The following is a 45,977-nucleotide window of genomic DNA, read 5'->3' on the forward strand; positions in this document are numbered from 1 at the left end:
CCGGCTGATTCGCGCAACCGCAAAATATCAGCAGGCTCAGGCCAAGACAAAGGCGGGTTGAAAAAGTTACAGCATGTTTCATAAGTATTCGGTTATTTAACGGTAAAGACTGCCGTTGTCTTCATCGGTCTCGGACAATTTCATATCGTCGTTATCGAAATCGGCATTTTCGGCGCCGAGCTTGATCATCAAGCGAACCTCATTGCGTGAATCGGCGGCATTCAATGCGTCTTCATAGCTGATTTTGCCGGCGGTATACAGATCGTATAAGGCCTGGTCAAAAGTTTGCATGCCGTGCTCACGGGAGTTTTTCATCAGTTCCTTTAGCTTATGCACTTCGCCTTTCCGGATCAAGTCCGAAACCAGCGGAGTGTTCAACAAAATTTCAATGGCTGGATAACGGCCTTTGCCGTCGGCGCGCTTGACTAGTTGCTGGGCGACGATGCCGCGCAAATTCAACGACAAATCCATAAATATTTGTCTGTGCATTTCTTCCGGAAAAAAATGCAGGATCCGGTCCAATGCCTGGTTGGCATTATTTGCATGCAAGGTGCATAAACATAAGTGACCGGTTTCGGCAAAAGTAATGGCGTGTTGCATGGTTTCCTTGGTTCTGACCTCGCCGATCAATATCACATCCGGCGCCTGACGCAAGGTGTTTTTCAAAGCCACTTCGTAAGATTCGGTATCCAGACCCACTTCACGTTGCGTGATAATGCAACCCTTATGTTGGTGTACGAACTCAATCGGGTCTTCGATAGTAATGATATGGCCGTTGCTGTTTTCGTTGCGGTGGCGGATCAAGGCTGCCAGCGAAGTGGATTTACCGGTACCGGTTGCGCCCACAAATAAGACCAAGCCGCGTTTGTACATGATCAGTTCTTTCAGAACCGGCGGTAAATGCAGATCTTCGGACGAGGGGATATGCGTTTCGATACGGCGCAGCACCATACCCGCGGCATCGCGCTGGGTGAAGGCGCTAACCCGGAAACGTCCTAAACCTTCAACGCCCATGGCGAATTGGCATTCCTTGGTATGTTCGAACTCGTCTTTCTGGCGTTGTTCCATGATGCTGAGTACCACTTTTAACGCTTGGTCGGCGGTCAGAATGTTTTTGGATACATCCACCACCTTGCCGTCGATTTTCATGCAGGGTGGTTTGCCGGCGGTGATGAATAAATCCGATGCTTTTTTTTCCACCATTAAGGCTAATAATGCTTTGAAGTCCATGCTGCCTCCAGAAATTAACGGAACAGGTCTTTGTTGACGGCTTTCACCATGGCGGCTTTGCCGGTCACCAAGCCCTTGTCGACCAACTCTTTCAGATTCTGGTCCAGCGTCTGCATGCCGTCTTTGCGTCCGGTTTGAATGGCGGAATACATCTGCGCGACTTTGGCCTCGCGGATCAAGTTGCGGATCGCCGCTGTGCCGACCATGATTTCATGCGCGGCAATCCGGCCGCCGCCGACTTTCTTCAGCAGCGTTTGCGAGATAACCGCTTGCAAGGATTCAGACAGCATGGAACGTATCATGTCTTTTTCCGCGGCCGGGAACACGTCGATAATACGGTCTATGGTTTTAGCGGCCGAAGTGGTGTGCAAGGTACCGAATACCAAGTGGCCCGTTTCGGCGGCGGTGAGCGCCAAGCGAATGGTTTCCAAATCCCGCATCTCACCGACCAGGATGATGTCGGGGTCTTCCCGAAGCGCCGAACGTAAAGCTTCGGTAAAGCCCAAGGTGTCGCGATGGACCTCGCGCTGATTGATCAATGATTTCTGGCTTTCGTGCACAAACTCGATCGGGTCTTCCACCGTTAAAATATGCGAATAATCGTTGTTGTTGATATGGTTGATCATCGCCGCCAGCGTGGTGGACTTGCCTGAACCGGTTGGACCGGTTACCAGAATCAATCCGCGCGGTTTGTTACAAACTTCTTCAAAAAACTTGGGCGCGCCCAGTTCTTCCAAGGTTAATACTTTGGAAGGAATGGTTCTAAATACCGCGCCGGCGCCTCTGTCTTGGTTGAATGCGTTGACCCTGAAACGTGCTACGCCGGGAAGCGCAAACGAAAAGTCGGTCTCCAGAAACTCTTCGTAATCGCGGCGCTGTTTATCGTTCATGATGTCGTAAATCAGCGCATGCACTTCCTTGTGATCCAAGGCCGGAATATTGATGCGGCGGATATCGCCATCAACCCGAATCATAGGCGGTAAACCCGCAGACAAATGCAAATCCGAGGCTTTATTTTTAACGGAAAAAGTCAATAGTTCGGCGATGTCCATGTTGGTTGTCTCAGCAATAGTGGATGTGTACGGGCAAGGATAGTACAGATTGGTAAGCGAATCGTGCCGGGTGGCTTTTAATCTGGAGCCCGAAGCGAGTTAACTGAAATTCGTCAATGTTGCTCTTTGAGCTCGGCGCAACGAATACATCGGTTGGCATAAGGCAGCGCCAATAGGCGTTCTTTTCTAATCGGTTCCCCGCAGGTCAGGCAAATACCATAAGTGCCTTCGTCTATTCGGGAAATGGCCTGTTTGATTTTTTCCACTTCATGGCGGGCGGCGTTGCCGAGGGCGTCTAAAACTTCGTCATTTTCCACTTCGGTGGCCTGTTCGGAAAAATCCTGCTCCAGCGGCTTATCGACATGTTTAACATCGTCGGTGATTTTGCCCAGTCGGTCATCCAGCTCTTCGAGCATGTAGATTAGATGATTGCGAACTTCTTGATATTCTTTCATTTGAGTCTCCGCAGGCTAGCTGCATTGGATGGTGGCCAGTCTAAAAGGCCGGCCGAGGTGTTATCTTCTTATACAATGAACCGGCAAGCTGTGCAATAACGCCGCTCGATGGCGCTAATAAAGCTTAAAGCACTTAACACTTTGGCAGGCTATACTGAGCCGACTAGTTAATTTGCGGAGCAGGGGATGAAAAAAATACACGTCGAAAATCCGGTCGTTGAAATCGATGGCGATGAGATGACCCGCATCATCTGGCATTTCATTAAGGATCAGTTGATTTTGCCTTATTTGGATTTAACTATCGACTATTACGATTTGAGCATTGAGCAGCGCGACGCCACGGATGACCAAATCACGATAGATGCCGCAAATGCGATCAAACGGCATGGCGTCGGCATCAAATGCGCCACGATTACGCCGGACGAGACCAGGGTGGCGGAGTTTGGCCTGAAAAAAATGTACAAGTCTCCCAATGGCACCATTAGAAATATTCTGGATGGCACGGTGTTTCGAGAGCCCATAATTTGCCAAAATGTACCGAGGCTGGTGCCGAACTGGACCCAGCCTATTTGCATTGGTCGCCATGCTTTTGGCGACCAATATCGGGCTACGGACTTTGTCACCCAGGGGCAGGGTACCTTGCGCATCAGTTTTACGCCGGATGACGGCGGGGTTGAGCAAGCGTTTGAGGTATACCATTTCGAGGGGGACGGCGTGGCACTGGCCATGTACAACACGGACGCTTCTATCGCCGGATTTGCCCACAGCTGCTTCAACGTGGCATTAGATAGGGGCTGGCCGCTTTATTTGTCAACCAAAAATACCATCTTGAAAAAGTACGATGGCCGGTTTAAAGATATCTTCGAAGCCATTTATCAGGCGGAATATAAACATCGATTTACGGCCAAAGGCATTGTTTATGAGCACAAGCTGATCGATGATATGGTGGCATCGGCCCTGAAGTGGAGTGGCGCTTTCGTCTGGGCGTGCAAGAATTACGATGGCGATGTGCAGTCCGATACCGTGGCGCAGGGTTTTGGTTCATTGGGGTTAATGACCTCGGTACTGGTCACTCCGGACGGAAAAGTGATGGAAGCTGAAGCGGCGCACGGCACCGTCACTCGTCATTATCGTCTGCATCAGCAGGGCAAAAAAACCTCGACAAATCCTATCGCTTCAATTTTTGCCTGGAGCCGAGGGCTGGCATTTCGCGGCAAGCTGGATGGCAATGCCGAGTTGATACGGTTTTGCGAAACTTTGGAAAAAGTCTGTGTCGACACGGTGGAGGCCGGCAAAATGACCAAGGATCTGGCGTTGTGTATCTACGGCGACGATTTGAACGAGTCGCATTATTTGAGTACCGAGGCATTTTTGGAAGCCCTGCGAGCCAATCTCGAGAAGAGCCTGCATGTCTAAATGTGCGGAGCGAGATTAGATCTTTGAAATAACTTGGTAACTAACGGATTTTAAAATAAATGGTGTAGCATTTAATATATTAAATGTGTGTGTAATAACACCTTTCAAGATGCCGGCTCCAGTTGGCGGTGTTTTTTAGTTGGATTATTTGAATTTAACCCTATAGGAGTTGATATGGAAAAGCGGGTTGCCCTGATCACAGGGATCACCGGTCAGGATGGTTCGTATCTGGCGGAGTTTTTGTTGGAAAAAGGCTATGAAGTACATGGCATCAAACGGCGGGCGTCGCTATTTAATACCGAACGCGTTGACCACATTTACCAGGATCCGCATGTCAAAAACCCTAAGTTTTATCTGCATTACGGCGACTTAACCGATAGCTCCAATTTAACCCGTATCCTTAAAGAAACCAATCCTAGCGAAGTCTATAATCTCGGCGCCATGAGTCATGTGGCGGTGTCGTTCGAGTCGCCGGAATATACCGCCGATGTGGATGCGATCGGCACATTGCGGATTCTTGAAGCCATGCGATTTTTAGGTATGGAAAAAACCGCACGTTTCTATCAGGCCTCCACCTCCGAGCTATACGGCTTGGTTCAGGAAATTCCACAAAAAGAAACCACCCCGTTTTATCCGCGTTCACCGTATGCGGTGGCCAAGCTTTATGCTTACTGGATCACCGTTAACTACCGCGAAGCATACGGGATGTATGCCTGCAACGGCATTTTGTTTAACCACGAGTCGCCGCGCCGGGGTGAAACCTTTGTGACCCGCAAAATCACTCGAGGCCTGAGCAATATTGCCATGGGCCTGGAGCAGTGTTTATTCATGGGGAATATGGACTCGCTACGCGATTGGGGGCATGCAAAGGATTATGTGCGCATGCAATGGATGATGTTGCAGCAGGAACAACCGGAAGATTTTGTCATTGCTACCGGGGTGCAGTATTCGGTGCGCCAATTTATAGAAATGGCGGCTAAGGAACTGGGTATCACGCTGCGCTGGGAAGGCAAGGGTGTAGACGAAAAAGGCTATATAGCAGCCATAAGCGGTGGTAAGGCTCCAAAAGCCGTAGTCGGTCAACAAATCGTGGCTATCGACCCGCGTTATTTCCGACCGGCCGAAGTGGAAACCTTGTTGGGTGATCCAAGCAATGCCAAGGAAAAACTGGGTTGGGTGCCGCAAATTACGCTACAGGAAATGGTCGGCGAAATGGTAGCTTATGATTTGCAGCAAGCACAAAAACATGCGCTGTTGCAGAATCAGGGTTACAGCGTGGCAGTTAGTAAGGAATAAGCTCATGGCAGACAAGAAAATTTATCTGGCCGGACATCGCGGTATGGTGGGGTCGGCCATCTTGCGGCAACTACAGGCGGCGGGGCACGGTAATATTGTGGTGCGCACGCATGCCGAACTAAATTTGACCGATCAATCGGCTGTACGTGAATTTATGCAAAGCCAGAAACCGGATCAGATAATTCTGGCTGCGGCTAAAGTGGGCGGGATTCATGCTAATAATGTGTATCCGGCCGAATTTATTTATCAAAACCTGATGGTGGAAGCTAACATTATTCATCAGGCCTGGGCGGCGGGTTGTCGGGAATTGTTGTTTTTGGGGAGTTCCTGCATTTACCCTAAGTTTGCCGAGCAACCCATGCAAGAGGCGGCCTTATTGACAGGCATTTTGGAGTCGACGAATGAGCCGTATGCGATTGCTAAAATTGCCGGCATTAAGTTATGCGAGTCCTATAACCGCCAATACGGCACCGATTACCGTTCAGTCATGCCGACTAACCTATACGGCGAAAACGATAATTTTCATCTGGAAAATAGTCACGTCATACCGGCCATGATACGCAAGCTTCATGATGCCAAAATGGCGCATGCGCCAGTCGTTACCCTATGGGGAACCGGTGCGGCGATGCGCGAATTTTTGCACGTGGATGATATGGCTGCTGCAAGTTTACATGTTTTGAATCTGGATACGTCGGCATACCAAGCGGCAACTGAGCCAATGTTGTCGCATTTGAATGTCGGCACCGGCAAGGATGTCACCATTCGCGAGTTGGCTGAAACGATCCAAAAGGTGGTGGGTTTCGCCGGCGATATTATCTGGGATAGTTCCAAACCCGATGGTACGCCACGCAAGCTGATGGATAACGGTAAATTGCGCTCCTTGGGTTGGCGGCCCACTATCGATTTGGAAGCGGGGTTAAAATCCACCTATCAATGGTTTATTCAGCATCAGGCGGAATTTAAAAGTCAGTAATTGCTTTAAGCGGATTTCCGTTGGAATGCTGGAGTTTGAGCGTCATCAATAGGGCAAGTAAAACCCGTAGCGGGTTTTGGCTGGATTTATGGCTGAATTCATCTAAACTTTGCTCTCACACAGACTTCTAGCTGGCAGGAATAACTATATGGCTTTACGTATATTGCTGGGATTGTTGGTTCCCTTGCTTTTTAGCGCTTTTGTTTGGGCGGATTCGCTGCGAATCAATCCCAATCATCCTGATCAATATACGGTGGTTAAGGGTGATACTTTATGGGACATTTCCGGTAAATTTCTTGAGCACCCCTGGCAGTGGCCGCAGCTGTGGCATAACAATCCGCAGATCAAAAATCCGCACTGGATTTATCCGGGCGACACGTTGTATTTTTCGTATGTTAACGGTGAGCCGCATCTGAGTCTGAATCCGGTCGATTCCGGGTATAGCGATGTACCCAACTTGACACCGCATATCCGTGAGTCGCCGATCGAGCAAGCCATCCCCATGATACCCAGCGATGCGATCGCCCAGTTTTTGAGTTCGCCTAAAGTGGTTTCCGCTGACGAGCTGCCCGAGGCGCCTTATGTGCTTGAAATTGCCGATGAGCATTTGGTGGCCGGAGCCGGGGATCGGGTTTATGTGCGGGCGATTGAGAATCCGGAAGGGCTGGAATACACCATTTACCGGCAGGGCAAGCCGTATGTCAGTCCGGATACGCAGGAGATACTCGGCTACGAAGCTGAATATATCGCCGATACACTATTGGAAAGCCCGGGCGATCCGGCAACTTTGCGTATCACTAAATCCGATAGCGAAGTGCGCCGCGGTGACCGGTTGATGTTGAGCGCCGCGGGAGAGATGGCCCTAAATTATTTTCCTCGGCCGCCAGAACAGCGTGTGGCGGGTAGTATTATTCGGGTCATGGGTGGCGTTACCCAGATTGGGCAACGCGATATTGTGGTGATCGATAAAGGAATCCAGGATGGCTTGGAAGTAGGCCATACTCTGGATATCTACAGAAGAGGCCGCGTTGTCATCGACAGGATGCAATCCGATGAAGCGGTGCCGGTTAAATTGCCGGATGAATTGGCGGGGGTTTTGATGGTGTTTCGTCCTTTTGAACGGGTGAGTTATGCTCTGGTGATGAAAGCCACCTCCGCCATACATACCTTGGATAGGGTGCAAACGCCTTAACATACCAACTCCCGCCGATTTTCGGTGGGAGTTTACTATTGGCTGTAATCCATTTATTGTCAAAAAAACTGAATTCTCATATCAAATCATGGCTGGCCCTGGCTCGAATCCCCGGTGTCGGGCCCGTTGCTGTTCAGCGTTTGCTGGCGGCTTTACCGGTTGAGCAAATCTTTAAAGCATCTCGAACCACTTTGCAGGGGGCGGGGTTTAGCGAAAAACTCGTTGCGGCGCTGCAAAATCCACCCTGGGAATTAGTAGAGCAGGATTTAGTCTGGCTTGAACAGCCCGAAAATGCCGCCATCACGATTGAAGATGCCGATTACCCGGAACAACTAAAGGAAATTACCGATCCGCCGCCGATATTGTTTGTTAAAGGGCAGTCGGACATCCTGCATCGGCCGCAAATTGCCATGGTCGGTAGTCGCAATCCATCCAATATAGGCGTAAAAATTGCCATCGAGTTTGCCCAGGCGCTGGCCGAGGCGGGGTTTGTGATTACCAGCGGCATGGCTTTGGGTATCGACGCCGCCAGCCATCGGGGGGCATTGAATGCGGGAGGGCTTACTATTGCGGTGGCCGGTACCGGTTTGGATCGCGTGTATCCAGCCTGTCATAAACAGTTGGCGACGGACATTGTGGCTAATGGCGCGTTGGTTTCCGAATTTCCGCCGGGTACAAAAGCCAAGACCGGGCACTTTCCCAGGCGTAATCGAATTATCAGTGGCTTATGCCAAGGTTTGTTGGTGGTGGAAGCGGCCCAGCAAAGCGGATCGTTAATTACCGCGCGAATGGCCTTGGAGCAGAACCGTGAAGTGTTTGCCATTCCCGGTTCGATTCATAATCCATTGGCGCGCGGTTGTAATGCTTTAATCAGGCAAGGCGCTAAATTAGTCGAAACGGCCGAGGATATTTTTGAAGAATTAGGCCAATACAATCAAGTATATAAGTCGATTGGCGCACAAATACATCAGACGGCGCTTGACCTGGAGCAGCAAAATCTATTGAAATTGATTCCGTACAGCCCAATAACGGTTGACAATCTGGTCCAGGATAGTGGTTATTCGGTGGAGACTGTTTCATCGATGCTACTGGTTCTGGAACTGCAAGGCTACATTGCCGCGGCCGCCGGCGGTAGCTATTACCGAACCCAATAAAGGCTCTAATGAAAGAAGATATTTTTGATGTGCTGATCTATCTGTTTGAAAACTATCTGGATGGTGATAGCGATAATTATCCCGATACCGATGCGATTGCCAGTGAGTTACTGGATGCCGGTTTTCAGCAGCCTGATGTGAGTAAAGCCTTTGATTGGCTGGAATCCTTGGCGGAAATTGAAAGCATAACGCCTGCCGTGACATCTTCATTCCGGATATTCAGCAGTCAGGAAGAATCGGTGTTTGATCTGGAATGCCGCGATTTTTTAATGTTTCTTGAACATGCCGGCATTTTGACGGCGGCCAACCGGGAAATTGCCATCGATCGGGCCATGGCTTTGAAAGATGAAGATATTACCTTGGATAAACTGAAGTGGATCGTATTGATGGTGTTGTTAAGTCAACCCGGTGATAGCGCGGCCTTTTCCCGCATGGAAGATATCGTTTACGACTTGATACCCACTTCTTTACATTGATTTTCATACGGATAGCATGAGCAAAAGTTTAGTCATTGTAGAGTCTCCCGCCAAATGCAAAACCATCGAAAAATATTTGGGCAAGGATTTTCAGGTGCTGGCCTCTTATGGGCATGTGCGTGACCTGATTCCTAAGGAGGGCGCGGTCGACCCGGAGAATGGCTTTGCCATGAAATACCAGGTCATAGATCGTAATCAACGCCATTTGCAGGAAATAGGCAAGGCCCTGAAAAATGCCGACACTTTATATCTCGCCACCGACCCGGATAGGGAAGGTGAGGCAATTTCATGGCATGTGTTCGAACATCTGAAAGAAAAAAAGCTCCTAAAAGACAAGCAGGTGTTGCGGGTAGTGTTCCATGAAATCACCAAGAAAGCCGTGACCGAGGCTATCGAACACCCTACCGAATTGTCCCTTACCATGGTTAATGCCCAGCAAGCGCGGCGAGCTTTGGATTATTTGGTGGGTTTCAACTTGTCGCCGTTGCTGTGGAAAAAAATCCGCCGCGGTTTGTCGGCCGGACGGGTGCAAAGTCCGGCTTTGCGCATGATCGTCGAGCGTGAACTGGAAATCGAGGCATTTAAAACCCGCGAATACTGGTCGCACACGGCCGATGCCAGTGCGCAAGGTCAGCCGTTTAAAGCCAAGCTAACCCATTTTAACGGCGAAAAGCTGACTCAATTCAGCATCACCGACGAAGCGCAAGCCAATCAAGTCAAGCAGGCGCTTTTGGACGCGGGCGACGGCCAATTGATTGTCGCCAAACTGGAAAAAAAGCAGCGGAGTAAAAATCCTGCGCCGCCTTTTATAACGTCCACGTTGCAACAAGAGGCCGCACGCAAGCTGGGGTTCACCACCAAGCGCACCATGATGGTGGCGCAGCAGTTGTACGAAGGTATTGATCTGGGCGGCGAAACCGTCGGGTTGATTTCTTATATGCGTACCGATTCGGTGAATCTGGCGGATGAAGCATTGGCGGATATCCGGGCTTTGATTGCCGAAAAATACGGCGCCGATAATGTTCCGAAAGAACCGAGACAGTTTAAAACCAAATCCAAAAATGCGCAGGAAGCGCATGAAGCCATTCGCCCTACCTCGGTGCAAAGACTGCCGGAGCAAGTTAAAGGCCGCTTGAGCGTCGAGCAATTTAAATTATACGACTTGATTTGGAAGCGCACCGTGGCATGCCAGATGATCCCTGCGACTTTAAATCTGGTTGCCGTGGATCTGACTTGCGGCAGCGATAAGAATGTATTTCGCGCCACCGGTTCCACCGTTACCAATCCGGGTTTCATGATGGTGTATCTGGAAGGGGTGGACGACAGCAAGGAAGCCGCCGACGATCAGGATCGGTTATTGCCGCCCATGGAAGAAGGCCGGCCGGTGGTTCTGAATGACGTGGCTGCAAATCAGCATTTTACCGAGCCGCCGCCACGCTATAGCGAGGCGAGTTTGGTTAAGGCGCTGGAGGAGCACGGCATCGGCCGGCCATCGACTTATGCCACTATTATCTCCACCTTGCAGAATCGCGAATATGTCACCATTGACAGCAAACGCTTTTATCCGACTGATGTAGGGCGGATAGTAAATAAATTTTTGACCGAACATTTTACCAAGTATGTCGACTACGATTTTACCGCCAATTTAGAAGACGATCTGGATGCGGTGGCGCGAGGGGAAAAGGATTGGATTCCGTTAATGAACGATTTTTGGCGGCCCTTTACCCAACTGATTAATGAAAAAGAGGAGTCCGTTCAGCGTAAGGATGTGACTCAGGAGAGTATAGACGAGCAATGCCCTGAGTGCGGTAGTCCATTATCGATAAGATTGGGACGTAACGGTCGCTTTGTCGGCTGTACTAATTATCCGACTTGTTCGTATACCCGGAATCTGGGTGAGGATAGCGCTACCGCCTCGGTCGAGCCGGAAGTGGTTGAAGGCCGGGTTTGTCCTAAATGCGGCTCGCCGCTGGTGATTAAAACCGGTCGTTATGGCAAGTTTGTCGGTTGTAGCGCTTATCCGACCTGTAAACATATTGAGCCGTTGGAAAAACCGCAGGATACCGGCGTTGAGTGTCCGCAATGCAAGAAAGGCTCGATACTTAAACGTAAAGCACGTAGCGGCAAGATTTTTTATTCTTGTTCCGAATACCCTAAATGTGATTATGCCTTGTGGGATGCGCCGATCAAGGAAAGTTGTCCCGACTGCCAGTGGCCGATTTTAACCTTGAAAACCACCAAGCGGCGGGGAACGGAAAAAGTTTGTCCACAAAAAGACTGTAAATACGCAACGCCTTATGAAGGCGATCCGGAGGATGTCAACGGCCCCGGCTGAAGTAAGTGGTGGCTTCAGGGGGTGTTGTGGTGGTAATCCAGCATAACCGTCTGGCCGATTTCGAGTTGGTGCTTGGCGATGAATCCGGAGTTGACCTCCAGCATGTACTGCGCGGGAACCACTGAAGTGTAGACCGGGCAAGGGTCTTGCCTGCAAGGTAATAAATTACGCAGCATGGAAAGGATCATGCCGTCCGTTGAGAGAAATAGTATGTCCAGCGAGAGTAAGGTGTTTTTCATCCAGACCCCACGCAATGCCTGATCCGGATACACAAACAGCATGCCCTGGTCGTCTTGCAGCTGTTCTCGGTGCATCAGGCCGTATTCCCGTAGCGGTGCGGTATCGGCAATTTCGACGTCAAGCCGGTAGTCCTTAGCAAAGCTTACAACGCCTTTCGCCATAGGGTCCGCAAGTACGGGCAATGCGGTCAAGAACAGTAAAAAGCAGCAGATAAATCGTTTTAGTCGGATATTCATGGCAAAGTTAGTTGAAATGGAGTTGTTTTTGCTTGGAGGGCTGATTATAATGCTGCGTTCTTTTGTTTGCGAGCGTGGCGAAATTGGTAGACGCGCTGGATTTAGGTTCCAGTGGTAACCCCGTGAGAGTTCGAGTCTCTCCGCTCGCACCATTTCTTTCTGTTATTCACAGCGATACAGCACCTTTTTCGATATATTCATGAGTTCCGCTGATCGATTCCCCCTATTCAATTCCTTCTTTTTTAACTTTTTGAGGTAATGCAATGCAAGTTTCTGTCGAGAAGACATCAGAATTAAGCCGAAAAATGATTGTTAGTGTGCCTGATGCGGTGCTTCAGGAAAAAATGGAAACTCGCTTTAAAAAACTGGCCCGGGAAGTTAAGGTGGATGGTTTTCGTCCCGGCAAGGTGCCGACCAGTATGGTTAAAAAACTGTACGGCGAGCGTGTGAAACAGGAAGTGGCCGGCGATTTGATTCAAACGACCTATTTCGAAGCGCTGCAGCAGCAGGAGTTGGTTCCTGCCGGTCATCCCAGCATCACGCCCGCGGAAAAAAGTGAAGGTTTCGAATATGTTGCGGAGTTTGAGGTTTACCCGGAAATTTCGTTGGATGCGGTTAATGGTTTGGAAGTCAGTCGGCCAACAGCCAGCGTAACGGATGCCGATGTTGAAAAGATGATCGACAAACTGAAGCAGCAAAAGCAGGCCTGGGCCGTGGTCGAGCGCGCTTCGCAGGAAGGCGATAGGGTAACGATCCATTTTTCAGGGGTCTCGGAAGGTGAAAACTTTACCGATGGTAAGGTTGAAAACTACGCGATTGAGATCGGCGGCAATCAAATGATCCCGGGTTTTGAGGATGAGCTGAAAGGCCTGTCGGTTGGGGAATCCAAAACCTTTAGCATTACTTTTCCGGAAAAATACAACAGCGAAAAACTGGCCGGTAAAGTTGCGGAGTTTGAAATTGAGATGGTCAAGGTCGAAGCGGCCGTACTGCCGGAGTTGGATGCCGAGTTCATCAAGGCTTATGGCGTGGAAGACGGTGATGTCGAGAGCTTTCGTACCGATGTTAAAGACAACATGGAAAGAGAGTTGGCGCAAGGCTTGAAAAACAAGCTGAAAACAGCCGTTATGGATGCCTTGTTCGCGAATGTACAAATTACCCTGCCGAATGCCCTGATCGATCAGGAAATTCAAGCGCTGATGAAGCCTTATGCGGAGCGTGCCGGCAAAGCAAAATTGAAACTGGAAGACCTGAATTTGCCGCAGGACATGTTTGAAAATCAAGCCAAGCGCAGAGTGGCTCTGGGTTTGATTTTAGGTGAAATCATTCAAAAGAACGATATCAAAGTGGATGCCGATAAAGTACGCGCCACGATCGAGGATATGGCGAAGAGTTATGAGAAGCCAGAAGACGTCATTAACTGGTATTATGCGGACAATAGCCGCTTAAATGACGTCCAGCAGATGGTGTTGGAAGACCAAGCCGTGGCCTGGGTTATTGAGCGTGCTAGAGTCGTCGACCAAAGTGTCGGTTTTGAAGACGTCATGGATAGACAACAAGCATAGGAACCTTAATGATCGATCTAAATGGCATGAGTAGTATGGCTCCGCAAGCCGCAGGCGGTTTGGTGCCAATTGTAGTAGAGCAAACCGCGCGCGGTGAGCGCTCGTTTGATATTTATTCTCGCTTGTTGAAAGAGCGGGTAATTTTTCTAGTCGGCCAAGTGGAAGATTACTCGGCTAATCTGGTAGTGGCTCAATTGCTGTTCCTGGAATCCGAAAATCCGGATAAAGATATCCATTTGTATATCAATTCTCCGGGTGGTTCGGTGACGGCAGGTATGTCAATCTACGACACCATGCAATTCGTTAAACCTGACGTTAGCACTATGTGTATCGGTCAGGCCGCCAGTATGGGTGCCTTATTGTTGGCGGGTGGCGCGGCCGGCAAACGATATTGTTTGCCGCACTCTCGTGTCATGATTCACCAGCCATTGGGCGGTTTTCAAGGACAGGCGTCGGATTTCGATATTCATGCCCGGGAAATTCTGGCTATTCGCGAGCGCTTGAATAAAATCCTGGCGCATCATACCGGTCAGCCGATGGAAAAAATCCAGCAGGATACGGACAGGGATAATTTCTTGAGTTCGCAACAAGCGGTTGATTACGGTTTGATCGATAAAGTTCTTACCAGCCGTAACGGCTAGACAAAATTCGCCGCTTTGCGGCGAATTTATTGGAAAAATTGATTAATTTGAAATATTCTTCAGTCACTGAAGCAATGAATTACCTTGGGGTTTGGCCATGAGTAAAGACAAAAAAGGCAAGGACGAAGATAAACTTCTCTACTGTTCTTTTTGCGGCAAAAGTCAAAACGAAGTTAGGAAGCTGATTGCTGGTCCATCAGTCTATGTCTGTGACGAGTGTGTTGAGCTTTGCAACGACATCATTCGCGATGAGTTGATGGAGGATGAGAAAGCCGTCGGTAATGGTGCGTTACCTAAGCCAAAAGAAATCAAGCTAGAGCTGGATAATTATGTTATCGGGCAGGAAAAAGCCAAAAGAATCCTGTCTGTGGCGGTTTATAATCATTATAAGCGCCTGCGCAGCAATAGTAAGAAAAGTGATGTCGAGTTAGCCAAAAGCAATATTTTGTTGATTGGTCCAACCGGCTCAGGTAAAACGCTATTGGCTGAAACATTGGCGCGTTTGTTGGATGTGCCTTTCACGATTGCCGATGCCACGACATTAACGGAAGCCGGATATGTGGGTGAGGATGTAGAGAACATCATCCAGAAAATTTTGCAAAAATGCGATTACGATGTCGAAAAAGCAGAATCCGGTATTGTTTATATCGATGAAATAGACAAGATTTCCCGGAAATCGGACAACCCTTCGATTACGCGCGATGTATCGGGCGAAGGCGTGCAGCAGGCGCTATTGAAGTTAATAGAGGGTACCGTTGCCTCCGTGCCGCCGCAAGGGGGGCGGAAGCATCCGCAGCAGGAATTCCTGCAAGTCAACACAGCTAATATTTTGTTCATCGTCGGCGGCGCTTTTGCCGGACTGGACAGGGTAATCCGGAGTCGTACCGAAAAAGGCGGCATTGGTTTTTCCGCGGAAGTCAAAGCTAAGGATGATAGTCAAAATGTCGGTGAAGTGTTTGCCGACGTGCGGGCCGAGGATTTGATCAAATACGGCTTAATTCCCGAATTCGTTGGACGTTTGCCGGTGGTGGCCACTTTGGACGAGTTGGATGAGGCAGCGTTAATACAGATACTGACTCAGCCTAAGAACGCCTTAATCAAGCAATACAAGCATTTGTTCGAGATGGAAGGTGCCGAATTGGAGTTTAGGGACGACTCGCTGGCAGCTATTGCGCGTAAATCCATGGAAAGAAAAACCGGGGCGCGAGGTTTGCGAACCATCGTTGAAAACGTCTTGCTGGATACCATGTACGAGTTGCCTTCCAGTGAAAATATCAGCAAGGTTGTGATCGATGAAAGTGTCATTAACGGGCAGTCTGAACCGTTGTTGGTTTATGAGTCCGAGTTAAAAAGAGCGGCGGCGGATTCATAATTTTTAATGGTTTAGTGGTCGGCAAAAAAGGGGGCTTGCGTGCAAAGCCCCTTTTTTTTTGCGTTTTTGCGAAGATACTTGTTTTCTAACCGAGCGTCCTCATATAGGATTAAGGTAAATTTTGCTTTCCGGCCACAGGATACAAATTAAATGACTCACGTAAAAAGTAAAGACGAACTGATTCCCGTTCTCCCGTTACGGGATGTGGTGGTATATCCGCATATGGTTATACCGTTGTTTGTAGGCAGAGGGATGTCCATTGACGCTCTGGATGCCGCCATTAAACAAGACAAGCAAGTGCTGTTGATTGCCCAAAAGCAGGCGGATGTTGATGAGCCTGAGTTTGACGACCTATACAAAGTAGGCACCTTGGCCAATATTCTGCAATTGCTCAAATTGCCGGATGGTACCGTCAAGGTTCTGGTTGAAGGCACGCAGCGTTGTTCGGTTATTCAATATCAGGAATTTGAAGGCTACTGTGCGGCAGGCGTGCTGGAGCTGGAAGACGAAGTAAGCATTGACGAGCAAGAGTTGGACGTATTACAGCGCACGGCTATCAGTTCGTTCGACCAGTATGTAAAGTTGAATAGCAAAATTCCGCCCGAAGTTTTAAATTCCCTGGCGGGCATAGACGATCCGAGCAGGCTGGCCGACACCATGGCGGCGCACATGGCGCTGAAAGTCGAGGAAAAGCAGAATATGCTGGAAATGGTGGATGTGGCCAAACGCCTGGAAAGCTTGATGACTCTAATGGAAGGCGAAGTGGATATCCTGGAAATGGAAAAGAAAATCCGCGGCCGCGTCAAAAAACAGATGGAAAAAAATCAGCGCGAGTACTATCTGAATGAGCAAATGAAGGCGATTCAGAAAGAGTTGGGCGAAATGGACGAGGCCAGCAACGAAGTCGAAGAGCTGGAAAAGAAAATTGAAGCCGCTGGCATGTCGGCCGAAGCCAAAACTAAAGCCATGGCGGAGCTGAATAAATTAAAAATGATGTCGCCGATGTCGGCCGAGGCCACCGTGGTGCGTAATTACATTGACTGGATGGTCAGCGTGCCCTGGAAAAAGAAAACCAAAGTACGTCACGACTTAAAAGTGGCCGAACAGGTGCTGGAATCTGAACACTATGGATTGGAGAAGGTTAAAGAACGCATTCTGGAATACTTGGCTGTACAGCAACGCGTCAAGCAATTGAAGGGGCCGATTTTATGCCTGGTTGGACCTCCTGGCGTGGGAAAAACCTCGTTGGGCCAATCGATAGCGCGTGCCACCAACCGCAAATATGTGCGGATGGCCCTGGGTGGGGTGCGAGACGAGGCGGAAATTCGTGGCCACAGGCGTACTTATATCGGATCGATGCCGGGCAAGATTCTGCAAAATTTGTCGAAAATCAAAACCCGTAATCCGATGTTTTTGCTGGATGAAATCGATAAGATGGCGGCGGATTTTCGCGGCGATCCGGCGTCCGCATTACTGGAGGTATTGGACCCCGAACAAAATCACACCTTTTCAGATCATTACCTGGAAGTGGACTTTGACTTGTCCGACGTGATGTTTGTGGCCACGGCCAATACCATGAATATTCCCGCTCCGCTGATGGATAGGATGGAAGTGATTCGTTTGGCCGGTTATACCGAAGACGAAAAAATCAATATTGCTTTGCGTTTCCTGATTAAGAAGCAAGTCAAAAATAACGGTTTGGCGGAATCCGAAATCGAAGTAACGGAAGAGGCGGTTAGGGATATCATTCGCTATTACACCCGCGAAGCCGGCGTGCGGAGTTTGGAGCGCGAAATATCCAAAATCTGTCGTAAAGTGGTGAAAGACTTATTGTTAACCAGCGATAAAGACAAAATTACGGTCGGCAGTGACAATCTGGATAAATATCTAGGCGTCAGACGCTTTAGCTACGGCATGGCCGAAGACAATGATCGAGTCGGTCAAGTTACCGGACTGGCGTGGACGGAAGTTGGCGGCGAGCTGTTGACCATAGAAACGGCCGTGATGCCGGGCAAAGGCAAGCAGCAAGCGACTGGTAAGCTGGGCGACGTTATGAAGGAGTCCATCGACGCCGCCGTGACCGTGGTAAGAAGCCGTTCGCATGTGCTGGGGATCGATAACGAGGTGTTCCAAAAAAACGATATTCATATTCACGTGCCGGAAGGCGCCACGCCGAAAGATGGGCCCAGTGCCGGTATCGGCATGTGTACGGCGATTATTTCCGCCTTGACTAAAATTCCCGTCAGGGCCGACGTGGCCATGACCGGGGAAATAACCTTGCGGGGCGAAGTGTTGCCTATCGGTGGTTTGAAGGAAAAATTATTAGCCGCGCATCGGGGCGGTATACGGACGGTGGTGATACCGTATGAAAATGAAAAGGATCTGACGGAAATACCCGATAACGTCAAAAGCAATTTGACCATCAAATGTGTCCGATGGATTGATGAAGTGCTTGAGATTGCGCTGCAAAAAATGCCGGTGCCTATTGTCATTGAGGCTGCAGAGAGGGCAGATGCTGCAAACGGAAAAACCGAAGCGAAGTCGCAAGTGGTTGTTGCTCACTAATATGGTGTTGTTTGGGCTCCAAACCGTGAAAACCGTGGGATGCGGCTATTTGAATGCTTGACAGGGCTCGCCGCCCATTGATATAAAGTCCCACCTTCTTACGGGAAGGCGGCTATATATGGGAGGGGTGAGCCTGTTTGTGCCGAATGAAACTGATTGTTTGAGTAATAATTAATAAAACCAAATCCTAAGGGGAAATAAATGAATAAATCGGAACTGATTGATGCGATCGCTGCAGCATCTCAATTGACTAAAGCCGATGCCGGCCGTGCTTTAGATGGTTTTATCAAGTCTGTTGAAGAGGCGCTTAAAAAAGGCGATTCAGTAGCTTTGGTAGGTTTTGGAACATTCGAAGTAAAAGAAAGAGCAGAGCGCAAAGGCCGCAATCCGCAGACCGGCGAAGAGATTACTATTAAGGCAGCGAGAATTCCGTCATTTAAAGCTGGTAAGTCTTTAAAAGATGCTGTAAACTAGCAGTTCTTTAGTCGGGTGCTTAGCTCAGCTGGGAGAGCATCGCCCTTACAAGGCGAGGGTCGGGGGTTCGAACCCCTCAGCACCCACCAGACTTAGGAGCGGTAGTTCAGTTGGTTAGAATACCGGCCTGTCACGCCGGGGGTCGCGGGTTCGAGCCCCGTCCGCTCCGCCAAAACAGAAACCTCGGGCCGAATGGTTCGAGGTTTTTTTTTGCGTATTAATTTTAAGGCCTGAAATGTCGGGCTAAATGCTGTTTAAGGACAGAGCTTATGCTATTAGAGATTAGAGAAAAGGTGCAAGGCGTTTTTGCGTCGATCATTTTAGTGCTGATTTGCGTGCTTTTCGGCTTGTGGGGCATCCAGAATTATTTGGGCGGCGGCAAGGAGGCGCCCGAGGTTACGGTGGGCGACAAAGAGTTTTTTCAACGCGATGTCAATCAGGCCTACCAGCAGTTTGCTCAAAATCTGGCAGGGATGAAATTTGATGAAGACACCCTGAAAAAGCAGGCTTTGCAGAAATTGATTCGGGACGAGGTTCTGTTGCAATATGCACAGCAGCAAAAGCTGGTTGTCACTGATGATGCCGCCAGAGATTTCATTCAGTCGTTGGAATATTTTCAAAATGACGGCAAATTCGATAAAAACCAATATCAAGCCTTATTGGGTTCGCAGGGTATGTCTTCGGAAGAATTCGTCGGCCGGATCAAAAAAGCTTTGATGATGGAACAAGTGCAACGAGCCATTGTGGATAGCGGCTTCGTGACACCATTCGAAGTGGCGGCGTTTTATAAAATTCAAAATCAAAAGCGGGATGTGGAATATATTCCCGTGCCGTTGTCGGTCTCAAGCCAGACACCCTCCGAAGAAGATGTCGTGGCCTACTATCAGCAGCACCAGGATGCCTATCAAACAGAAGAGCAGGTCTCTATTCAGTATGTGGAATTAGCCTTGGATACGCTTGCAAGCGATGTCGATGCGACGGAAGAGCAGCTTAAAACCTATTACGAAGAGCAAAAAGCGCAATTCAGCAACCCTGAAAGACGCAAAATCAGCCACATCCTGTTTGCTTTCGGCAAAGATGCAGCCAATGAAGAACAAGCTTTGCAAAAAGCTTTAAAAGCCAAGCAAGACTTAGCGACGAAGGATTTTGCCGCTTTGGCCAAGGAAGTCTCCGATGACAAGCTCTCTGCCAAAAACGGTGGCGATTTGGGTTTATTCAATGTGGGCGTCATGGAAAAGGCCTTTGAAGATGCTGCCAGCCAGTTAAAGTTGGGTGAAGTGTCCGAACCGGTGAAATCCGCTTTCGGATACCACCTGATTAAAGTGACGGAGTTGGTTCCTGGCGAGGTTAAATCCTACGAAGCCGTTAAACCCGAACTGACTAAGGCCTTTAAGAAATCCCAGGCGGAAAGTAAATTCGGCGAGTTGGGTGAGAAACTTAGCGAAGTCAGTTACGAAAATCCGGATAGTTTGGATGCCGCCGCCGCTTTGTTGGGTGTTAATGTCGAGGAAACGCCTTTGTTTACCCGTGATTCCGGTGACGGGGTTGCTGCGGACCAAAAAGTTCGTTTGGCAGCCTTTTCCGAAGATGTCTTGAAAGGTGTGAATAGTGAACCGGTTGAGGTGGGCAGCGATAAATTGGTGGTATTGCGGATGAAATCGCATCTACCGGCGGCAAATAAAGAGTTAAAGGATGTCAAAGCCGAGGTGATTGCGGCATTGCAAAAAGAACGGGCGCAGCAACAAACGGCCGAAACAGCCAATAAACTCAAAGACGAATTGTCGGCAGGTAAATCAATCGCCGAAGTGGCGCGGAATGCGCAATTATCGGTAAAAAAACTGACCGGATTAGCGCGTACCAGTACCGAAGTCGAGCCGGTTATTAATCAAGCCATGTTTCGTGCAGCTAAGCCGCAGGCTAATCGGTCCAGCATCGTTGTCATCGATGAACCGAAAGGTGGCAAGATTGTCGCGAGTATAAATCACGTCACTGAAGGTGAAATGACGGAAGCCGACAAAGCCAATCAGGCGCTGATCGAAAAAAATATGGCGACTGCGTTTGGCCGGGCGCAATTCGAAGCGGTATTGAATCAATTGCAAGCCAATGCCGATATTCGTATTCGTGCCGCCCAGTAGCCAATTTCACCCAATTTAAAGCCGCAACGGCTATTGGTGATTGTCGAGATGCCCGGTTCACTATCGAATGATCTTGAACCGGGAGAATTTCCGGGTCATGAGTTTGTAGCCACTAGTTAAGCGGAAGGCTATAAATGTCGCGGGAATCTCCGCAATTGATGTTAGGCTTTTGCTTTAATGTGACGTTGGAGCTTGCTATGACAAAATTCAATTTGCCCTTTCGCGGTTTTCTGATGGGGGTGTTCGCTTTGTCAATGGCTGCTGTTGCCGGGGAGGCTTCGGCCGAAAAACCCGCCGGCACCGGTGGTGGGGGGCACAAGCAGAAATCACATCAGTCTAAGCAGCATGAAAATCGCGATGATAGTCGGCATGGTCAAGCACCATATAGTTCTCGCCCACAAAACTACCCGGATCAATATTATCGGCAAGGCGGTTTTGCAGAGCAGCAGCGTATCGCTATCCGTGAATATTATGCCAATGAATTTCGTGCCGGCCATTGTCCGCCCGGTTTGGCCAAGAAACATAATGGCTGCTTGCCGCCGGGACAGGCAAAACGCTGGACGAAGGGGCGGCCTTTACCGCGAGACTTGATTTTTTATGATTTGCCAGACGGGGTTATCAGGCAAATAGGTTATCCGCCAACCGGTTATCGTTATGTTCGAATCGCCTCGGATGTTTTGATGATTACGATTGGAACCGGGATGGTCGTGGATGCTATTGCCGATTTGACCGGAATGCCGTAGCCGGTTTCTACAGTTAACTAATTTTTGCTGGGGGCTGCAATGATCATTTTATGGCGGGATGTATGTTTGTCATAAAAGGGTAATATGGCATTGTTAAATTCCCAGGTTGATTAGGCTAAAACGTAACATGATTATGTCAAATTTAAATATCCTGGTTGTGGAAGATGAAGACGCCATTAGGGAAATGTTGGTGATGGTCTTAGAGCAGGCCGACTTTCAAGTGACGGCGGCCGCCAGCGCGGAAGAAGCCTTGCAGTCACTGGCGGAAAATCGAGTCGATTTATTGGTATTGGATTGGATGCTACCCGGCATTAGTGGGGTTGAATTAGCCAGGCGCCTGAAACGGGAGCCCGGTTTTAAGGATTTGCCCATTATATTGCTTACGGCCCGAGGCGAAGAAGAAGACAAAATTCGCGGCTTGGAAATTGGTGCGGATGATTACATTACCAAACCGTTCTCTCCCAAGGAATTGATTGCCAGGATTAAAGCCGTGATGCGGCGTAGCGGTAAGTTGAGTGAGTCCGGGCAGTTGAATGTCGGCGATCTTACGCTGGATGCCGAGCAGCATAGGCTGACCATTAGCGGCAAAACGCTGGATGTTAGTCCTACCGAATTCAGGCTGATGCAGTTTTTTATGACCCACCCGGACAAGGTGTATAGCCGAACCCATTTACTGGATCAGGTCTGGGGACGTAGCGTTTATATCGAAGAGCGCACGGTCGATGTGCATATCCGTCGCTTGCGTAAACTGCTGGCCGAATTTGACCGGGAAGATTTGATCCAAACCGTGCGGGGTTTCGGCTACCGCTTTTCCATGGCGGGATGAACTAAATGGACCGATGGCAAAGAGAAATCAAGATTATTATTGCCCTCGTTTTGCCGGCGTTACTGCTTAGTTATTTTATTGGGCATCTGAGCCTGATGCTGTTGTGCGTCAGTGTGCTGTTATTGATAAAGCAAACTTTGGCAATCAACGAGCTGGAAAGTTGGTTGAGTCGGGGCGCATTTAGAGATTACCGGGACCGCAAAGGTATTTGGGCCGATATTTACTACCACCTGTGGAAGATCAAAAAAACCGATAAAAAGCGTAAGAAAAAACTCAGTCGGATGATAGACCAATTCCGTACCTCAACCAATGCGCTGCCCGACGCCGCCGTGGTATTGGGCGAATACGCCGAGATTGAATGGACCAACAAGGCTGCCCGGGAAGTACTGGGTTTGAAAAGGTCGGATAAAGGCCAGCGTATTCCGAATCTGATCAGGACTCCCCAGTTCGTGCAATTTCTTAAGGCTCAGGACTATCAGCAAAAAATCTGCATCACCTCGCCCGTTAACGACAGCATTATCCTACAAATCAGCGTCGTGCCGTATGGGGCCGGCTTACGCTTGTTATTAGCGCAAGATGTGACGCAAATCAAAAACATGGAACGGATGCGGACAGACTTTGTGGCGAATGTGTCGCATGAATTGCGCACGCCATTAACCGTTTTAAAGGGCTATCTGGAAACCTTATTGGACATGGATGACGTGCCCAAAGGTTTAGCGCGGTCGTTTGAAAGTATGGCCACTCAAACCGAGCGCATGCAGCACCTTATCGATGACCTGTTGTTGTTGGCCAAGCTGGAAACCAAAGCCAAGAAATTCGAATGCGTGACCATGCGCGACTTATTGGAGCAAATCTGTCATGAAAGCGATTTGTTGGAAAAAGACGAACGGCGGATTGAATTGACCATTACCACCGATAGCAATCTGCAAGGGGACGGTCAGGAGCTGCAAAGCGCGTTCACCAATTTATTGGTGAATGCCTTGAAGTATTCGCCTGCGACGTCGCCGGTCAAAGTCGGCTGGCATCAAAAGCCCGATGGCTCGCTTTACCTGGAAGTCGAGGATTTTGGCGAGGGTATTTCCTCGGCGGATATTCCTCGCATTACCGAGCGTTTTTATCGTGCGGAGGTCAAGCGCAATCATAAGGTGGTCGGCACCGGGTTGGGCTTGGCCATCGTCAAGCATGTATTGGTCAGACACGACGCCAAACTGGAAGTGGAAAGCCAGCAGGGTAAGGGTAGCCGCTTCCGCTGTCTGTTTCCCGCCCAGCGCGCTTGCTAAACCGCTTTTTACCTTTTTCCTATCAACGCCACCCACAAAAAATCGCCGGTAACCAAACCGATGTCTCTATAATTGCCGCCACTTGTAACAGTGACTAAGAGGCTGGAATGATTTCGGAAACCGTTATCGAATTATCGCGCTGGCAGTTTGCGATAACTGCGATGCTGCACTTTTTATTCATCCCGTTGACTTTAGGGCTGGCATTATTTTTGGCTTTGCTGGAGTCGATGTACGCCGTCACCGGGCAGCCGATATATAAAACCATGGCCCGGTTCTGGGGCAGGATATTTACGATTAATTTTGTGCTGGCCGTGGCGACGCGGATCATCGTGGTATTTCAGTTCGGTATGACCGGCTCGTATTTTTCGCATTATGTCGGCGATATATTTGCACTGCCGTTGGCTATCGAGGCATCGAGCGGCTTTTTTCTGGCGGCGGTATTGTTCGGACCGTATTGGTTCGGTTGGGAAAAAATGGGCCAGAAGCAGCATCTGTTGCTGACCTGGTTGATGGCGTTGGCCGTCAATGTGTCCGCATTTTGGGTGTTACTGGCTAATGGCTGGATGCAGAATCCGGTGGCCGCGAGTTTTAACTATCAGTCGTATCGGATGGAGCTGACCGATTTGGACTTGTTTGTCTCCAATCCCGCCGCACTGGCTAAATACTTGCATACAGTGACGGCCAGTTATGTCACCGCCATGGCCACCGTAATGGGCATAAGCGCCTATTGGCTGCGTAAACAGCCGCGGGATCAAATGGCTCTTAAGAGTTTTAATTGGGCGGCCGCTATGGGCGTCGCGATGTTAGGCGTCACCATCGGCTTGGGCGACACCACGCCCATGTTGGATCATCCTGTGCAGCAAGCCAAGCTGGCAGCCCTGCAGGCGCGGCCCGTTGCCGCGCTGTTACCGAATATCGAAACCCGTATCCGCAGTGGTATCAAGGCTTATGCCCTGTTACAGGATCTGCGCGACGACAATAAAGACCCGCAACTATTGGCGGAATTTGAGGCGCATAAAGCCAATCTGGGTTATGCCATGTTGTTAACCCCTTTTCATAAAACCATATTGGGCGCCGAAGACCGACACATTAGCCTGGCCGCCCAATCGGCATTGCCAGCCTATCCGGGCTTGCTGCACTGGGCCTATCTTTTCATGATCGCAGCCGGGGCGCTGAGTATGCTCTGGTTTTTGCTGGCTGGACTATACAGTGTTGTAATTAAGGCTGTGCCGGCCTGGCTGGTCAATTTTAGTGTTTATTTGGCACCCATACCCTGGCTGGCTTGCATTGCCGGCTGGTTTGTCGCCGAGTTAGGCAAACAGCCTTGGGCGATTGCCGGTGTGCTGCCGACTTTTATGGGCGTGTCGTCATTGTCGGCGGCGGAATTGGTTGTCAGCGCAATGGGCTATGTCTGTGCATACACTGTTTTGTTGCTGGTGGGGTTTTGTCTGCTGCGGCAATCCATAGTCAACCGTAATATCGGCCTACCGGGAGTTTGAGCCATGACATTGGATTTGGAAAGTTTACGCTTGATTGGCTGGGCATTGCTCGGCGTGGTAATGGTGGTAACGGTTTTATGCGAAGGCATCACGCTGGGCGTGACCCTGCTGCTACCCTTACTGGGAACCACCGACCGGGATAGCCGACGATTGATCGACAGTATTGCACCGGCCAGCATGGTGAACCTGGCTTGGCTGGTCGTGTTGGTGGCGCTACTGTTTGCCGCTTGGCCCATTGCTTATGCGGTAGCCATGGCCAGTTTGTATACGCTGCTGTTGCCGATATTGTTGATCTTGCTGTTGCGGCCGTTGACCCTGTATTTTCTGGACGACTGCGACCATGTCCAGTGGCGGCGGCATGGCAAAAAACTACTGGCTGCCGGTGGATTGATACCGGCCGCGTTGTTGGGGGTATTGGTTGGCAATCTTTTAAAAGGCATCCCGTTTCATCTGGATAGCGACATGCGTATCCTGTTTTTGGGCGATTTCGCCGGGCTGTTCAATCCGTTTTCGCTGTTAGTAGCGGCAGTTTGCCTGGCCTTGCTAGCGATGTATGGCGGGGTGTTTTTACAACTACGAGCCGGTGATGACGATGGCATGCAACAGCAAACCAAGGCCATCGTACTGCGGGCTGGCTTGGCTTTTTTGGTGTTGTTTGCCGCGGCCGGTTTGTGGATAACCCATTTGGAGGGTTATCACATCAATTCCGAGGTTTTGCCGAACGACGCTTCCAATCCCTTGGCCAAGTTCGTCAAGCGCGGCGAGGGTCTATGGCTGGATAACTACGAACACCAGCCGCTGCTTTGGAGTATCCCGGTGTTGGCTTTTCTGGCCGGTCTGGCTATGTTAGGCTTGTCCAAGTGGGACAAAGCTTATTTCGCCATGATAGCCGCCGCGCTATGCGTGACCATGACCGTGCTGACATTCGGCGTCTCTATGTTCCCGTTTTTGTTGCCGTCGAATATTTCTCTTAATAGCTCCTTGACGATTTGGGATAGCAGTGCCAGCCAATTAACCTTGCAAAGTTTATTGTCGGCGATGGCTTTCGCCTTGCCATTAATGTTGGTCTGTAGCCGCTGGGTATATTGTGCTGTCGATTGCACGGAGCAAGGCAATGTTGCCGTAGAACCTGCTGAACCGGAGTAAGCGACTGTTTGAAATTATTGGGAGAGGATTGTAATGTTCATCAAAATGACAAACGGATAAGCTATAGTGACAATATAACCCTTTCTATAGCCGGCTAGCTTCTAGCCGGTTCTTTATGTTTTACCGACCAGGAAACCTGCTATGACGAATATGCCCCTCTCCATGCAAGAAACCGAAGTCCTGAATACCTATTGGCGCGCCTGTAACTATCTGGCAGCCGGGATGATTTATTTACGCGACAATCCGTTACTGAAACAGCCGTTAAAGCCGGAACACATCAAGCAACGTTTGTTGGGGCATTGGGGGGCCAGTCCCGGCCTAAGCTTTAGTTATATTCATCTCAACCGGCTGATCAATAAATACGACCTGAATGCCATTTTTCTGGCCGGCCCGGGGCATGGTGCGCCGGGTGTGTTGGCGCCGGTTTATCTGGAAGGAACTTACAGCGAGATTTATCCCAACAAAAGCGAAGACGAAGAAGGTTTGTTGAACTTCTTTAAAGAATTTTCCTTTCCGGGCGGCATAGGCAGTCACTGTACCCCGGAAACACCGGGCTCGATTCATGAGGGCGGCGAGCTGGGCTACAGTATCTCCCACGCGTTCGGCGCGGCCTATGACAATCCGGATTTATTAGTCGCTGTCGTGGTAGGCGATGGTGAGTCGGAAACCGCGCCGCTGGCCACTTCCTGGCATTCCAATAAGTTCCTCAACCCTATCCGCGACGGCGCGGTGTTGCCGATTCTGCATTTGAACGGCTACAAGATCAACAATCCCTCCATACTGTCGCGTATCAGTCACGAAGAGCTGGAAAATCTGTTCAAGGGTTACGGCTGGCAGCCGTTTTTCGTGGAGGGCAGCGATCCCATGGAGATGCACGGTAAAATGGCGGAGGCGATGGAAGCCTGTGTGCTGGAAATTCGCCGCATACAGGACCAAGCGCGCGACAGCGGCAAGGCGGCACGGCCGCGCTGGCCCATGATAGTGCTGCGTTCGCCCAAGGGGTGGACTGGGCCCAGGGAAGTCGACGGACATAAAGTCGAGGGCTTCTGGCGCTCGCATCAAGTGCCTTTGAGCGGGGTGCGGGAAAACCCGGCCCACTTGGCGCAACTGGAAGCCTGGCTGCGCAGCTACCGGCCGGACGAATTGTTCGACGCTAACGGCAGTCTGATGCCCGAACTAAAAGCCCTGGCTCCGCAAGGCCAGCGTCGGATGAGCGCCAATTTGCACGCCAACGGCGGCCGTTTGCGCAAAGCTTTGTGCATGCCGGATTTTCGTGATTACCGCATAGAGGTGGCCAAACCCGGCACGGCCATTGCTGAAAACACCCGGCCATTGGGCAAGTTTTTACGCGATATCATGCAGGAAAACATGCAGAATTTTCGGGTATTCGGCCCGGATGAAAATACCTCCAACAAGCTGGATGATATTTACCAAGTCAGTAAAAAGACCTGGCTGGCCGATTACCTGCCCGAAGATGCCGATGGCGGTCAATTGGCGGTCGATGGCAGGGTGATGGAAATGCTTTCTGAACATACGTTGGAAGGCTGGCTGGAAGGTTATTTGTTAAGCGGGCGGCACGGCTTTTTCTCCACTTACGAAGCCTTTGTGCATGTGATCGACTCCATGTTCAACCAGCACGCCAAATGGCTGGAAATGTCCAAAGCCGTGCCTTGGCGGGCGCCGATTTCGTCGTTGAATTTATTGATAACCTCCACGGTTTGGCGGCAGGATCACAACGGTTTTACCCATCAGGACCCCGGTTTTCTGGATGTGGTGGTAAATAAAAGTCCGGCCGTAACCCGTATCTATCTGCCGCCCGACGTGAATACTCTGCTGGCGGTCAGCGACCATTGCCTGCAAAGTACCGATTACATCAACGTGATTGTCTGCGACAAACAAAAGCATCTGCAGTTTCTGGACATGGACGCGGCGATCAAGCATTGCACCAAAGGCATCGGTATTTGGGAGTGGGCCAGCAACGACAACGGCGTCGAACCCGATTTGGTGATGGCATGCGCCGGCGATATTCCCACCAAGGAAGCTTTGGCGGCCACCGTCATGCTGCGGGAGTATTTCCCGGACTTGAAAGTGCGCTTCGTGAATGTGGTGGATTTATACAAATTGACCCCGGCCGCCGAGCATCCGCATGGACTGTCGGATAACGACTTCGATAGCCTGTTTACTCTGAACAAGCCGATTTTATTCAACTTCCACGGTTATCCCTGGTTGATTCACCGCCTGGCTTACCGGCGCAATAACCACAAAAACCTGCACGTGCGCGGCTACAAGGAAAAAGGCAGCATCAACACGCCGCTGGAACTGGCCATTCAAAACGAAATAGACCGTTTCAGTTTGGTGATAGATGCCATCGATCGGGTGCCGGCGTTAAAGGTGGCCGGCGCGCATGTGAAGGAAAAAATGCGTGATATGCAGATTGAATGTCGTAATTATGCCTACGAATACGGCGCGGATCTGCCGGCGGCGGACAGTTGGGTGTGGCCGTATTGAGCGGATTAATAGGTTCCGGCCAGGTCGGCGAGTTTTAGCGGCGCCCTGCGTGTGAGCATGGTGGCGCTATCGGATCATGGCATTATATTTGGACCTTGCCCTAGCCAGGCGGATTATTCAATCTGCCCCTATCGTTTTGTCGTTCTCCTGTAATTTGGATTAAACGTTCAGGACGGGTTTGCAAAACCCGTCCTGCCTAGCTGTTAAATTCCCTTCAACCACTCCCGCATGAATCAAGGCGCCGAAATTTGATGCGCCAAAGGTATGGCGGCGTTAGCCGGCGAGAGTAACCGTTATTTCATATGCAACTGTTACAACGGCTCGACAGCGGATGTCGGTCGCGGTTCCGTCAAGATGGGTGAGCCGAAAAGGCCGCTTGGGCCGCTCTGTTAGCGGGTGTTTAAATAGGGGGGAGGTTATGTGATTTTTCTGCAGACAGGCTGATATTTTCAGTGGATAATTTTTACTTCCAGTAACAATAACTAAAAAGGGAAAGCGCATGAAGAAGTTACTCAACTACACCTTGATCGGTATCCTGGCATTGATTCCGGTAGTGGTGATTTTGCAAATTATTTTATTTGTAAAAGATCGATTTACCGATCTGTTCCAATTTGTCTACGGCTATTCGGATAACTATTTTGTGACATTTTTGCTGTTCGGGTTCAGTTTTATGCTGATTACCTATATCGGCCATCGCGTCAGCTTGGGGCGGTTTTCCATCATAGCCTCGTTTGAAACACTGGTTTGCCGTATTCCTATTCTAAGTACTATATATCGGGTCACCAAAAAACTGGTACAAATGATAGCCGGGCACGAGCTGCAGGAGCCGCGCGAGGTGGTTTACGTTGAATACCCGAAAGACGGTTTGTGGGTGCCGGCGTATGTGACGAATAAAGTCGAAGACCGCTACGTGTTGTTTGTGCCCACTTCGCCCAACCCGACATCCGGTTTTGCGATTATTGTGCATCAATCGAAAATCATTAAATCGGCCATGAGTATCGAGCAGGTCACCAGCTTTATCATTAGCGTCGGTTCGGACTACGAAAAGTCGGACGAAGCAAACAAGTTACCCGGTTGAGTTGTCGATGGATCGGGCGCTTTATGAATCGGCGGTATTGTTGGGTTCCAGGCTGCAAAAGCGTGCTTGGCAGTTAGCCTTGGCAGAGTCCTGCACCGGCGGAGGCATCGCTAAAACGATAACCGATGTGCCGGGCAGTTCCGTCTGGTTTGACCGTGGATTTGTCAGCTACAGCAATGCAGCCAAGGTCGATATGCTGGGCGTCAGCCAAGCAACTCTGAATGCAAAAGGCGCAGTGAGTGAAGAAACGGCGTTGGAGATGGTGGAGGGGGCTTTGGCGAATAGCTTGGCCGATTTGGCCATGGCTGTAACCGGCATTGCCGGCCCGGATGGCGGCACCGGTGAAAAGCCGGTCGGTACCGTGTTTATTGCTTGGCAAGTACGTGGGCAGCCGAGCCATTGCGTTAAGCAACAATTTTCCGGAGATCGGCTGGCAGTGCGGCGGCAAGTGGTGCTGTTTTGTTTGCAGCAGGCTTATCGTCTGGTCGGTGCCGAAAAATAATTCGGCCGGCGATTGCTCGGACGGAAAAAGGGTTTAGTCCCGCTACGGCAATTACGTTAAAATGCTGTTTTAGTTCACTATGTAGATAATGTCGCCATGTTGAAAAAAACGTTACTTACGGCCGTCATCGCCATGACGATGAATGCTTGCGTGACCAGTCCGACCGGCAGATCACAGTTCATCTTCATGCCGGACAATCAGGTCAATCAAATGGGTTTGCAAGCTTTTGACAGCATGAAAAGCAAAAACCCGGTTAGTCAAAATCCGCGTTTTAGCCAGTTTGCCCAGTGCGTGGCCTATAGTCTTACGCGCGAAGTGGGCGGGCAGTGGGAAGTGGTGGTGTTTGAAGACGACACGTTAAACGCCTTTGCCTTGCCCGGCAATAAAATCGGCGTACATTCCGGATTGATCAATTTAGTGGATAACCAGGATCAGCTGGCAGCGGTGATCGGGCATGAAATCGGTCACGTATTATCGCGGCACAGCAACGAGCGCTTGTCGCAGGAAACAGCTGTCAGTACCGGCTTGAGCATGGTGCAGGCCGTCTCCCAGCCGCAAACGGCGTTGGGGCAGACAGCATTGGGCTTGCTGGGGGTAGGGGCACAATATGGGGTGATTTTGCCATATAGCCGTATTCACGAAACCGAAGCGGATACCATAGGCTTGGATTTAATGGCGAAGGCCGGCTTTGACCCGCGTCAGAGTATCAATCTGTGGCTAAAAATGGAGCAAGCGGCGCAAGGCGGCCAGCCGATCGAATTCATGTCGACGCATCCATCGCACAGCAGTCGTATCGATAATCTCAACCAACACATGAACCACGCTCTCCAGTTACAGCAACAAGCCTGGAGTATGGGTAAACAACCGCATTGCGCTAAATAATGAATCCGCATTTACAGTTACTGCATCCTTACCCGTTCGAAAAGCTGGCCACATTAAAACAAGGTATTGCGCCCCCGGCAGACAAGGTTCACATTGCCTTGTCGATCGGCGAGCCCAAACATGCCACGCCGCCGTTTATTCAAGAGGCTCTGGTGCGGCATTTGCAGGGATTGACGCAGTATCCAACCACCAAAGGCTTGCCGGAATTGCGGCAGACGATGGCAGACTGGATAAGCCGCCGCTTTGCAATACCCGCCGAATATATCGATGCGGATACTCAGGTATTGCCGGTCAACGGTACTCGCGAAGCCTTGTTTGCGATTGTGCAGGCGGTGATCGATCCGCGCGACAAGCCGGTGGTCATCATGCCCAATCCGTTTTACCAAATATACGAAGGTGCGGCCTTGTTGGCTGGAGCCGAGCCGTATTATTTGAACACCCTGGAAGCCGACGGGTATCTGCCGAATTTCGATAGCGTGCCGGAAGCAATTTGGCGGCGCTGCCAATTGATTTTTATTTGTTCGCCCGGCAATCCCACCGGTACGGTATTGACGCAGGCTCATCATGAGAAGCTGCTGGAACTGGCGGCCCGCTATGATTTTGTGATTGCCTCGGACGAATGTTATACCGAACTGTACGGCGACGAAGCGCTTCCGCCGCGCGGTTTACTGCAAAGCGCCTATCAGGCCGGCCTTATCGATTTTAAAAATTGCCTGATTTTTCAAAGCCTTTCCAAGCGTTCAAATGCACCGGGCTTGCGCTCCGGTTTTGTGGCGGGCGATGCGGAAATTGTGCGGCAGTTTCTAAAATATCGCACTTACCACGGTTGTCCGATGCCGGTCACTACCCAATATGCCAGCATTGCTGCATGGCGGGATGAAACGCATGTTCAGCAGAATCGTCAGCTGTATCGGGACAAATTCACGGCATTTATCGAAATTTTGCAGGATGTTTGTGAAATCAGCCGGCCGCCGGCCAGTTTTTATATCTGGTTGAAAACCTCGCTGCCGGATACCGAATTCGCACTGCAATTGTTTGCGCAACAAAACATAACGGTATTACCGGGTAGTTATTTGTCCCGCGACAGCGACGGCATAAATCCCGGCGCCAATCATGTCCGCATTGCGCTGGTGGCGTCGCTGGAAGAGTGTGTCGAAGCCGCGCAACGCATCAAAACTTTTCTCAATGAAAACACCGCGTAGGATCTGCTGAACAACGCGAGGCGCATCGAACGCGAAGACGATGCGCCTCCTTGCCCCGGCGCATCCTGCATTTGTTTAATCCTTAAATCTTAAGAAAAACCATGTCAAATCTGGAAACCATAATTAACGACGCCTTTGAAAACCGAGCAGACATCAGTCCTACTAGTGTTTCAGCCGAAATCCGCACAGCAGTGGACGACGCGCTGGAAATGCTGGACAAGGGACAAGCCCGTGTCGCCGAGAAAAAAGACGGCGATTGGGTGGCCAATCAGTGGCTGAAAAAAGCCGTGTTGTTGTCGTTCCGTATCAATGAAAATAAAGTCATCGAAAGCGGCGATGTGCGCTATTACGACAAAGTGCCGACCAAGTTCGGCCAATACAGCGAAGACGATTTCGCTAAAGCCGGCGTGCGCGTGGTGCCGAATGCCGTGGCCCGTTACGGTTCTTACGTGGCGCCCGGCGCGATTTTGATGCCGTCTTACGTCAATATTGGCGCCTATGTCGATAGCGGCACCATGGTGGATACCTGGGTAACCGTGGGTTCCTGCGCGCAAATTGGTAAAAACGTGCATTTGTCCGGCGGCGTGGGCATCGGTGGCGTATTAGAGCCGCTGCAAGCCAATCCGACCATCATCGGCGACAACTGCTTTATTGGCGCCCGTTCGGAAATCGTCGAAGGCGTGATTGTGGAAGATAACTGCGTGGTATCGATGGGAGTCTACATCGGTCAAAGCACCAAAATCTTCAACCGCATGACCGGCGAAATCAGCTATGGCCGCATTCCTGCCGGTTCCGTGGTGGTGTCCGGCAACCTGCCATCCAAGGACGGCAGCCACAGCCTGTATTGCGCGGTGATTATCAAGCAAGTGGATGAGAAAACCCGCAGTAAAACCGGCATTAACGAATTATTGCGGGATTAATCATTAGAGATGTTTTGGTTAACCTTTTCGTAACTGTTCGGCGCGGCCGGTTTCGCCCCCCCCTTCTCCCGCCGGGAGAAGGCTGGGATGAGGGCGGTCAAAATAGGCTTTCTTCTGGCGTTGTATTTTCCTGATTCCATCCTCTCCCGCTGGAAGCCTATAGGGCTGTAAGTAGAGAGCAACGCGGAAGCAGTTACCGAGAGGGTCGGTTGTGGCTTGCGCTGAATGACGGTCTATTTGCGACACGTTTTGGCCAATAATCTTCCCTTGGCGAGCATGGCTTAAAAAAATGTAACAATTGTGAAAAAGTGTTTGACTCAATCGGTTTCATGCTTTAACATGCGCATCTCATCACGGGGCGGCGTAACTGCCTCGAAATAGAAGGTCATATCGGGGTATAGCGCAGTCTGGTAGCGCGTCTGCTTTGGGAGCAGAATGTCGGGAGTTCGAATCTCTCTACCCCGACCACGATTTGCGCTTGTAGCTCAGCTGGATAGAGCATCGGCCTTCTAAGCCGAGGGTCGCAGGTTCGAGTCCTGCCAAGCGTGCCATCGCAAAAATTCATCATTATGGTGAGCGTAGCTCAGTTGGTAGAGCCCCGGATTGTGATTCCGGTTGTCGTGGGTTCGAGCCCCATCGTTCACCCCATTAAAATCAACAACTTACCTGCAAAAGGGGGTTGTCATGTCTGAACAATCGTCAACCAATAGTCAACAAAATTTCGAGTTAACTGGATTTCCCGCAGTATCAACGGCGCCATCGGTCAAGCCAAGACAATTCAGAACGGCCCTTCCTTACCCGTACTATGCGCGTTTAGAAGTTCAAGCGGCTAAAAGGGGCATGTCTGGCTATGCATTTGCTTCGGAGCTCTTAAAGCGTGTGCTAGATGCGAATTTCCCGGAGAAGTCTGGGTGTTAAACCGCTTCTTACCCTGGGGGATTGTATTGGGTGTTTCGGGTGGGGAGCCTCTCGCCGTCGTTCGGTCGCGGCGTTCGATTTCGCGTTCCATACAAGCCTGTCAAGCGGACTAGCGGAGCGGCCGCTTGACAGGCTTGTATGGACGTGGAAATCTGCCGAAAATCGACCGCAACGCACGGCGAGAGGCTCCCCGCCCGAAACAATGGGGAGCCTTGAGCCAGAGTGAGGGAGCGGTTTTGCGAAAGGGATTGGAGTGGAAATCGGCATCTAGTCACCGCTTACAAGCCCTTAGCAAAAAATCTATGGAGCAAAGCGGAATAGCATTTTTTGATTAGGGCTTGTTGCCGTGACTCGATGTTGATTGGAACGGAAAGCCCGGCCCTTTAGGGTTCGCCCAAAAGACAATAAAACATATTAAAAAACACTAAATCATCACAAAACACATTTAGAATAAGGGCTTAATACTCTGGCTTCTTCCAGGTGTTCCGGTGCTAAATGTGCATATCGAATAGTCATATCAAGGCTGTGATGGCCTAAAATCTTCTGTAAAGTCAATATGTTGCCGCCATTCATCATAAAATGGGATGCGAACGTATGCCGTAAAATATGCGACGATTGACCGCGCGGTAAGACGATTCCAGCCTTATCAATCGCATTTCGAAAAGCCTTAATTGGATCGGAAAACAACCGACCTTTACTGGCATCAGGATGGCTCAAAATAGCGCATTCCAACGCTTCAGGTATTGGAACTGCTCGGTTCTTCCCGCTTTTCGTACCGACAAAGTAAACCAAGCTATTCCTCACATTCTGGCGTTTAAGATTCACCGCTTCTGACCATCTAGCGCCGGTTGCCAAGCATATTGAAACGACCAGGCGCAAATCAGTGCTTAACGATTCATCAACGGCGGCCATTAATCGGCCAATCTCAACCGAAGTCAGAAAGCTAAGCTCGTGCTCGTCGATCTTCATCAACTTGACCTTAGCAATTGGGTTTTCCCCTTGCCATTTTCCAAGCCGTATCAGCTCGTTAAACGCGCTCCGCAGGTAAGCATGCTCACGGTTAACACCATTAGCGGTCAAGCCGTCAGCAAGCCGCTGTTTGCGGTATTCGCTGAACAATTCCGGGGTGATTGTGTAGGCATACGGGTTGTTCAGCCGCTGGCTGATCAAACAAAGGCGGTTGTACGTGTCGTGGTGCGCCTTGAGCGTCTTCCCGTGGTGGTCGTACCAAACCTGCAACAACTCGTTAAGGCGGCGTGTATCCTTCTTGTTGGGCTCCCAGTCCGGCGTTTTAATCGACTTGTTGGTCACAAACGCTTCCCAGCGCAAAGCCTCGGCTTTGGTGCCTAGAGTTTTTCGATAACGTTTGCAGCCTCGTCCGCCTGGTTGAATGTCGACCAGCCAGCCGGCTTCGGTTTTTTTAATTGTCATGGTTCTTGCGGCTTTGGGTGGTTGGTAACGTGACCGATGTCACAAAGTTAGGGAATTGTCAGAAATTGCTGATTTTTAACTATAAACCACTATAGCACCTTGTTTGATTACAATCAACTAAAAGTTAATAAAAAATACTAAAAATAACTATTTGACATTAAGTAAAGAGGGGCATATATTCGGCGCGCGGTCTTGTATTGGGTTTTGGAGAGATTGTTTAAAGGGCTGGAAAGCCGGCCTGTTTTCAGGCCGGCTTTTAGATGTCCCTGTAACACATCTTAATAAAACCATAGTACTAGACGTTAAGGCTAGTGTTGGGCTACTTTGCCCAACATGGAAAAAGCGAAAAGACGCATTTTTTTGGCGTTTTCGTTAGAGTTTTCATTTGTTACTGTAACAATTTAACGTATTGATAAATAAGGTTTTTTATGAGAAAGAGCAAATTTGGTGAGAAAACGGTTCTCGTTCGGGTTCCTGAGAGTAAGGTTGATGAGGTGCGGAATTTTCTGAAAAAGTTTGAAGTGATTGACCAATCGCTTAAGCAGGCTTTGGAGGGGCAGAATCAAGCCTCTGAGTATTGGCAAGGTTATAGAAAGGGGTTTACTGATGGGTTCGAGCGTGGGGAGGAGTTTCAATTCTGCCAGTCCTTCGCGTTCGTTCATGATGATGAGGGTCTGGCGCTGGCTTTGGATTTGTTTAACAAGCGTATCCCGTCCTCAATCGAGGCGGAAGCGTTGGGTAAGTATGTGCAAAAGGTGTTAGCGTTGCCGGAGAATATGGATGAGCGTGTTGTTAAGCTTAAACAGCTTTTTTTGGTTCAGCCTTCTGGTGGCGAATTTGTACAATTGGCTAAAGATAATAATTGACACTAAAACTTAATAAGATATAATAAGCCATGACTGAAAAACAACCGACAAAACCTAAAGGCCGTGGCAAAGGCAAGAAACCGGCAAAACAAGTCACTTCCGTGGCGTTGGATGATGATTTGATTCAAGCCCTAACCGAAAGGGCGGAACGGGAAGAGCGCACCGTAAGCGCTTTAATACGCTTGGCGATCAAGTATTATTTGGAGTGTGTTAAATGACCATGTTAGAAGTGGCTAATGATTTAGAAGAGTTGCGGCAAGCCTATGATGATCTTCAGGTTCTGGCCAGTGGTAATAACTGCGATTCTGGCAATGTTGCGTCGGTTCTGTCGGTGTTGAATAAACAGTTTGATTTAGTGTGTTCTGAATTTGAGAAGGTACGTAAACCGGGAGGTGTAAAGCTTAAAAGTGTCAACCAATCGTCAACAATATAGTAGTTTTAAGTTGCTTATAGTGGCTTAATGAGTTTTTATCTAATTGAAATATAAGAGGAATTGAAGAAAATGTCTAATTCAAAACGGATTGTGATTCCGGTTGTCGTGGGTTCGAGCCCCATCGTTCACCCCAATAAATTCAATAACTTAATAAAAGTTATTTGCATCATTTGTCCTAGCTGGTGACAAATAATCACTCATTCGATGGCTTTACCGTCTTCATTTTGACATCATAAACATTCAACATTGCAGCGCTTCTGTGCCCACTGGCATCCTGTTTGTTGCCTGTGGTATCGCTCACACCTTTCCTTTTTAAATCATGAAAAGTGAAGGGTATCCAATTAATACCCATATCTTCAGCTGCTTTTTTTGTAGCAACAGTGATTCGTCCCATCGGGCCGCGTGCAACAGTGCGTTACCGGCGCGTCGCCACGGGCAGTTATACCGAACAGGGAGATACCGGGTTGGAACTGCGCTTCATGAACGACCGTATAACCTCGGTACAGTCCACTATCGGTGTGCTGGCGTCATATGCCATCAGTACAAACTGGGGCGTATTGGTGCCCCAATTGAATGCCGATTGGACGCACGAATACGACAATGGCCAACGGTCGATATACGTACAGTTTGCCCACGATAATCGGCCGATTCCAACCACGTTCAGTTTTCAAACCGACAAACCTGACCGAGATTTGGGTACCGGTATAGTCGCCGTGCTGCCGAACGGTTGGCAGGCTTTTGCCAACTTTGAAACTTTGCTCGGACACGCATACTTCGACAATTATATTGGCACCGTTGGGATTCGATTAGGATTATAAAACTGATTGTTTGTCTTCAACGTCTTCAGGAGCGTATCCAGATCGCTGAATTAGGTGCGCCATTGTTCGATCAGACGAGGGCTGTATTGTTAAAGGGTATTCGAACTCAGGTCCAAATTTCGAAAGCTTCGCCATTTTTGACGCAGAATGCGGCCGATCTGAAGACTTCAAAAATGCCGTGTTCTGCGATGTCGGGTGTTGTGTTTAGCTGGTAATTGAGCGCCACTGCGTTCGTCTGCCATTAGGCTCTGGTATGTTTGGATGCTTTGATAAGAACCCAAACGTTCAGCAAAGACGTACTGAGGTATTAATTGCTTTTGATCTTATGCGGAGGATTGCAAATGACTGGTTACTTTGAACAAAATGATCCTTTACTTTTCTCGCCTCAGTTAAGTGTGGTGTTTCCAAAAACAGGATTGAACCTAGAGGGATTGGTGTCCCAAGGAAAAATCTCTGCCGTGTTACATATGGCAGAATGCAATAAACTTTCTTTTGACAAGAAACTCGTAGTCGATAGATATATGTTGAACAAGGCTACCGCAAAAACCTATGCAGGAATATTCCAGGGACAATCCGAACGAGGCGGCATCCCATGGATACTTTGACCTGCAAGCCTTGTTCCCGGCATAGGAGCGTTAATTACCATCGCGACATCAACTATAGATGGGCTGGTGCGACTCCAGGATTCGCGCTCTGTGAGTGCGTCCCAGATGGTGGTATTGATGGCTGATGGAGGTGCCTTCATAAAGACCTGGTCTCTAGAAAGACACCCTCAACACGGTGAACTTCTTGTAACAATTGTCTTCTACAGCGTTATTGTTGGAACTGAGAACCGAATGCATGGCATATATTCCTCCAAGCACGCACTGATTGTTCGCGGCTGACAATCGATTTTAAGGTTTGAACGCGTCATTTAACTTGCAGCTGGAGACGTCGTTATAAATGCGGCGGATTACTGTGAAATGTTGAATGGGGTTTTTGAGGCTTCTTCCAGACATTACCCTGAATTTCCTGATCGACTGGTCGTGGCCGGGCAGTGATAATGTCATTTTGCTCGCCGAAAACCGGACATCCGAGTAGGTCATTGGATACCTCAACTATTGAAATTGAAAAGTCGCCTTGACCGGCAGGTTGTGGCCGATCTCGACGTGTAAAGCGTAACGATAACTTTGTGTTTTGGAGCTCTTATCATTCCGGTATGGAAGACTAACGAGATGACTATTTCGTTTTTTGTGTTGCATTTTTCTACACAAATTTATATGCTGATCTTGAGTAAAGCGGAGTATGAACATGAAACAAATGCAAACTAGAGAAACGACTCCTGTTTCCATCAATATCCGTGCCAAGGCCAGGCAGCGCGATATCATCGATCAAGCCGCTGAGCGTCTAGGCCGCAGTCGATCAGACTTTATGTTGGAAGCCGCCTGTCGTGCGGCAGAAGATATACTGTTGGATCAGGCATTTTTCACAGTGGATGACGGCACATTTGCACAATTTCAAGCGTTGCTCGACCAACCCTTACCGCCCACCGATAAGCTTCGCCAGTTAATTAAGACAAAAGCGCCTTGGGAAAAATGACTGTTCTAGAACTGTCGCCCCCAGGACCGATCACGTCAGATCATCGGTTGGTGGATTTTGATTGCGGGGATATGTCGCTGAATGATTGGCTAAAAAAACGTGCCCTCAAAAACCATAGGGCAGGGGCTTCCCGTTGCTTTGTAGTAATTGCTGGCGTGGACGTTGTTGCTTACTACTGCCTGTCTGCCGGTGCAATCAGTCATGAGGCTTCGCCCAAAGCCATGAGACGTAACATGCCCAATCCTTTGCCGGTCTTGCTGCTCGGTCGACTGGCTGTCGACAAGCGTTATCATAACCAAGGGATTGGCAAAGCGCTGTTGCGCGACGCAATGATACGGGCAGTCAACGTCTCGGGGGATGCGGGAGTATCGGCTATATTGGTTCATGCTCTGTCCGAACAAGCCAAACAATTTTATCTTTCACAGGGATTTGTGGAGTCACCTTTGCAAGCAATCACCTTGATGATGACGTTAGAGACAGTTCGGGAGATTTTGACTGAACCTGACTGAGAACTCATTTATAGCGTTTATACCGCCGGCTCCTTGTGTGCTGAGTGGCAAAGGGCCTTGATCAACCATCAAATGAAGGGAACACCCTGTGAAGTCAAAATCTTCGAGACCGATCAATACTTTTGATCAAATTTTGATTTTTTGGGGGTCGTCAATAGCTCAATTTAGCCTCAAAATTCTGATGACAAATGAACTGATTAAGTCATTAATTAATAAATAAAACAGGCCTAATTGTGATTCCGGTTGTCGTGGGTTCGAGCCCCATCGTTCACCCCAATAACTTGTTGATTGTCAGCAGGTTTTCAGAGTTAAAAACAGCATAATAAATTTTTCTGGCGAAAGCTATTTCTGTTTTCCCGTCGGCCCAACCATATCTGGCGTAACATCGTAGTCCCTCGTTACAGGCTAGGATCTATCTCCAGAAGCTTCTTTTGTCTCCAGTTGTGTCACTGATGCCTTTTCTTTTCAAGTCGTGAAACCAAAAGCGAACAAATTTAATGTCCTCGTTTGGGGCGTTTTGTTCAGCAATTTTTCCGACTCGTGTAAAAAATGAAAATGGCGACCATGAGCATTTCAATTCCCGATCCGATGAAAGACTGGGTGCAGTTTCAAGTGGAAACCGGCACGTATGCGAATTCGAGCGATTACGTGCGGGATTTAATTCGGCAGGATCAAAAAAAAACGAAACAAAATACAAACGTTGCAAGAAGCGATCACCATAGACTTACAAAACGGCGAAAGTGATCTATCGATTGACGCCATTATTCAGGCCGCTCGTAACAGTTTGAAAAACGATGCCTGATGAGTCGCTATATTTTTCCAAGGAAGCGGAAAAAGACTCAACCGACATTTATCGCTAGGGGTATTTGAACTACGGCGAAGCCAAAGCCGAGCAGTACCAACAAGCCTTAAAACAGAAATTGGCATTTCTGGCGGATAACCCTTACTTATATCGGCAGCGCACAGAATTTAACCCGCCAACGCGGTTTCATCCGCACCAAAAACATCTGATTATTCATTTCGCCAAATCGAATCATATTTTGATGGTTCGAATTCTTTAGCTGAAGTATTTTGCTAATCAGGTCGTTCTGTACGGATGGGGGTAGCAAATTTCGGCTCCTCAATTCCCTCTCCTGCTGGAGAGGGTTAGGGAGAGGAGAATTTAAAGCAGAAATATGAAGTATGATAAGCATAGTAGGGCAACGTAGCGGAAGTAGCCAAAAGACCCTGTTGTGCTATGCGCAGAATAGTTTCATATTCGAAAGAAAGAAGCCGGATGCGCCTAATCCGTCAAGCGTCAAAATTGGTTTGAGCCGTGAAACTCGTGCCGGATAGAGTAGGTTGTCTGTGCGGAAAAATATATAAAAGGCGCCTTCGACTATTCTGGGTGCAAACATAATCCCTATATCTTGCTATACTGGGTCGGCAAGGATGCACCAAGTAGGGTCGTCGAGCCATCGACATAAAGCCGTAACTCAAGCAAAGGATAATGTTTAAATGACCATGCAAAGCCAGCCACGAAAGCTGATATTCATTAACCGCTATTTTTACCCTGATCACTCCGCTACCAGCCAAATGCTTACGGATTTGGCGTTTGGGTTGGCCAAAGATAGCGTGGATCACGCGATACACATCGTTACCAGTCGCCAGCGCTACGACGATGCCTCGGCCCAACTGCCGGCCTGCGAAGTCATCCAAAACGTGCATGTCCACAGAGTCGTAACCACCCGATTTGGCCGGCAAAATCTGGTGGGCCGTGCATTCGACTACCTGAGCTTTTATGTCTCGTCTTTCGCCACCTTAATCAAGCTGACAAAAGCCGGCGATACACTGATTGCCAAAACCGACCCACCGCTGATCTCGGTCGTCGCCGCGCTAGTCGCTAAATTGAAACGCGCGCAGCTGGTGAATTGGTTGCAAGACTTGTTTCCGGAAGTGGCGGCGGAATTGGGTGTAAAACTAGCAAGGGGCTTGCCTTTTAAGCTATTAAAAGCCATCAGAAACAAAACCTTGCTACAAGCCAAAATGAATGTAGTCATAGGCGAATTAATGGCCGAACGCTTACGCAGGGAAGGCATCCCCAATACCAAGATTACCGTAATTCACAACTGGGCGGATGGCGAGCAGCTCAAGCCGATTCCCCATGACCAAAATCCGTTACGCGCGGCATGGGGCTTGCAAGGTAAATTCGTGGTCGGCTATTCCGGCAATCTCGGGCGCAGTCATGATTTTTCAACCATACTGGATGCAGCCGCGGCTTTGAAAGAGCGAGAAGACATTGTGTTTTTGCTGATAGGCGGCGGCGCACAACTGCCGCAAGTGCAGCAGGAGTGTGTTGAAAAAGGCCTGACCAATGTCCTTTTTAAACCCTACCAACCGCGCGAAACGCTTTCCGAGAGTTTGTCCGTTGCGGATGTACATTTGATTAGCTTAAAACCGGAATTGGAAAGCCTGATAGTGCCGAGTAAGTTTTATGGAATATTGGCGGTGGGGCGCCCGGTGATATTTATTGGCGATTTACAAGGTGAGCTGGCGAAAATAATTCAGTTTGAGATGTGTGGTGATGTTATTAAACAAGGCGATGTAGGTCAAATAATTGTAGCCATTACAAAGGAACAAAATCGAGCTATGCAAAAGCCACAAGAAAACAAAATAAGAAATTTATTTGATTTAAGATTTTCTAAGTTAAGAGCTATAAATGAATTTAATTGCATATTTAAGATATAAAAGTATAACCAATAATTGAGTTATCGTTTTTATAAATTAGATATATTTAGGTAACTAATGTATTTTGGCGTGGCCAGAAAAGGTGGTTGTAATATGAAGGCTTCTAGTAGATTAATAATTTGCGCGCTGCTACTGGTGGCGTTTGATTGTCACGCGTTCGAAATGTTTATTCATACGGGATATAAAAATACTCCTGATTTTTCGAAATACGGCTTTTCAAAGTCAACCATTATATATGAGCAACAAATCTATGGGCCTAAAGAAACTAGAGATGATATAAGTAAGCAAAATTTAAATAAAATTTCAGCTATTGTATTAACAGATAATTCAGGTGTTGTGATACTAGACATAGAACATTGGTTTAAAAATTGGGGAAGGAAAAGTAATAGCCAAAAAAAGGAAGTTATCAATAGATATTCTAATACATTAGATGAGTTACGGATGGCTCATCCAGGTCATAAGTTTGGTTACTTTGGGGTGGTTCCCGCTTGGGCTCACAGGGATATTATTAGTTCACAAAAGCTGCTGAGCAAATGGTTCGATGAAAATGAATTCAGAAAGTCACTTGTAGAATCTGTCGATGTGCTGTATCCAAGCTTATATACCCATGATGAAAATCCTGAAGAATGGAAAGCTAAGGCGATACTGGTGCTAGCAAAAGCTAAAGAAATCGCAAATGGCAGAAAGGTTATTCCTTTTATATGGCCAAATTACAGCGAAATGTCAGTAGAACATAAGTATGGAAATAGAGAATTACCGGTAAGTTATTGGAGAATGCAGATGGAGTTCTTAAAAGATAGCGCAGATGGTTTTGTCATTTGGAACGGAGCGCTTGGAAGTAAAGGAAATTGGGTTGAATCAATGCCGTGGTGGATTGAAACTAAAGACTTCGTTCGGGACAACTTTCCAGGGAAATATAATAGGGAATGATGAGTTTTTGAAATTGATAGATGTATCAGGCATTAAATCATAGTGTTTTATGGGGGATCGTTGAGGAAAAAATCAATAGCTTCTAGTACTTTGTACTTCACAGGGGCGAGTATTTTGGCTAGAGTTGGTGGGGTTATTACTCAGATTGTGTTAGGTTGGGTTCTGCTTAAGGAAGAATATGGTTTGTTCGCTATCACATTATCTATTGCAAGTGTATTCACTTGCATGAGAAACGGAGGGACAGACCAGATAATTGTTCAGCGTGGACGTGAATATATAAATTTAGCTCCACGTATAGCAACTTTTTCACTTATGTTTAATGTGCTTATTTGCGTTTTGTTTTTAGCCTTATCAGAAAATATAGCTACATATTATGGCGAACCTAAACTAACAGTGCTTCTTATTGTGTTAGCATTCGGTTATCTGTTCGCAACGCCAGGGCCGATATTGATAGCAAAGTTGTCTATTCAAAAAGACTTTCGCGAAATATCTATAGCCAATTTGATTACGATATTGAGCAAGCATTTTTTGACAATAATGCTTGCACTACTTGGCTTTGGTATATTTAGTTTATTGGTGCCGTTGGCTATGCAGCCCTTAATTGGCGCAATTTCTGCGTTTTATTTTGTCAGAAGTTGGCCAAAATTTGCAAAATTCAATGATGTTAAGATCCTGGATATTTTAAATAACTCAATTTGGGTTATTGCAAGTAATTTTGCTTTTAATTTATCAAACAATGTTCAATATTTTATTCTAGGTTCTTATTTTTCTTCCTCTGTAATTGGTGTGTACTTTTTCGCGGTTCAGATAATAAATAGCCCAATAGCTCTGATAAATGGCACGGTTAAAAGTATTGTTTTTCCTAGTTTATCTGGTTTGTTAGATAATTCGTTAAAATACAAGAACGCAGTTCTAAAAAGCATAATTGTTTCATATAGTATTGGTGCGTTGATAGGTATTTTTGGGTATTTAATATTGCCGACGTTAACCGATGTAATTTGGAAAGGTAAGTGGAATGAGTCGATTGTTTTTGTTCGAATACTATGTCTGATCATACCATCCGGTATTCTTGTAAATACACTTTATGAAATATTGGCCTCCGCCGGGTTTTGGAAGAACAGATTTTATTTATTAGCTGCTTCAATTGTGGTTGAAGTGTGCTCTATTTGGATGGTAATTGACTATTTAAGTATGCCGCGAGTAGCTTTAAATATGTTTTTGTTTCGTAACTTCTTTTTGATGTTGGTGTGTTTTTACGCCGTCGAAAAGGTCTGCGGTAAATTTTGTTATATAGATATTGGAATGTTATTCATACCATTTTCTTTGGTATCTGGAATGTTGCTTTATTTTGATGTGTTTTATGTTGATGAGATGAATTTATATGCATTCTATGGCTTAATTTTGTTAGCTGTTTGTTTTTACATTTTATTGCTAAATAGGTATATGCATGTTGGGAAAAACTTAACAACAAGGTTTGCAAAGAATGCCTAGCGCGTCTTCAAATTTGTTTTGTAGTGATCCGGTATGTAGTTAAGGTTTATATGATTATTAAATTTTACAATATTGATCCGATGTTACAAAACAAGGCAGTTAGTAACGATCAACATGCAGAAAGAAAAACTTTTATTCTTTATTTTTTGCTTCAGATTACTATATTTGTTGGTGTATGCTTAAGCTCTGTTGTTTCGCTTGTTGTAGCTTCCTGTTGCATATGCATGGTATTTTTTGGCCCGCAGAGAACTATACAAGCAATTACATTATTAATTTTAATTAGATTTATGAACCCTGCTGTAGCTATCCTTGCTCCCAATCTTTCTATTTTTAGCTTGGGAATACTATTATTATCATCGATATTATACATTCCCTGGGGTATGAGGCATGTTGCAAACCAGTTGATGCCAGTAATTATATTTTCAGTTTGTGCTTTATTGTTATCTGGAATAACGAGTGGTTCGGTATGGATATCTTTTTTAAAGATTATTTCGTTTTTGCTTTCAGCTTTAGCTGTGATAAGTATACTCAATAAACTAAATGTCAAACAAATACGTGATGTAACAGTCTGGATATTTTCTATTATGTTTGCCGTTGTATTTCTTTCTTTATTTACTTTATTTAATCACGATATTGCATATAATCTCAATGGTCTGGGGTTTCAAGGCATATTAGCCCATCCACAGGCAATGGGAGTATTTTTGGCACCATTAGTCAGTTTTTTTATCGGGCGGTTTATGTTTTATAAGAAGGGACTTTTATCGATCGATATGCTTTTAATATCTATTCTAATATATCTTATAATACTCACTCAAGCGAGGACTGCTGCTGTTGCGGTTTTTTTAAGTTTTATGGCGAATGTATTTGTTGTTAAACTCCCTAT

44 protein-coding genes and 6 tRNA genes (1 of these 50 running past the window's edge) are annotated in these 45,977 nt (G+C 48.3%); 43 read left to right on the forward strand and 7 right to left on the reverse strand.

Translation table 11 applies throughout. The features are described from left to right. From mltB to M0R33_RS09515, 4 genes are all read right to left on the reverse strand, one after another. Nucleotides 1–82, reverse strand: partial view of a lytic murein transglycosylase B gene (mltB, locus tag M0R33_RS09500; RefSeq protein WP_292568159.1) — the beginning only. Its footprint begins 1,076 nt before the window's first position; the window shows 82 of its 1,158 coding nt (coding positions 1–82); it begins with the start codon at nucleotides 80–82; its stop codon lies off the left edge, out of view. A 14-nt stretch (nucleotides 83–96) separates the two neighbouring features. Next, a complete protein-coding gene (locus M0R33_RS09505; RefSeq protein ID WP_292568161.1) occupies nucleotides 97–1,230 on the reverse strand; it encodes a PilT/PilU family type 4a pilus ATPase in 1,134 nt (377 codons plus the stop codon). A gap of 14 nt (nucleotides 1,231–1,244) precedes the next feature. Continuing rightward, nucleotides 1,245–2,282 carry a type IV pilus twitching motility protein PilT gene (locus M0R33_RS09510; protein WP_292568163.1) on the reverse strand — a complete coding sequence of 346 codons (1,038 nt, stop codon included), beginning with the start codon at nucleotides 2,280–2,282 and terminating at the stop codon, nucleotides 1,245–1,247. A 113-nt stretch (nucleotides 2,283–2,395) separates the two neighbouring features. Next, nucleotides 2,396–2,737, reverse strand: coding sequence for a TraR/DksA family transcriptional regulator (locus M0R33_RS09515; RefSeq protein WP_292568164.1), 342 nt, complete (start codon nucleotides 2,735–2,737; stop codon nucleotides 2,396–2,398). A gap of 186 nt (nucleotides 2,738–2,923) precedes the next feature. Between M0R33_RS09515 and M0R33_RS09520 the strand changes: the two genes are divergently transcribed. The 7 genes from M0R33_RS09520 to topA all read left to right on the forward strand — a co-directional run bounded on the left by M0R33_RS09520 (nucleotide 2,924) and on the right by topA (nucleotide 11,579). Continuing rightward, a complete protein-coding gene (locus M0R33_RS09520) occupies nucleotides 2,924–4,153 on the forward strand; it encodes an NADP-dependent isocitrate dehydrogenase (RefSeq protein WP_292568166.1) in 1,230 nt (409 codons plus the stop codon). Nucleotides 4,154–4,327: 174 nt separating this feature from the next. Further along, nucleotides 4,328–5,449 (forward strand): GDP-mannose 4,6-dehydratase, encoded by a 1,122-nt coding sequence (gene gmd, locus M0R33_RS09525; RefSeq protein WP_292568168.1) that lies wholly within the window; start codon nucleotides 4,328–4,330, stop codon nucleotides 5,447–5,449. A gap of 4 nt (nucleotides 5,450–5,453) precedes the next feature. Beyond that, a complete protein-coding gene (locus M0R33_RS09530; protein WP_292568170.1) occupies nucleotides 5,454–6,422 on the forward strand; it encodes a GDP-L-fucose synthase in 969 nt (322 codons plus the stop codon). Nucleotides 6,423–6,570: 148 nt separating this feature from the next. Continuing rightward, nucleotides 6,571–7,614: a LysM peptidoglycan-binding domain-containing protein gene (locus M0R33_RS09535; protein ID WP_292568172.1), complete on the forward strand. Its 1,044-nt coding sequence runs from the start codon at nucleotides 6,571–6,573 to the stop codon at nucleotides 7,612–7,614. 38 nt (nucleotides 7,615–7,652) lie between these two features. Further along, complete coding sequence (dprA, locus tag M0R33_RS09540; protein WP_292568174.1) at nucleotides 7,653–8,768, forward strand: DNA-processing protein DprA; 1,116 nt, start codon at nucleotides 7,653–7,655, stop codon at nucleotides 8,766–8,768. An 8-nt stretch (nucleotides 8,769–8,776) separates the two neighbouring features. Continuing rightward, complete coding sequence (locus M0R33_RS09545; RefSeq protein WP_292568176.1) at nucleotides 8,777–9,244, forward strand: DUF494 domain-containing protein; 468 nt, start codon at nucleotides 8,777–8,779, stop codon at nucleotides 9,242–9,244. Nucleotides 9,245–9,260: 16 nt separating this feature from the next. After that, the gene (gene topA, locus M0R33_RS09550; RefSeq protein ID WP_292568178.1) at nucleotides 9,261–11,579 is read left to right on the forward strand and encodes a type I DNA topoisomerase; all 2,319 of its coding nucleotides are present in this window, start codon (nucleotides 9,261–9,263) and stop codon (nucleotides 11,577–11,579) included. A 14-nt stretch (nucleotides 11,580–11,593) separates the two neighbouring features. Here the strand turns inward: topA and M0R33_RS09555 are convergent, their stop codons facing one another. After that, complete coding sequence (locus M0R33_RS09555; RefSeq protein ID WP_292568179.1) at nucleotides 11,594–12,055, reverse strand: DUF192 domain-containing protein; 462 nt, start codon at nucleotides 12,053–12,055, stop codon at nucleotides 11,594–11,596. Nucleotides 12,056–12,123: 68 nt separating this feature from the next. Here M0R33_RS09555 and M0R33_RS09560 point away from each other — a divergent pair. From M0R33_RS09560 to M0R33_RS09675, 24 genes are all read left to right on the forward strand, one after another. Beyond that, a tRNA-Leu gene (locus M0R33_RS09560) sits at nucleotides 12,124–12,207 on the forward strand. A gap of 111 nt (nucleotides 12,208–12,318) precedes the next feature. Continuing rightward, nucleotides 12,319–13,620, forward strand: coding sequence for a trigger factor (gene tig / locus M0R33_RS09565; protein ID WP_292568180.1), 1,302 nt, complete (start codon nucleotides 12,319–12,321; stop codon nucleotides 13,618–13,620). 8 nt (nucleotides 13,621–13,628) lie between these two features. After that, a complete protein-coding gene (clpP, locus tag M0R33_RS09570) occupies nucleotides 13,629–14,261 on the forward strand; it encodes an ATP-dependent Clp endopeptidase proteolytic subunit ClpP (protein ID WP_292568182.1) in 633 nt (210 codons plus the stop codon). 97 nt (nucleotides 14,262–14,358) lie between these two features. Then, the gene (gene clpX / locus M0R33_RS09575; protein WP_292568184.1) at nucleotides 14,359–15,633 is read left to right on the forward strand and encodes an ATP-dependent Clp protease ATP-binding subunit ClpX; all 1,275 of its coding nucleotides are present in this window, start codon (nucleotides 14,359–14,361) and stop codon (nucleotides 15,631–15,633) included. Between the two features lie 150 nt (nucleotides 15,634–15,783). After that, the gene (gene lon / locus M0R33_RS09580) at nucleotides 15,784–18,198 is read left to right on the forward strand and encodes an endopeptidase La (RefSeq protein ID WP_292568185.1); all 2,415 of its coding nucleotides are present in this window, start codon (nucleotides 15,784–15,786) and stop codon (nucleotides 18,196–18,198) included. 201 nt (nucleotides 18,199–18,399) lie between these two features. Beyond that, the gene (locus M0R33_RS09585; protein WP_292568187.1) at nucleotides 18,400–18,672 is read left to right on the forward strand and encodes an HU family DNA-binding protein; all 273 of its coding nucleotides are present in this window, start codon (nucleotides 18,400–18,402) and stop codon (nucleotides 18,670–18,672) included. Between the two features lie 13 nt (nucleotides 18,673–18,685). Beyond that, nucleotides 18,686–18,761: transfer RNA gene (locus tag M0R33_RS09590), tRNA-Val, on the forward strand. Nucleotides 18,762–18,767: 6 nt separating this feature from the next. Further along, nucleotides 18,768–18,844: transfer RNA gene (locus M0R33_RS09595), tRNA-Asp, on the forward strand. Between the two features lie 97 nt (nucleotides 18,845–18,941). Continuing rightward, nucleotides 18,942–20,807 carry a SurA N-terminal domain-containing protein gene (locus M0R33_RS09600; RefSeq protein WP_292568189.1) on the forward strand — a complete coding sequence of 622 codons (1,866 nt, stop codon included), beginning with the start codon at nucleotides 18,942–18,944 and terminating at the stop codon, nucleotides 20,805–20,807. A 197-nt stretch (nucleotides 20,808–21,004) separates the two neighbouring features. Next, nucleotides 21,005–21,550, forward strand: a complete 546-nt coding sequence (locus M0R33_RS09605) for a hypothetical protein (RefSeq protein ID WP_292568191.1) — start codon at nucleotides 21,005–21,007, stop codon at nucleotides 21,548–21,550. A gap of 133 nt (nucleotides 21,551–21,683) precedes the next feature. Further along, nucleotides 21,684–22,376 carry a phosphate regulon transcriptional regulator PhoB gene (gene phoB, locus M0R33_RS09610; protein WP_292568194.1) on the forward strand — a complete coding sequence of 231 codons (693 nt, stop codon included), beginning with the start codon at nucleotides 21,684–21,686 and terminating at the stop codon, nucleotides 22,374–22,376. Between the two features lie 5 nt (nucleotides 22,377–22,381). Then, a complete protein-coding gene (gene phoR / locus M0R33_RS09615; RefSeq protein ID WP_292568196.1) occupies nucleotides 22,382–23,656 on the forward strand; it encodes a phosphate regulon sensor histidine kinase PhoR in 1,275 nt (424 codons plus the stop codon). A 107-nt stretch (nucleotides 23,657–23,763) separates the two neighbouring features. Next, the gene (locus M0R33_RS09620; RefSeq protein ID WP_292568198.1) at nucleotides 23,764–25,155 is read left to right on the forward strand and encodes a cytochrome ubiquinol oxidase subunit I; all 1,392 of its coding nucleotides are present in this window, start codon (nucleotides 23,764–23,766) and stop codon (nucleotides 25,153–25,155) included. Between the two features lie 3 nt (nucleotides 25,156–25,158). After that, nucleotides 25,159–26,301 (forward strand): cytochrome d ubiquinol oxidase subunit II, encoded by a 1,143-nt coding sequence (gene cydB, locus M0R33_RS09625; RefSeq protein ID WP_292568200.1) that lies wholly within the window; start codon nucleotides 25,159–25,161, stop codon nucleotides 26,299–26,301. A gap of 141 nt (nucleotides 26,302–26,442) precedes the next feature. Then, the gene (locus M0R33_RS09630; protein ID WP_292568202.1) at nucleotides 26,443–28,809 is read left to right on the forward strand and encodes a phosphoketolase family protein; all 2,367 of its coding nucleotides are present in this window, start codon (nucleotides 26,443–26,445) and stop codon (nucleotides 28,807–28,809) included. Between the two features lie 499 nt (nucleotides 28,810–29,308). After that, entirely contained in the window at nucleotides 29,309–29,887 is a 579-nt protein-coding gene (locus M0R33_RS09635) for a DUF502 domain-containing protein (RefSeq protein ID WP_292568204.1), read from the forward strand. 7 nt (nucleotides 29,888–29,894) lie between these two features. Continuing rightward, a complete protein-coding gene (locus M0R33_RS09640; protein WP_292568206.1) occupies nucleotides 29,895–30,389 on the forward strand; it encodes a CinA family protein in 495 nt (164 codons plus the stop codon). 96 nt (nucleotides 30,390–30,485) lie between these two features. Continuing rightward, nucleotides 30,486–31,271, forward strand: coding sequence for a M48 family metallopeptidase (locus tag M0R33_RS09645; RefSeq protein WP_292568208.1), 786 nt, complete (start codon nucleotides 30,486–30,488; stop codon nucleotides 31,269–31,271). Beyond that, nucleotides 31,271–32,473 (forward strand): succinyldiaminopimelate transaminase, encoded by a 1,203-nt coding sequence (gene dapC, locus M0R33_RS09650; RefSeq protein ID WP_292568210.1) that lies wholly within the window; start codon nucleotides 31,271–31,273, stop codon nucleotides 32,471–32,473. Before M0R33_RS09645 ends, dapC begins: the two co-directional genes overlap by 1 nt. A 101-nt stretch (nucleotides 32,474–32,574) precedes the next feature. Further along, nucleotides 32,575–33,393 (forward strand): 2,3,4,5-tetrahydropyridine-2,6-dicarboxylate N-succinyltransferase, encoded by an 819-nt coding sequence (gene dapD, locus M0R33_RS09655; RefSeq protein ID WP_292568212.1) that lies wholly within the window; start codon nucleotides 32,575–32,577, stop codon nucleotides 33,391–33,393. A 391-nt stretch (nucleotides 33,394–33,784) separates the two neighbouring features. Next, nucleotides 33,785–33,861: transfer RNA gene (locus tag M0R33_RS09660), tRNA-Pro, on the forward strand. Nucleotides 33,862–33,867: 6 nt separating this feature from the next. Further along, nucleotides 33,868–33,944 (forward strand) — tRNA-Arg (locus M0R33_RS09665). Between the two features lie 21 nt (nucleotides 33,945–33,965). Then, nucleotides 33,966–34,041, forward strand: a tRNA-His gene (locus M0R33_RS09670). 36 nt (nucleotides 34,042–34,077) lie between these two features. Then, nucleotides 34,078–34,311, forward strand: coding sequence for a hypothetical protein (locus M0R33_RS09675; RefSeq protein WP_292568214.1), 234 nt, complete (start codon nucleotides 34,078–34,080; stop codon nucleotides 34,309–34,311). Between the two features lie 432 nt (nucleotides 34,312–34,743). Here the strand turns inward: M0R33_RS09675 and M0R33_RS09680 are convergent, their stop codons facing one another. Beyond that, the gene (locus M0R33_RS09680) at nucleotides 34,744–35,742 is read right to left on the reverse strand and encodes a tyrosine-type recombinase/integrase (RefSeq protein ID WP_292568216.1); all 999 of its coding nucleotides are present in this window, start codon (nucleotides 35,740–35,742) and stop codon (nucleotides 34,744–34,746) included. Nucleotides 35,743–36,170: 428 nt separating this feature from the next. Between M0R33_RS09680 and M0R33_RS09685 the strand changes: the two genes are divergently transcribed. The 3 genes from M0R33_RS09685 to M0R33_RS09695 are packed head-to-tail and all read left to right on the forward strand — an operon-like array spanning nucleotide 36,171 to nucleotide 37,041. After that, nucleotides 36,171–36,608, forward strand: a complete 438-nt coding sequence (locus tag M0R33_RS09685; RefSeq protein ID WP_292568219.1) for a hypothetical protein — start codon at nucleotides 36,171–36,173, stop codon at nucleotides 36,606–36,608. A 29-nt stretch (nucleotides 36,609–36,637) separates the two neighbouring features. Beyond that, nucleotides 36,638–36,826 (forward strand): ribbon-helix-helix domain-containing protein, encoded by a 189-nt coding sequence (locus tag M0R33_RS09690; protein ID WP_292568221.1) that lies wholly within the window; start codon nucleotides 36,638–36,640, stop codon nucleotides 36,824–36,826. Beyond that, nucleotides 36,823–37,041: a hypothetical protein gene (locus tag M0R33_RS09695; RefSeq protein WP_292568223.1), complete on the forward strand. Its 219-nt coding sequence runs from the start codon at nucleotides 36,823–36,825 to the stop codon at nucleotides 37,039–37,041. The genes M0R33_RS09690 and M0R33_RS09695 overlap by 4 nt, the downstream gene beginning before the upstream one ends. A gap of 193 nt (nucleotides 37,042–37,234) precedes the next feature. On the opposite strand, the gene M0R33_RS09700 is transcribed toward M0R33_RS09695, so the two are convergent. Further along, complete coding sequence (locus M0R33_RS09700) at nucleotides 37,235–37,435, reverse strand: hypothetical protein (RefSeq protein WP_292568225.1); 201 nt, start codon at nucleotides 37,433–37,435, stop codon at nucleotides 37,235–37,237. Here M0R33_RS09700 and M0R33_RS09705 point away from each other — a divergent pair. The 9 genes from M0R33_RS09705 to M0R33_RS09740 form a co-directional block, all read left to right on the forward strand. Continuing rightward, nucleotides 37,422–37,859, forward strand: coding sequence for an autotransporter outer membrane beta-barrel domain-containing protein (locus tag M0R33_RS09705; protein ID WP_292568227.1), 438 nt, complete (start codon nucleotides 37,422–37,424; stop codon nucleotides 37,857–37,859). The genes M0R33_RS09700 and M0R33_RS09705 overlap by 14 nt on opposite strands. 341 nt (nucleotides 37,860–38,200) lie before the next feature. Continuing rightward, complete coding sequence (locus M0R33_RS09710) at nucleotides 38,201–38,464, forward strand: hypothetical protein (protein ID WP_292568229.1); 264 nt, start codon at nucleotides 38,201–38,203, stop codon at nucleotides 38,462–38,464. 685 nt (nucleotides 38,465–39,149) lie between these two features. Then, complete coding sequence (locus tag M0R33_RS09715; RefSeq protein WP_292568231.1) at nucleotides 39,150–39,437, forward strand: DUF1778 domain-containing protein; 288 nt, start codon at nucleotides 39,150–39,152, stop codon at nucleotides 39,435–39,437. Further along, nucleotides 39,434–39,946 (forward strand): GNAT family N-acetyltransferase, encoded by a 513-nt coding sequence (locus M0R33_RS09720; RefSeq protein WP_292568233.1) that lies wholly within the window; start codon nucleotides 39,434–39,436, stop codon nucleotides 39,944–39,946. The genes M0R33_RS09715 and M0R33_RS09720 overlap by 4 nt, the downstream gene beginning before the upstream one ends. Before the next feature lie 866 nt (nucleotides 39,947–40,812). Beyond that, the gene (locus M0R33_RS24405; protein WP_366043504.1) at nucleotides 40,813–41,007 is read left to right on the forward strand and encodes a type II toxin-antitoxin system RelE/ParE family toxin; all 195 of its coding nucleotides are present in this window, start codon (nucleotides 40,813–40,815) and stop codon (nucleotides 41,005–41,007) included. Nucleotides 41,008–41,443: 436 nt separating this feature from the next. Next, entirely contained in the window at nucleotides 41,444–42,673 is a 1,230-nt protein-coding gene (locus tag M0R33_RS09725) for a glycosyltransferase family 4 protein (RefSeq protein WP_292568235.1), read from the forward strand. A gap of 57 nt (nucleotides 42,674–42,730) precedes the next feature. Beyond that, the gene (locus tag M0R33_RS09730; RefSeq protein ID WP_292568236.1) at nucleotides 42,731–43,603 is read left to right on the forward strand and encodes a hypothetical protein; all 873 of its coding nucleotides are present in this window, start codon (nucleotides 42,731–42,733) and stop codon (nucleotides 43,601–43,603) included. Between the two features lie 42 nt (nucleotides 43,604–43,645). Beyond that, the gene (locus tag M0R33_RS09735; protein ID WP_292568238.1) at nucleotides 43,646–45,094 is read left to right on the forward strand and encodes an oligosaccharide flippase family protein; all 1,449 of its coding nucleotides are present in this window, start codon (nucleotides 43,646–43,648) and stop codon (nucleotides 45,092–45,094) included. A gap of 50 nt (nucleotides 45,095–45,144) precedes the next feature. Then, nucleotides 45,145–45,977: hypothetical protein (locus M0R33_RS09740; protein ID WP_292568240.1), on the forward strand; the 833-nt coding region annotated here is incomplete at its 3' end.

This window comes from Methylomonas sp. (assembly GCF_023228165.1).
Taxonomy (GTDB): Bacteria; Pseudomonadota; Gammaproteobacteria; order Methylococcales; family Methylomonadaceae; genus Methylomonas.

What these genes read in the sequence shown, in the direction of transcription:
- tig (WP_292568180.1), top strand. Translation starts at nt 12,319, where the DNA reads ATGCAAGTTTCTGTCGAGAAGACATCAGAATTAAGCCGAAAAATGATT.
- M0R33_RS09715 (WP_292568231.1), top strand. Translation starts at nt 39,150, where the DNA reads ATGAAACAAATGCAAACTAGAGAAACGACTCCTGTTTCCATCAATATC.
- M0R33_RS09505 (WP_292568161.1), bottom strand. Translation starts at nt 1,230, where the DNA reads ATGGACTTCAAAGCATTATTAGCCTTAATGGTGGAAAAAAAAGCATCG.
- topA (WP_292568178.1), top strand. Translation starts at nt 9,261, where the DNA reads ATGAGCAAAAGTTTAGTCATTGTAGAGTCTCCCGCCAAATGCAAAACC.
- M0R33_RS09690 (WP_292568221.1), top strand. Translation starts at nt 36,638, where the DNA reads ATGACTGAAAAACAACCGACAAAACCTAAAGGCCGTGGCAAAGGCAAG.
- clpP (WP_292568182.1), top strand. Translation starts at nt 13,629, where the DNA reads ATGATCGATCTAAATGGCATGAGTAGTATGGCTCCGCAAGCCGCAGGC.
- M0R33_RS09730 (WP_292568236.1), top strand. Translation starts at nt 42,731, where the DNA reads ATGTATTTTGGCGTGGCCAGAAAAGGTGGTTGTAATATGAAGGCTTCT.
- M0R33_RS09710 (WP_292568229.1), top strand. Translation starts at nt 38,201, where the DNA reads ATGACTGGTTACTTTGAACAAAATGATCCTTTACTTTTCTCGCCTCAG.
- cydB (WP_292568200.1), top strand. Translation starts at nt 25,159, where the DNA reads ATGACATTGGATTTGGAAAGTTTACGCTTGATTGGCTGGGCATTGCTC.
- M0R33_RS09630 (WP_292568202.1), top strand. Translation starts at nt 26,443, where the DNA reads ATGACGAATATGCCCCTCTCCATGCAAGAAACCGAAGTCCTGAATACC.
- M0R33_RS09620 (WP_292568198.1), top strand. Translation starts at nt 23,764, where the DNA reads ATGATTTCGGAAACCGTTATCGAATTATCGCGCTGGCAGTTTGCGATA.
- dapC (WP_292568210.1), top strand. Translation starts at nt 31,271, where the DNA reads ATGAATCCGCATTTACAGTTACTGCATCCTTACCCGTTCGAAAAGCTG.
- M0R33_RS09675 (WP_292568214.1), top strand. Translation starts at nt 34,078, where the DNA reads ATGTCTGAACAATCGTCAACCAATAGTCAACAAAATTTCGAGTTAACT.
- M0R33_RS09720 (WP_292568233.1), top strand. Translation starts at nt 39,434, where the DNA reads ATGACTGTTCTAGAACTGTCGCCCCCAGGACCGATCACGTCAGATCAT.
- M0R33_RS09555 (WP_292568179.1), bottom strand. Translation starts at nt 12,055, where the DNA reads ATGAATATCCGACTAAAACGATTTATCTGCTGCTTTTTACTGTTCTTG.
- lon (WP_292568185.1), top strand. Translation starts at nt 15,784, where the DNA reads ATGACTCACGTAAAAAGTAAAGACGAACTGATTCCCGTTCTCCCGTTA.
- M0R33_RS09515 (WP_292568164.1), bottom strand. Translation starts at nt 2,737, where the DNA reads ATGAAAGAATATCAAGAAGTTCGCAATCATCTAATCTACATGCTCGAA.
- M0R33_RS09725 (WP_292568235.1), top strand. Translation starts at nt 41,444, where the DNA reads ATGACCATGCAAAGCCAGCCACGAAAGCTGATATTCATTAACCGCTAT.
- M0R33_RS09545 (WP_292568176.1), top strand. Translation starts at nt 8,777, where the DNA reads ATGAAAGAAGATATTTTTGATGTGCTGATCTATCTGTTTGAAAACTAT.
- M0R33_RS09600 (WP_292568189.1), top strand. Translation starts at nt 18,942, where the DNA reads ATGCTATTAGAGATTAGAGAAAAGGTGCAAGGCGTTTTTGCGTCGATC.
- M0R33_RS09605 (WP_292568191.1), top strand. Translation starts at nt 21,005, where the DNA reads ATGACAAAATTCAATTTGCCCTTTCGCGGTTTTCTGATGGGGGTGTTC.
- M0R33_RS09585 (WP_292568187.1), top strand. Translation starts at nt 18,400, where the DNA reads ATGAATAAATCGGAACTGATTGATGCGATCGCTGCAGCATCTCAATTG.
- M0R33_RS09685 (WP_292568219.1), top strand. Translation starts at nt 36,171, where the DNA reads ATGAGAAAGAGCAAATTTGGTGAGAAAACGGTTCTCGTTCGGGTTCCT.
- M0R33_RS09535 (WP_292568172.1), top strand. Translation starts at nt 6,571, where the DNA reads ATGGCTTTACGTATATTGCTGGGATTGTTGGTTCCCTTGCTTTTTAGC.
- M0R33_RS09645 (WP_292568208.1), top strand. Translation starts at nt 30,486, where the DNA reads ATGTTGAAAAAAACGTTACTTACGGCCGTCATCGCCATGACGATGAAT.
- clpX (WP_292568184.1), top strand. Translation starts at nt 14,359, where the DNA reads ATGAGTAAAGACAAAAAAGGCAAGGACGAAGATAAACTTCTCTACTGT.
- M0R33_RS09700 (WP_292568225.1), bottom strand. Translation starts at nt 37,435, where the DNA reads ATGGGACGAATCACTGTTGCTACAAAAAAAGCAGCTGAAGATATGGGT.
- M0R33_RS09510 (WP_292568163.1), bottom strand. Translation starts at nt 2,282, where the DNA reads ATGGACATCGCCGAACTATTGACTTTTTCCGTTAAAAATAAAGCCTCG.
- M0R33_RS09640 (WP_292568206.1), top strand. Translation starts at nt 29,895, where the DNA reads ATGGATCGGGCGCTTTATGAATCGGCGGTATTGTTGGGTTCCAGGCTG.
- gmd (WP_292568168.1), top strand. Translation starts at nt 4,328, where the DNA reads ATGGAAAAGCGGGTTGCCCTGATCACAGGGATCACCGGTCAGGATGGT.
- M0R33_RS09695 (WP_292568223.1), top strand. Translation starts at nt 36,823, where the DNA reads ATGACCATGTTAGAAGTGGCTAATGATTTAGAAGAGTTGCGGCAAGCC.
- M0R33_RS09520 (WP_292568166.1), top strand. Translation starts at nt 2,924, where the DNA reads ATGAAAAAAATACACGTCGAAAATCCGGTCGTTGAAATCGATGGCGAT.
- phoR (WP_292568196.1), top strand. Translation starts at nt 22,382, where the DNA reads ATGGACCGATGGCAAAGAGAAATCAAGATTATTATTGCCCTCGTTTTG.
- M0R33_RS09530 (WP_292568170.1), top strand. Translation starts at nt 5,454, where the DNA reads ATGGCAGACAAGAAAATTTATCTGGCCGGACATCGCGGTATGGTGGGG.
- M0R33_RS09635 (WP_292568204.1), top strand. Translation starts at nt 29,309, where the DNA reads ATGAAGAAGTTACTCAACTACACCTTGATCGGTATCCTGGCATTGATT.
- phoB (WP_292568194.1), top strand. Translation starts at nt 21,684, where the DNA reads ATGTCAAATTTAAATATCCTGGTTGTGGAAGATGAAGACGCCATTAGG.
- M0R33_RS09680 (WP_292568216.1), bottom strand. Translation starts at nt 35,742, where the DNA reads ATGACAATTAAAAAAACCGAAGCCGGCTGGCTGGTCGACATTCAACCA.
- dapD (WP_292568212.1), top strand. Translation starts at nt 32,575, where the DNA reads ATGTCAAATCTGGAAACCATAATTAACGACGCCTTTGAAAACCGAGCA.